Origin of the sequence: Virgibacillus tibetensis (assembly GCF_036026595.1) — a bacterium.
GTDB lineage: Bacteria > Bacillota > Bacilli > Bacillales > Amphibacillaceae > Virgibacillus_P > Virgibacillus_P tibetensis.
Genome location: NZ_JARZFX010000001.1, coordinates 455,228 through 510,986, shown reverse-complemented (window position 1 = coordinate 510,986; position 55,759 = coordinate 455,228). Strand labels below are relative to the sequence as shown.

Genomic DNA, 55,759 nt, shown 5'->3' with positions numbered 1-55,759 from the left:
ACATTCGTTTCCATAGTTTCTTCATTATAACTGGGTTTCCCATTACTCTCGTCGATTGTAACACCTATATCTGTTAAGAAATTATAGTCCGGCTTGTACCCAGTCATCGCGAAAACAAAGTCATTCTTTATTCGTATATCCTTTCCTTCTACAGAATAACAGACATCTCCCTGTGTTATTTCTAAGACTTCTGAGTTAAAAATCATTTGAACGATATCTTTTTTGACCAATGCATCAAACTCAGGAAGGATCCATGGTTTTATACTAGTTGAATAGTCACTACCACGATAAAGGACTGTGACCCTAGCACCGGCTTTGTGAAGTTCTAGTGTTGCATCTACTGCTGAGTTTTTACCGCCAATTACAACCACGTCCGTATTGTGGTAAGGATGAGCTTCTTTAAAATAATGCATTACCTTATCTAAGTTCTCCCCTGGTACATTAATATAATTCGGTTGGTCATAATATCCCGTGGCAACAATTATATGTTCTGCTATGTATGATTTCTCATCAGTTGTACTTTTCTTGGTTTTAATAAGAAAGGTTCCTTCCTCTTTCTGTATATTTATTACCCTTTCAAAAGTGTTAATCCGTAGACCTTTACGCTCCGCTACAGCTCGGTAATAGGCTAATGCCTGATTTCTTACTGGTTTCTGTTTCTCCGTAATAAAAGGCATATCACCAATCTCAAGCTTTTCACTCGAGCTGAAGAACATTTGGTGAGTCGGATAATTATAAATCGAGTTTACTATATTCTCTTTTTCAATAATTAGTGGGTCAATCCCATGTTTCTGTAATTCAATAGCGCAGGACATTCCGCAGGGTCCCGCCCCAATTATTATGACTTTTTCATTTAGCATCTATCTACACTTCCTTTAATTAATGATAACTTTTACACAGCTATTAGACACGAAAAAACTCTTATCTAACTATACATGATAAGAGTTTTTTCGTCATATATTCTGTTTTACTTAGTTCAGTTTAAACCCAACCACGGAATCTTGAAGCTTCAGCCATTTTTCTAACTCCAACCATGTATGCTGCCAGACGCATATCAACCCGTCTTGTTTCAGCAGTGTTAAAGATTGTGTTAAATGCCTTAATCATTATTTCATGAAGTTTTACATCAACTTCTTCTTCAGACCAGTAATAACCTTGATTGTTTTGTACCCATTCAAAGTAGGAAACAGTGACTCCACCTGCAGAAGCTAATACGTCTGGTACTAAGAGGATTCCCCTTTCAGACAAGATCTTTGTACCTTCCATAGTAGTTGGACCATTGGCAGCTTCTACAACAATTCCTGCTTTTATATTATGTGCATTTTCTGCAGTTATTTGATTTTCTACAGCTGCAGGTACTAAAATATCACAATCTAATTCCAACAACTCTTTATTCGTTATGGTATTATTAAAAAGCTTAGTAACCGTACCAAAGCTATCTCTTCTATCTAATAAATAATCAATATCCAGTCCTTCAGGATCATGTAAGCCGCCATACGCATCAGATATACCTACAATCTTAGCGCCAGCATCATGTAAGAATTTCGATAAGAAACTACCAGCGTTCCCAAATCCCTGAACAACTACTCTTGCTCCTTTTACATCGATCCCTTTTTTCTTAGCAGCTTCATTAATACATATTGTAACACCTTTTGCAGTTGCAGACTCTCTCCCGTGTGAACCACCAAGTACGAGTGGTTTACCCGTAATAAAGCCAGGACTATTAAATTCATCAATTCTACTGTATTCATCCATCATCCATGCCATTATTTGTGAGTTTGTAAATACGTCAGGAGCCGGGATGTCTTTAGTCGGACCAACTATTTGGCTAATTGCCCGAACATATCCACGACTGATCCCTTCCAGTTCACGAAATGACATTTCACGAGGATCGCATACAATTCCGCCTTTTCCCCCGCCATAGGGTAAATCTACGATACCAGCCTTTAAGCTCATCCAAATAGATAATGCCTTAACTTCTGTTTCTGTTACATCAGGATGGAATCGAACTCCACCTTTTGTCGGACCCACTGCGTCATTATGTTGTGCACGGTACCCTGTAAATACTTTAATATTACCATCATCCATACGAACAGGAATTCTAACTGTCATCATACGGATCGGGTCTTTTAGAAGTTCAAACACCTCATCCGGATAGCCAAGTCTATCTAATGCTGTTTTTACGACAGTACGAGTTGAATTTAATACGTCCATTTGTTGTTTACTTTCCTTGGTAGAGTCTGCTGCTTTTTCGGCCACCATGAATTTACCTCCTAGAATATCTATAAATATTTAAATATAGCTGTACTCAGTGATTAGTATACACTTTCATAATAATTATGCAATAAAATGAAGCCATTTTTCATATAATTTATTTATATAATGAAAACGGTTTCTTTTTGTGCCTATTTCGTTAACTGTATAAACGTCTCTATCATTTCATCATAACTCAACCCAGTTACTTTTGCTGCGTCTGGAAAAAGACTGGTTGGAGTCATGCCTGGCAACGTGTTGACCTCGAGAATAACGGGTGTATTGTCCTCAGCCAAAATGAAATCCACCCTGGAATATGTTGTACATCCTAATACCTGGTGAGCCAGAACGGCATATGCCTTAATTTTCTTTGTAATCTCAGCGTCCAGTTGTGCAGGAACTATATGCTCGCTTCCACCTGGTGTGTATTTAGATTCATAATCATAATGTGTATTTTTGGGGATAATTTCAATTATTGGCAGAGCTATTTCATTTCCTGTTGAACCTAAAACCGCAACCGTTAATTCTTTTCCTTTAATAAAATCTTCTACCATTATGGTATCATCACTTAAAACTGCTTTTTCAACTGCTTCTTTAGTTTCTATTTTTTGATTCACAATAGTTAACCCCAGTGTTGAACCTTCTCTATTTGGCTTTATAACAAATGGGGGTGTATAAGACGAGTTAATCATGTCTTCTATTTTTGTTGTGCTGAAATCCGCTGTAACTGAATACACGCTACTCTTTGCTGTAGGTATGTTATTCATTTGAAATGTATGCTTAGCCTTAGCTTTATCCATTGCCAATGCTGATGCTAATACACCTGAACCTACGTATGGCAGCTCCATTAAATCCAAAAGTCCCTGGATTCGTCCATCTTCTCCATGTTTCCCATGAAGGCCAATAAATACCATATCAACATCCAGGTTTATTATCTCCTTTAATCTCTTGGGATGGAAATCTATACCGATAACTTCATGACCATTATTTTTTAACGCTGCCATGATACCTTTGCCAGAAGACAACGAAACTTCGCGCTCACCTGAGATACCTCCATATAGTACTGCAATTTTCATATCGTTCACCCCTCTGTTCAGATACTCCTAATAATAATTTTGGTACTCAGATCCATCCCATTATTGATTCCTGTGATGTTTTAATAAAAGTTACTTATAATTTGTTGAACAGCCTTTGTTTTGAATATTACTTTTCCATATTCATAAAGCCGGTACGAGGTAATTATACTTGGATTAGAGTACTCCGACATAACAGCAATAATATCTTCTTTGTTTTTATCTTTGAGGTCTTCATCACTGAATAACATGTAGTAGCGGCCATCCATATAGTATACCTGCCCACCTTCAATTAATAGGGCTGACAAGTACGAGGATACCTGGATAACGTCCTCAAAATCTGCAAAGGAGAATAATAGCTCTCTACTTTCATCCAACGTAACTTTCATCTCAATAAAATCCTCATCCCAATTCATATTATTTTCACATTTCTGTGTTACCACAACATGCATCCCTTGTGCCTGCATTAAGTGAACCTGTACCAGCAACATGCCTTCTAATTCAAAATTCAGCTCCGAACTAGCTTCATACATCATATCACTAAACAAGCTTTGCACACTTGATGCATCATGCCACAAATCTTCCTTGGTAAAACCGCGTTCGATTAAGTCATCAAATGTTAAAAATATCGTAAATTGATTATCGGACACTCTCTCTATACGCATATAGCATCCTCCTTTTAAGCCCTTTGTTTGAATCGAACATAAATCAAGCATTTCTGTATGATAGAAACAGGGAATTTATTTCTTTATACACTATATGCTTTATTCGTGATTGTTGAACTTTACATAAGTATTTTCGTTTAATTAGTATGGCGAATTTCAGTCTGTATATTATCCTTGTTCGCTATGGTCGTACACGTCGTGCATAAAAGTAATGACGTGACACTCAGATTTTGTTCCCAACCGAAAAGGCAACCAGGTGTAACCATATCCTTCACTAATTAACTTAATGGTATATCCGTCTTTTTGAAAGCTGCCCTTTTCATATGGGCCATATCCCATCAAGCGAATCTGTCCGCCATGTGTATGTCCGGATAAAACAGTATGTATACCGTATTGATCTTCCTTATCCATTTCGTCGAAAGAATTAGGATCATGTGTTACTAATATAAAGTAATCGCCTTTTGCGTTTTCTTTAGCAAGATCGATTCTTGCTTCTCGATGTCTGGAGCAGTCTAGTCCCAACAAGCTGATAACTTGTCCGTTAGCAGAAATATCCCGGCTCTCATTTGTTAATACCGTTACATTTTCTTTTATTAGTAAAGAGTATAACTTATCCGGTGAAGACTCATAATCATTATTTCCCCAAATAAAATAAATGGGAACGTTCCATTTGGCCAGCTTTTGGATATTTTCTCTAGTTCGCTCTAAAGGAACGCCTTTTTCAGTTAAATCACCACCAATAATTACTATATCAATCGAATTTTTAATCGATTTTAAAGTGGCTTCCTCAATAGTACGAGTATGGATATCCAATATAAAAAATATCCGAAAGCCTGTAAAGTTATCGGGCAGCCTTTTATCATATATCGTTTTATAATTAATCGTATCACGATGTGCTAGATAAAACATATAAAAAGACAGCAAAAGCAATGATACTGACATTCTAATTATAAATCTCACCATATATCTTCTCCTTCTGGTTGTCTGTCTGCACACATCACTTTCTTGATGATACGACAGATAGAAACAGATTCCATCTATCCGCTTTCTATAAAATCTTATACTACTTCAGGGAAATTATGTGCTCCATTATTCGCTGCCCAGATATTCAATTACTTAATATGGTGATTATTTCATCTGCCCATAAGTAATAAACACCTGTTAATACAAGCAAAAGAAGTATAATTACTATCAAAAACCGGAGTAGAGGGCGACTTAACTTAATCTGGGTTCGTTTCTTCTTTGTACCATGTACTTCCTTCCTGGGAGGTAGTTCTAATATATCAATCTCTCGTTCATATACTACTTCGTCATCTAAGTTCGCTTGTTGACTAGGTCTTCCCTTTTCTCCCTGCTGAACTTCACTTAACAGTTTCCTTAGTTCTTCTGCCTGATCATCACGTTCTGTGGCTTTTTGGCTCAACTTAAAACACCTCATTTTTTAAAGCGTATAATTAACCCTAGTAAAAAGTCTACTATAAAGTGGGCAGTTATTGTTACTAGTATGTTTTCTGTTATTTCAAATAGATAACCAATATAAAAACTTACAAATAATATAGAAACAAGTAGAAAAGGCTTTTTTAGATATCTGAAATGAACGAGGGCAAATAGGATACTTGCAACTATATACCCAAAATTTGTTTGTATAACGCCTCTGAACAAAATCTCTTCTGAAACAGCAACGAGCAATGAGATAACAAAGATATATCCAATAGATTGATTTCTGAAAATTCTCTCATTAATTCCCCCATCGTCATAATACTTCTCAGGGACTAGGAGGATTAATATCATATCAATCAATACAATAAGAAAACCAGGTAAGACACCGTAAAGTATAATTTCTGCAGGTTTCCAATCCAAGTAATATAACCATTCTTCCATACTTTCAAAAAAGAAAATACTTAAAAATATTCCTAGAAGTAAGAAAATAAGTTGAGACAGCATTAGTTGTCTTTTTAATTCCTCATCTGACATTAATTTTATTAGCTCATTTTGCTTCATTAGTTACTCCGATTAACAATAAATTTTTAAGTTTACTCTCCCAACTATCAGCTGTGTACTTTAATATCTCTGTTTCCTTGGGTTTCCACTCCCTCCATGAAAATCCACAATTACTGCAGCACTGATATTTAGGATTGCTGTACGAAGGCTGAAATCCTTTATACAGATGTTTTCGAAGACACCCTTCCTCATGAATCCATTCTAGCATTTCTTTTAATTTATTTTCTTTTGCTCGTAAACGTTTAAGAGCAAGTTTAGTTATTTCATTGTAAGCCAGTTCCCAACTTTTTCTATTATAATTAATTGTATTACCTATAATCATACCATTTTTTTCAAATTGGTAGCACAAAAATCGCCACTGAATTTCATTAACACCCATTAAATTTTCAATTTTTGATTCATTATCAGGCAATTTCCCCTGGACTACATATAGATGATACAATTCCTTAAATGCCACATTAATTTCCTTTGCAGATGGCAATTCCTTATTTATGATATTTTTGGGAAGGTATATGTCGTTTTCCGAAAATAGCAGTATACTAACGCTTGATTGCCCATCTCTTCCCGCTCTGCCTACTTCCTGTATATATGCTTCCAGTTGTGGGGGAAGGTGATAATGTATGACCATTCGAATATTACTCTTATTAATACCCATACCAAAAGCGCTTGTACAACAGATAATATCTAGTTGATCATTCATAAACTGTTGCTGAATACTTATGCGATCTATTTGTTCCATTCCTCCATGATAAAACGAAATTCTTTTTGAAGGTAATTTTTTAGAGAGAATGGCGGAAACCTTTTCCGAGGCTTTCCTGCTAGAGAAATAAATTAATGTAGGAGTACGGTAAATTAATAGTTTCTCAGCCATCACAGAAATCTTATCTTGGTCATTCGCAACTTTTTGTATATTGAAAGTTATGTTGTCTCTGTCCATCGGATATATGTGTTTTATCATATTCGGTTTATCTAATGCATTCACAATATCAAGTTGAACTGTTGGTGTAGCAGTAGCACTGAGGGCCATTACAGTTGGATTATTCAGGAATTTTATAATTGCATTTAATTTTAAGTAATCAGGTCTAAATTCATGCCCCCATTGAGAAATGCAATGCGCCTCATCAACTACAAATAAACGAATGTTAAGCTGCTCCAATTTTTGTTGTAATTCTTTTTTTTGTAGTAATTCTGGAGAAACATAGATTAATTTGTATGTGTGCAGATTTTTATAAACTTCTTTTCTTTCAAACGGGGTCATGAAGCTATTCAGGGCTACAACTTCTTTAAAATTTATTGCTTTTAATTGTTTAACTTGGTCGATCATTAGAGATATTAATGGAGATACTACAATCGTAACACCATCTAATAATTTCGCAGGCAATTGATAGCAGATTGACTTGCCTGATCCTGTAGGCAATATACCTAATACATCGTTGCCATTCATCACATCCTGGATTATCTCTAACTGTCCTGTACGAAATGAATTGTATGTAAAGTGTTGCGTTAAACTGGTCTCTAGGATTGATTGCATTTTAATCACCTGATTCAAGTAGATTTTTGGCTGAAGCCAATACTAAGCGAATTTGAAAATAACTGATATCTCCAGCCACCAACTGTTTAATAGTTTTTAATTTAAACGAACTTGTAGCATTAAATGCTTTCATAATTTCCTTTTGGTAGTGTTTAGGAACATAATTAGTTAAAGGAAAGTCCGGATCATATAAAGCAATTTCCACGATATGATCATAAATCGTGTTGTATTTTAATCCTCTAATCTGTGCAATTTCTTCAATAGTACAGGCTTTTTTTAAATAAAAATAAGTAGTATTAGCAGAGTGTGTGATTAGAGCAGTATGAAATATGTCATTAATTATAAATGACATAAATTTATAATTATCTCTTTCTTGCTGGATAAAGTGCAACATGCGGTGAAACATTCCTGTTAATACAAGTTTTACATCCACATTCGTCATTTGATACTTATCAGCCAACTGATTAATACTTTTTCCATAATTTCTATATCCGGTTAATCGCTCGACAAATAACTCAGCTTCTTGATTAGAGAAATGACGCAACAGACTTCTCAATTCGTTATAAATAGATGATAATAACCGGGCTTCATGTACCTTCATTTCTTTATAATGGAATTTTACCCATTTTTCAACTGATGAGTTTTCAATTACTGGTATAAAAGCGAAATTACTTTTTTTACTGTTGGTCAGTGTTTGTATGAGTAATGTTAACCGCTCATTATATACTTCTGCTGTATTGCTGTAATGAAGTCCATTATAATAATCCAGTGGTAAATTTGAGCTGTTTCGTTCTAACCATTCTTTTCCTGATTTAGTAATATCATAAGCCGATTTTTCCTTTTCCTGGAGTAAGCCAAGTTTGTCCAGCTCATTGATTTTTTTGTCAAATACAGGTTTTGGCAGGTTCTTAAATATACCGTAAAAGTCTTCTAGTTCGAACATTCGAATATCCTGTATGGTTTGTATAGATTTCTTCCCACTGACTATGTGAAATATTGCGGCAGCTGTACGTTCCGTTTTTATCCTTGTACTGCATGTAAGAATAATTCCTTCAAATAGCACCTGCAAGGTACCTCCTCTACGTAGGATTTGTACTAATTGTGAACTTTTTATATCCGATACAAGCTGAAGTACAAAAAAAAGGCTGTTGTCAGTTATCCTATATTGTAAAACTGGTTAATCAGTTTTACAATGAACTCAGGGGTAAATCCTCTAAGGAGGTATATTGTATGCCAAAGTACACAATTGTGGATAAAGAAACATGTATTGCCTGCGGTGCTTGTGGTGCTTCTGCGCCTGACATATATGATTATGACGATGAAGGAATAGCTTATGTCGTTATAGATAGAAATAAAGGAACTTCTAGCATTCCGGATAACCTGGAAGAAGATGCGATTGATGCATACCAAGGTTGTCCAACCGATTCAATTAAGCTTTCGAATATGCCTTTTGATGGTGATCCTTTGAAATATGAGGAGTAAACCGCAGTCCTTACTGATACACCATATACATGTTCTACTCTATACTAGAATGTGAAGATATAAAAGTCAAAAGTGTTTTAGAAAATAAACTATTTTCTAAAACACTTTTACTTAGCGCTTTTGTTCATTACCTTAATAAATAGGGTTTACTGCAGCTGGTATACGAATAGATTCGTCTATATTGTAAATACCCAATTGATCGTTTGTTATATTTTCAAATCGTACAAAGTCATACCCATAACTTCCTGCAGTCATTAATATTGCCTCAATCATTGTAGCGTTTTCTTGATCATTTGTTAAAGTTGTTTCTTCAGATAATGTTATAACAAGTTCGCCATCCATACTTTCGGTTGAAAATTCAATATAATCAGGGACTGTTTGATAAACGTCGAATGATTCTTCTGTATTTTTCAACTCATTTAGTGCTTCATGAATTGTGAATTGCTCATAATTTGGAATGGGGACCAACAAGTTCTTTGCCTTGGATTTATATAATTTATAAAAAGCTTCCCCTATTGGTTCAATAGCCATTTCCTTAAAAGAACCAAGTGACCCAAGATCTGCTTCCTCATTATCTTCAGTTTCAAAAGTAACCTTTTCTATACCATAAGGACTAAACATGGTTGTCAGCATCCGATTGAATATATATTCCCTGGTCGATCCATGGCCTATAGAAAAATCTTCTGGTAAATCCATAACTACCTGTTCGTTAGCCTGGTCTATGATAAATTCAATTCCTTCGAATAAGTAATCCTGTTCATTCACCCCAGATTGTTTTATGTGACTCTCTAGTTGATTATAATACGTATTAAGATCCTCAGTCTCAGGTAAAATAATAGATAAAGGAATGACATACTGTTGCTGATCATCTGTAATTGCGGCGTGAACTATTAGAGATTGATCATCCGCTTTTTGCAAGACATAACTTTCTGGACCTGGTTCCGTCTTAGTTATTTCTCCTTCATCTTCATCAGAATCAGCAGATTCCTCCATATACAGATTGTTTTCATTTAATTCTTCTATTATACTTTCACTACCTGATTCCTGGCGTAACATATCGGCAGAATCTTCGCTTGTTTGAAAGTTATTACTTGTATTAAAAAGGGTAGGAATCATGATAATTAAAATAGTAACAGCAACTAAAGTAGCGAATAAGGGCACGACTTTTTTGGTTCTCTGTTTCTTTCTGCCCCGAGTTTCTAATTGGGAAGAGATGCTTCTATATAAATCATTTTTATCTGTATCATCTTTTACTGTTGGCATTTGTTTTAATAGATCTATTACATGCTGGTCTTCTCTGTCTCTATTCTTCATTACTGATCTCCTCCCCTCTCCTGATCGTCTAAAAAAAGATTCTTCACAGCTTTCAAGCCTCGATGCTGGGTGGTTTTTACTTTGCTGACACTAAAATTTAGTATATCTGCTGTTTCCTGAATGGAGAAAGATTGGATATATCTTAGTATCAGCACGCTCTTTTGATCAACTGTACATTTATCTAAATAAGTATAAATTCTCGAAAGTTCTTCATTTTGAATAGCAACATCTTCGGGTAAAGGTTTACTGTCCTGAATATGCTCTCCTTTTTCACTCCAATCAAAGAATTCAAGTATTCTTTTTCTTTTTCTGCTTTGGGAACGGAAATAATCAATGGTAACATGCCGTGCAATTGAAAACAGCCAGGTTTTTTCACTGCTCTCCCCTTTAAAGTTCTCATACGATTTTAAAACCTTTATATAAACTTCTTGAATAAGATCTTCAGTTAGTGGTTTGTCTTTTACCATATAAAAAATAAATTGGAATAAATCCTGGTGGTATTTGTCATATAAATCCTCGAACATGACCTTCATAAAGATCCTCCGTTCACCTAAATAGTCGTTTGCTGGCACAAGAATGTTACACTTTACTTTCTATTTAACTATAAATTAGAAAAAGAAAAAATACCAACTTATTTAGCTGGTATTTTGAATCGTGAATCGTTTGTCTGCATACTTTTTAAAAAAATGAGCTATTAATGGATAAAGAATAATTATAAAAACAGCATTACCTATAGCATGATTGGTATCAAATGGCAGGCCAGCAAGGTAGTAAGGAAGGAATTTCCCAGTTATTTGATAACTCGTCAGAGAGATTAAAAAGCCGTATAGATATCCGCTAAAGACAGCAAATATAATAATGACCAACAGGGGTTTCCTTCCTGGGATTTTACCTATCAAACCACTCAGTAATCCAATCAGTGACCATGATACTACTTGCCAAATTGCCCATATACCCATACCCAGCATCATGTTGGATAGGAATGTTGTTAGAAATGCTAACACAACAGCAGCAAATGGGCCGAGAATCAATCCACAAATAATTATTAAGGCTGTTACAGGTTGAACACTTGGTAAAAAGGAAAATGTCACCCTTCCAACAACAGCAAGTGCTGCAAGTAATGCAATTAATGTTAATTTATAGATATTCACCTAAATCAATCCCAGGCTTGTAAATCAAAGGTTACCTTGTCTCCAGGAGTTAATTCATATTCCTGAGCACCCACTAGCGCCGCTTCATCATTCACAAAGTACATCCATGCTCTTTGCTCGTCCTCTTCAGGTTTAACACCTTCAATGGAATTGATAAAGCCACCTTCCTCTTCAATCTCGAAGTTTTCTTTCATAACTTCCATTAAAATTGCATTTTCTTCAATTGTAATTTCCTTTTCTGTAATTACTTCTTCGCCTTCATTTTCTGAAATAGTGATAACAACTTCTTCACTTTGCTCTTCTGCCTGGTTATTTTCCGATTGTTCTGGTGCATCTTCCTGGCTCTCATTGTCTGTACCACAAGCCGTTAATAGACCAACAACTACTAATAATGATGCTAAGCGTAAAATCCATTTATTCATTTTCCAACCTCCAGTTATTGTTTGTTCTAGTGTTAGGAATGTAGCATGTTGGAACCGTAAAATACAAATCCACATAATAAAAAAGACTAGCTCCCTTGAAGAGCCAGCCTTTAAGACAAACGAAACATAGTTAAACTTTTATGCATATATGTATCCGGTTGTCCCAAACGCTCATATCCTCGAAGCATTGAAACAGTGGGTAATGGCAGGTCTACTGACTTATGATAATTACCTACTTTAAGCCCTTCCCATATGACAAACATACAGTGGTTACATGCTTATTTCGTATATCAATTACAGTTGCGAGGACAGCTCCAGCTTTTCACTGGATTCCCTTTTAAGTTAATACACCATTTCCCAAATAATTACATTCAATTTTAAGTACATTTTACATCATATCATATTCTGATTGAACGAAACAGATTTAACTATGCGTGTGTGGTATTTTAAAACTAAAAGTAGTCCCCTGATAAAGTTTACTTTTTACAGTAATTATTCCGTTATGAGAATCGATAATATTCTTTGCTATTGCTAAACCTAAGCCAGTGCCTTTTTGCTTATTTCGTTTCCTTGACTTATCAGCCTTGTAGAAACGTTCAAATACAAATGGAAGATCTTCTTCAGGTATACCACTTCCACTGTCTTGAATATCTACTTGAATTCCATTTTCATTACAAACCACATCAACCTTCACATACCCATTTTCATCTGTATGGCGAATAGCATTATCAATTAGATTTGTGAATACCTGTTCTATTCTATCTGGGTCGAATTGTGCTGTTGAATTGGTTACATTGGTTGATAATGTTAATTGTATTTTGTTTTCCTTAGAAATCCCAGTAAATTTTTTCAGTATTCTCTCCACATAAAGGACAACATCTATTGTTTCTAAATTAAGCTGTATATGTCCTGCCTCCATGCGTGCCAAGTCCAGTAATTCATTAACAAGTCGTCCCATACGCAATGATTCTTCATGAATAATTTGTGCCAGTTGATTTTTTTCTTCTTTGCTTTCAGCTATATTATCAACAATTGCTTCACTGTACCCCTGCAGCATTGATATTGGAGTTCGCAATTCATGAGACACGTTAGCAATAAAATCTTTACGCAACTTATCAAGGCGTCTCTCTTCGGTCATATCTCGAATGACCGCTACTGCTCCCCTAACATAAGATTGATCGTATAATGGAGTCATCAACATTACATAACTTCTTCCTTGTAAACTTAATTCATGAAGTGCTTCAGATTCTCCACTTATTACTTCTTGAAGAATCTTATTTAAATCACTGGGCAACTTTCTTTTTTCTCCTGACACTTTAACATTGTTTTCAAAGTACCAATCCTCAATAAAACGCTCTGCCGGTGGATTAGTTACTATCATATCACCATTCCTATTCAAGGTAACCACGCCATCTGCCATAGAACTGACAATCCCAGAGAGTTGTTCTTTTTCTTGGTGCAGAGCGTTAATATGAAACTTCAGCTGCCTTCCCATCCGATTAAAAGCCATGGCCAATTCCCCAATTTCATCATGCGTCAAGATGGGCACTTTCGTGTTGAATTCGCCTCTGGTCAGATCAAAGGCGGCCTCGCGCATTTTGATTAGAGGGGAAGTAATTCGAGTCGATAGAAAAAAGGCAAATATTGTTGTTAATATAATCGCGATTCCAGCTGCAAGAAATATAATTTTAGTAGTTTCAGCTTTCGTTTGATCGACTACGTCTAAAGATTGGTATACAAAGATAGCTCCTCTACCATTTCCAATTGGTGTACCTACAATCATTGCCTCTAAATCGCTTCCAGGAATAACTATCTGTTCCCTCACTTCTTCGTTGGATGTTAACACACCCGCTAAACCTTCGTCTTCTTCCAACCAATATTCTTCTAATTTTGACAAGCTTTGATTGCTGCTTTCAGATACCCATAACTCTCCATCATCAAAAATAATGGCAACTCTGCTGGCAGAATCCTTTACTCGTTCAGTTGTCTCCAAAACCAAGGATTTATCCTCATGCTGCTCTACTAGTACGGAAACTTTAGTAGCTGTTTGCATCATGTCTTTTTCTGCTTCTTGAATATGGAAATTTTCGAAGAATTCCAGTAACAATATAGTTAAAATAAATAATACGAAAGAAACAAGCAATAATATAGTAATTGCGAGCTTACCAACAACGCTACGCCAGAACATTACTCATCATCTACCTCAAATTTATATCCTACGCCCCATACAGTGACAATCATTTTTGCAGCTGCTTTGGATACATTATTTAGCTTCTCACGCAACCTTTTGACATGTGTGTCAACCGTTCGTAAATCTCCGAAAAATTCATATTGCCATACCTCTTTAAGTAAATGCTCACGATTAAATACTTTATCAGGAGATTTCGCCAGGAAACACAGCAATTCGTATTCTTTCGGGGTAAGGCTTACTTCCACTCCGTCCGCAGTTACGCGGTGTGCATCATGATCAATCGCTATATGAGGGAATACAAGTATGTCCCTTGTAGCAGAATTTGCTTCGTTAAACGAAGATGTAGATACTCTTCTTAGTAGTGCTTTAACACGAAGAATAACTTCTCGGGGACTGAAAGGTTTGACGATATAATCATCCGCACCAACCTCAAATCCTTGAACTCGATTAGCCTCTTCTCCTTTAGCTGTCAACATAATAATTGGAGTTGCTTTTTCTTTTCTTAACTCTTGGCAAACTTCAATACCATCCATCTCCGGCATCATGATATCCAACAGGATAACATCATAATCATTATTAAGTGCACTCTCCAATGCCTCGGAGCCATTTTCAGCTTCTTCAACAATAAAGTCTTCCCGCTCCAAATACATACGTATTAACCTGCGGATTCTATCTTCATCGTCTACTACCAGTATTCTTGCGTTTGTTTCCATCTAAGCTCCCCCTCTTAATTGAAGTTATATAAAGTATAAACTACCTGCACGTGAAAGTATAAGAAAACAAGATACCATTCATCAAAATGGTACCTTGTAAAAGAACTATTTAATGTCTATGCATATGAATGCAGTCCTGCTAATACAAGATTTACAACAATTAGATTAAACATAATGATAGCAAATCCGCCAACTGCCAGCCAAGCAGATTTCTCTCCATGCCATCCTCGTGACAGTCTTAAATGTAAAAAGGCTGCATAGAAAAACCATGTTATTAACGCCCAGACCTCTTTCGGGTCCCATCCCCAGAATCTATCCCAGGCAATTTGTGCCCATATCGCCGCAAATATTAATCCCCCTAATGTAAATAAAGGAAAACCAATAGCTACTGCACGATATGTAATCTCATCCAAAAGGTCAGGTTTAGAGGATTTAAGTAAAGGCTGAATAGCAGCGCCAACACGTTTTCTTAGTATAAGACGCGTAAGACCGTAGATGACAGAACCAGTAAGGATTGACCATATCAACGTATTAAATTTCCTCCCTGAATCTGCACCATGCATCCATGCAGGTGTTTCGAACCACGGTTGCATCGCACCTTCTGTGACGAGCGCTCCGTCCGTCGGACCAGCAATTGCTGGTAAATGATACTCCGTGGTAATAGTACGGTTATCCAATGGATATTCGAATGATGCGTTATAATTCATCAGATTAAATACCGTACTAATGACGATAAACCCTATGAAAAGGAACAATGTATATAACACTAATTCCAACCATGCAGTTCTTTTACTTTTAACAGATTGATCAATTTGTCTAATCAAATAAATTAGTCCCGTAACAAAACTAATTCCAAGTATACCCTGAGATAAGGAAACAGTCGTTACATGTATATATAACCAGTGACTTTGTAACGAAGGAACTAATGGCGACACCTCTGTAGGGAACATACTTGCGTAAGCTATAATAATAAGCGCAACAGGTAATGCGAATAGCCCCAGAACAGTTAATCTATAAATAAAGTAAAGAATTATAAACGCTATAACGAGTGACATTCCCAAAAAGGTCATAAACTCAAACATATTACTTACTGGGGCATGTCCACTAGCCATCCACCTTGTTATAAAATAAATCAGTTGTGCTATAAAACCAATAATTGTAAGGGTTATTCCAATTTTTCCGGCTATATCTTTCTTTGAAATGGAGCGCTTATCTTTAATTGTAAAACCAAAGAAGAAAGTGGCTACCAAGTAAAGTATAAATGCCGAATATAAAGCCGTACTGCTCATGCTAATTAAACTCATGCAAATCCTCCTGACATGTTAAAACCTTCTTAATAACTATTCGTCCAATTCCTGTTGATCTTCTACCATTTTAATAGTGGTACCGGCTATTGCCTTTTCTATTTCACTCTTAACCCCAAACCAGTTCTTATTAGTATGAGCAGCTAATAGTACACCTTTCTGTTTTGGATGGATCCAAATCCTTCTATGCTGCCAATACATTCCCTGACTAACACCAATCATAAATATAGCAGCACCTATAATGAAAAGCGGCAGCGTATAATCTACTCTTACAGTTAACCCACTGACATTATGCATTTCAAAATCTTCTATACCCGCTTTGTATTGATTTTCACCAGTAGCATCAATGTTTCTTCCAATACCTATGAAACTAACCTCAGGTGTCACTTCACCTGGGGGATAAATCAAAAGGACAAAAGCTGGATTTCTTGGGTAGTTAGTTTCAGAAGCAGGCTCTCCATTATCATCCAAGTAATAATCAGGATAATACTGATCTACCACAACCCGAAATCCATTGTCCAGTTCATAATCGGATTCAGGAGAAGTTAGATTAATCGTAAATGAATCCAAAGCTTCTTCCTCACTATCATTTGTTTCGTGTATCTTAAAAGACATATTAGTGAATTCATTCAATTGATAACCTGCTTGATATAAAGTGTAACCATCAAATTTCAACGGTTTATTCATTCGAATATCACTTTCAATAATTTTTTCAAGCTCTGGTTCGGCACCCGCTACCTCTGATTCATGTGCTTTATAGATAATAACATCAGTCTGATAATTACTAGGTACCATTTCTCCTTGTTTTGCTAATGAATCTTTAAAACGTTCATCATTTTCATCATGTGTTTCTAATAAGAAACGTTTGTTTTCTATATAATACTCCCCATCAGTTCCAGGAATAACCAGTTGTTGCCCTTCTCTTACCCACACATACTCGTCCATATATAGTAGGGGCGTGAAACGTAACATCGCGGCTAATAATATAACAATTAATCCAATATGGTTTACATAAGGTCCCCATCTGGAAAATCTGCCCTTTTCTGCTAGGATATGCCCATCTTCATCTCTGATCTTATAACGCTGTTTCTTTAATTTTTCTTTAACTTGCTGTATTTCTTCTTTACTTACAGACTCTGACTCACTATATAATCTTTGGCGATTAATAAATGTTTCGTGTCTTTTTGCTTTTTGTAACTTTAATGCTTTGTATAAAGGAACTACTCGGTCAATACTGCAAATTACCAACGAGATACCAATTAAAGCAATCAGTATCATATACCACCAAGAGCTATATAAATTATGAAATCCTAATTGATAAAAAATAAGTCCGAAAATACCATATCGATCTTCATAAAAGATTGCAGGATCACGTGATGCTGCGTCTGCTGGTATGTACATTTCCTGGGGGAAGATAGATCCTACTGCCGAGGCAATCAGTGTGACAACTATTAGCCAAACCCCTACTTTAACAGAAGAGAAAAAGCTCCATATTTTATCAATAATTGATTTATTGTATGTTTGTGATCTTCGGGCACTACCATCATAACGCATATTCAGCAGTTTCTTCTTATCATTACCATCAATATGCTGATTCCCTTCTATAGGCTTACCACACGCTTCGCATAGAACTGTTCCCTCGGGATTTACGTGTCCACATTCACATTTTATTTTATTCATTCAAATCCCTCACAATACAAGTAGACTGCTTACATTAATTCGGTTGAATATCCTGTAAATGTCCTTCTAATCGTTCAAGTGTTAACGCGCCTTCAACAATGTCTTCAATTTCCCCTTCTGGATTAATGAAGAATGTACTTGGCATCGGTCCAACTTTATACAGATCCATTACTTGCCCTCTAGTGTCATGAGGAATGGGAAAAGTCAACTCATATTTATCAATAAACCGGTTAACAACTAACTGAGTTGCATCCAAACTAACTGCAATAATCTCTATCCCTTTTTCGTTATACTCGGGATAAAGCTTTTCCATGTAGGGCATTTCTGCTTCACATGGCTTACAGTAAGTAGCCCAAAAATTCAACATAATTCCCTTACCTTCATAGTCACTGAGCCGTACTGTTTCCAATTCGTTGTTGTTATTAATTTGCTGTAATTGAAAATCCGGTGCTTTATCTCCAACACTATAAATCGTTTTATCCTTTTGAAAGTTGGAGACAAGCGCAAAGACGACAGCGATTAATAGAACAGCCAGGGTTGCTGTTCTAAAAATTAGACGGTTTCTTTTTTTATTTCTCTTCCTTTTCTTTATCTGCTCTAAGCTCATCTATTATTCACTCCCCAAACCATTATACCACTTAACCACGTTGGTAAATTTGACTATTCTTTAACAATTGTGGCAGCCATATTTCGCATTTGCTTTATTTCGTGTGGAGTTAATGGACGATAGTTCCCGGGCTGAAGACCTTGTAATGTAAGAGTACCATATTTTTCACGCATCAATTTCATTACTGGATAGCCCAGTTGCTCCATCATTCGTCTTACATGTCTATTTTTGCCTTCACGTAATGTTATTTCAAGAATCATCGTATTCTTCTGTTTGTCTACTGACAAAACAGTATAACCTACAGCCTTTAAGTTGTCTTTGTCAGATTTCACACCTTTTTTGAGTTGTGCCAGTTCTATTTTATTTGGTATCCCTTTGATCTTAGCCACATACACTTTGTCCACACCGTACTTCGGATGCATTAAGAGATTAGCAAATTCCCCATCGTTTGTTAATAATAGAATACCTGATGTGTCATAATCCAACCTTCCAACGGGAAAAATACGTTCAGGAACTTCTCCCAGTAGATCTGTTACTACTTTTCTTCCTTTTTCATCACTAAGGCTTGAAATAACACCCCGGGGCTTATAAAGCATATAGTAGACAAGTAATTCTTTTTCTAATTGAACTCCATTTACTTCAATTTTATCATCTCTGTTAACTTTAGTACCCATTTCAGTCACAACTCTGTCATTCACCTTAACTTTCCCTTCCAATATGAGTTGTTCTGCTTTCCTTCTTGAAGTTATGCCACTTTGTGCAATAACCTTCTGTAGTCTTTCTGAGTTTGCCATAGTATCACCAAATTTTTATTTATTTTTTTCTTACATAATAATAGCGTTAACTTCATGTTAACTTAACTACTGATATAACAAGGGTTTTAATGTCCATTTGTCTATTACGTGTGTATTATGGATAACGTTTTAGAACAATTGGAATGCGTTTGATACAGTTATTAGTATAACACCTAGCGGCTTATATACAAAAAATTAAGAGCAGATATAAATCTGCTCTTTTTATTATTCGACTGGAGTTAAAGTTGTTTTTGCAGAAGTTTCTATATAGTATTCATCTACAGCAAAGAAAACATAATCTCCGCGTCCTGAACGACCGTCACCTAAAATTGTATTGACTACTAAACTACCTCCGCTATCTCGAACCACAAAGTTTGAAGATCCGCTAGCACGGTATCTACCAGGATCAATATCAGTTCCAACAAACCACTGTCCAGCATTAATTTCGATCGGCGAGCCTACAGATTCAAGGATATCACCTTGCAATTTAGCAAGTTCTTTTTCTGCGGAGCCGATATCATCATTCAATTTTGCCAGTGTTGATTCAGCAGACTTTACATCACTTTCAATTGATTCTTTATCATCAATTAGAGCAACTATCTCCTCGAAACCATCCACCTCAGAGTTGTATTTATTTTCTAAGTTTTTAAGGTCTGCTTCCTTTGAAGTTATTTTATTTTCTACATCTTTTAACTCATTCCCTGCATCTTTTATGTTTCCTTGCAGTTCCTCTAAATTCATTGCTTCCCCTTCGACTTCTGCAGTTGCTTCACTGCAACCAACTAAAAACATTAAACCTACAACCACTAATATTTTCTTCAAACTAATAACCCCCTGTACATTTTTCTATATTTTACCACTATTCAGCCGCTGGTTCAAAGTCCGATATACAACTCCTGTGAATATCAGATACATGCTGCACTGCGTTTATTAACTCCACTCTACGTGCTTCGTTTGCTTCATCGTCCAGAGCCTTCATTAAAATTTCAATTGCTTTCCATAATCTGTTTGCGTTATTCATTCTATCCCCTCCTTATTGACAGCCTTTTCGGCAATCGTCTTTTACTGATTTAGGAGCATCCATTACACCATATATAAATATTAAATATAATCCTGCATAACCTAGACCAATGATGTTGCTTGTTAATGCTGCTAAGATAACTCCTGCCATGGCTGGGGCATATGCTAGTGCTTTGTATGGGAATTTAGAAACGGGTTTATTAATCGCTGCTTGCAGTTCTTCTTCTTCATCCTCTATCACTTCTGCGTATTTGTAATCAACTAACTCAAACGGTTTGGTCTTACCTCTTAATGTGTCGGTAACCAGTACTTTGATTGTTGGCATTTCTCTATCCACCACGTATCCTTTAAACTCCTTAAAGTGATTAACGTGTACGTAGTCACCAACATGTACGCCATCAATTAACACTTTCATGGTATTACCTCCTTAATATTGTCCAGGGAAATCTTACATTCATACGACATCATTGGAACTAAAATCCAAAATTCATGATCGTACTTAGTGCGTACCTTCAAGCACCATTTATCCCAATCTAAAACTTCTAGAAAATCGAGTCTGTGAATTTTATACTGGTTACCCTGGTGGTCATAATGAATATAATCGTCATCAGATAGATTATTGATTTGTATAAAACGTCGCATAATACCCTCCTTATAATTTGATTTCATCATGCAGATACACTTCGCAAAAGATATCCATTTCCTTAGCCAACGCTTTAATTTTTGGTTTACGTGATTCTAATTTCACTACCCATATAATAGGAGGGAAGTATTTATATTGTTTTTGGAATGCTTTGGTTTCTTTTAATGATTTGTAGTTTTCCATTTTTTTAACATTGATGTTCCATTTTTGTGTATTATCGACTTCTAAAAATTTATAAGATGAGCCAGAATAAAAGTAGGCATCAGGTACAACTGTAACTGTCCTCACTTTGATCTCTTGTTCGACTTTCCATTCTGTCGGCTTAAAATAGATGTAGGCATCATTACGCATGAGTTTATGAGTAGTCTGATCTGTATACTTAAATTGACTTTTAGCGCCCACCAGGTCGATGCCTTTTTTATTTAAGTAGTAAGTGTTTTCATCCAGACGTACTGAATTAATATATGGTTTTAGGGATTTCATAATAAAATTTGTATTACGGGCGCTCTTCGTATTATGGAGGGTTTGGATTTGTGATCTAGTCAATATCTCTAATTTGGATAAGTTCGTTAGTATCTTCATCTGCCTGTTGTTCATTAGTAATATCCTTTCTCTTTGTGACGTAATGATCTTGCAGGAGTTTTTCCATTTGCTTATCATAGATACGCGGAACTTGTAACTTATGCATGGTAGCGCCGTCTTTAAACATAGCCCTGCCTGGTATCTTTTCTAAATCGGCTGCCTGTGTGTTCCCTTCTCCTAAAACAACTTCGCTAGAATAACCATTTTGCAATTTAAAGCTAATCTTTGCATCACAATTTTGTTTTATTTGCCTTGGCAGTACGTCGGCAGTAGTATATTGACTAAAGAATAACTCTCTAAATCCAAATGCTCCACCAATTCGGGCAACGTGAGACAGCATCCATTGGCATTCTTTGTGCATATCCTTTTCGTCTTTATCCATAAATGATTCAGGTACTAAGTCGCCAGCTTCATCAATGATTACAAACGTTCTTTTCTTGATTGGTGATTCGGTTACATTTGACCATCCATTATTACGATATAACAATTTCTCTACTTCTAATTTCATCATCACTTCTGTTAACAGATCGTACGTTTCCACAACATTTGTAGCGACCATCTGTACTTGTTTTAAATTTCTGTATCGGTAAAACTCCACTCCTGCTTTTAGATCAATGAGATACAACTCAACATCTTCTGGATGATTGATAATTAGTGATGTGATGATCCCCTTTACAAGATTAGTCTTACCGTATCGGGTAGTACCACCACCTACTAAGTGAGGTGTACTGTCAAAGTCATGCATGATTAATTCTTTGTATGTCTTTCCGATGGGCACTTTCCACCCTTCCAATTTTTCGTCAATATAATCCCAGGACTTCGGCAGATCGGCTTCGTAAACATTCACATGCATCATCCCCTCATCGAATTCTATTTCTACATTTTTGTGTAAGCCATCTTTGAATACACCTACATTTTCGTTGAGATATTCTAATTTTTTAAATGGCATACCCAAGGGCAACCGATACACATATTCGATTCCTATCACCTTTTCATTGACTGTTATGTTATCCTCTCTAATGAATTGTGGCTTCTTGATCTTATTTCCCTCTGTAGTTACCCATGTTTTCGTGTATTCAAATATCTTTTCTATTTTCTTTTTGTCTGGCATGTTTTTTGTTCGGATGGATGTGAGCATTGCAGACGATACCAGCAAACCTAAGCCAGTTTCAATTAACATTAAAACTCTCCTTTCGACAGCTGCTTTTTATAATCTTTTCCCCATTTCATTCTCCATGCAGGGTCTGGATCAGTGATACCAACGTCATAATCTACATTAGCCCTGCCGTTTGTCATTGATCCGATACCAAAACACATGCTGCAATTATCCGTAAATCGTTTAATGTTCCCATTTCTAACCTGAAGCACTTCCTGTACTCCGTTACCTCCGCATGTCGGACAATCATAAGATACCATTACCTATCCCCTTTCCTACTCTGTTACCTGACAGGCTACCTGACGTATTACCCGTATCAATACCCGACCAGTAATGCAGTCGGTAATTCGTTTATTGCTTACGTGGTGCGTGTGTACGTGTTGTTTTCTTATTACCTTTTGTTCGGGATGTCTTTAGGTTTTTAAGAGGAATGTTTCTAATATTACATCTATCCCCCACCACCCAACCAAAACAGCGATTAATCCTAATATGATGTACAAGACTGTTGTATTAATGGATAGTTTACCTTTGGTTTCCAGATAAGCTAACGTAACTAAAGTTGTTCCGACTATCCCAAAACCTAATACAATCACTTGTAATCATCCCATATTTGATTTGCTATCTCTTTCCATTCTCCGAAGTCCTGCATTTCGTGATCGCTTATGTGTTTGAGGATAGATGCTTTTTGTTCGTGGTTTGCATTGCTATACATATTTTTAAGCATGTGCGGTGGATGTAGATAAGGTGAGTACTCTAAATTGTCATACGCCCAATTTGATTTTCGTTTACCGCTTGTGACATCGTAAGCTGATTTAAACCAATTCATGTTATCCCTCCTTGATGTGGTTAATTAGAGTGTATGTCGGAAGGGCTTGTTTGTTTCCGATTATTTTCAGAATTATTTTTGTGAAGGATATTTATAGGTGACTGTAGAATTAGTAAGATAGGTGATGTCATGCGATTAGTAGTAGATGATCTAATAAAAAACAGTGGGTTAAAAAAATCTTACGTAGCAGAAAAAATCGGAGTAAACAGAGACACCATTACAAATTGGTGTAAGAATGAAACCATGCCTAAATTAGATAAGGCTGTGGAACTGGCAGAATTATTAGGTGTGGATGTGAATGATTTATTTGAGCATAAAAAATAACCCTCCACCAAATCAGGTAGAGGGTTTAGCTTTTTTTATAACTAGATGTTTCCGCACCACGTTAAGTGAGCTGCTATCTCACCACAAAAGTATAAGTTGTTACCAGTCTTTAATATCCTTTAGACTTTAACACAGCTTGCATTTTCTTGCGGGTATTAGGTCCATAATCCCCATCTACTTCAAACGGCAAATAAACCATTTGAAACCGCGTAATAGCATCATCAACCTTATCACCATACCAGCCATCTACTTTTCCGCACTTAAAGTATAAAGCATTTAGCGCTCGTTGGATCTGCTTAACCTCTTCATACTCGCCTCGTTTACCGTCAGGCTTCTCATAATGCTTCCATACACCACTTGGTAGAGGATATTTATAAGATGCCTGTGGTTTTTTAGGCGTATTAGGCTTAGGTGTATAACTGTTTTTCGCCTTACCCAGATTGATTGACTGCCCAACCTTTAATTTTTTAGGATCAACATTAGGATTAGCAGCTATTAAATCCTCAACCGTAATACCTTCGTCGTTATTAGCAATGCCCCAAAAAGTATCACCCTCTTGTATCTTATATTTACCGGGTACTGCAGTAGGTTTTTTAGAATCAAGAAACTTAAATGCTTCTTTGTAATTATAAACACAACAGGATTTCCAGCTATACCCTGCCATTTCATTATGACTTTTATCCTGGTTGCCAATCTTATCAGCAACCAACGCAGCTTGTAACTCGTCAATCGTTGCCTTACTGGCATCGTCTAAGTCCTCATAACGATAGTCGCCAGCAACGCAGATACCTAATGCGTACTGATTACTATTACCTACGTGATACGTACGATTATTAATATCGTTAGCATAAACAATCCTTGCTCGCTTGCCTTTTGATGTATTAACTGTATTCTGTGGTTCAATAACAAAATGATAACCGACACTAGGCCAACCCAAACCGATATGATAATTAGCAAACGCTGCAGCAATGGATCCACCTAACGCTTTTTTAGTTAGTGAGTGGTGCCATACTCGAGTAGTTATTTTTTTAGTCCTTTTTGAGTAGCTGCCTTTTTGAGGTATTGACTTCCTATGATCGACCAGCTGTGGTAAACTTTGAAATTTGTAGGACATCACTTCAACCCCTTCTTTTGCAATTCTTCTGCTTGAATCTTGGCTTTTGCAGTAATAACAAACGTGTTTTTATATACGGCATAAAGCGACCCGACTAAAATAACGCCCGATACAATAACTGCACCGAACGCATTTACACTTGCTTCTGTAAGCCATTCAAACTTAACATTCAATGTTGCCAAAAATCCCATTACAGACGTAAAAAAACCAACGATTAGTATTGATATTTCTTTTGCTTTATCTTTCAAAATTATCTCCTCCTAAAATATATTTGCTAATGCCACACCCACAACGCCTGCTATCAAAGCAGTAATGATAGCTGACACAATCGTTTTGGTTATCATACGTCTAATCCACTTTGTATCGTCTTGGATAGCTGTGAGGGTAGCTTGCAGTGTATTGATCTCTCTATCTTGCAGTTTGTCATTTAACTTAAGATCATCCACATCACTTTTAATCTTTTCATAGCTTTGCTTAAGACCATTTATATCTTGCTGTGTTTGCTCTTTCCACACGTCCATGTCTCCCAGCTCCTTCATTTTAGACCCCCTGTAAATGTGACATTCTTCGTACTATATAAACAACCGCCAAACTATAGACCCCTTGGCGGCTAGGTAGGGCCCTAATCCCTACCGCTTTCCCCTATAATAAAAAGCACCCTGTTAAGAGTGTTTTGTTACTCAACTATCGACATCCGTTAGTTGAGTAAGTCATTTTCTAATTCATACTGTTCAGCTTCTTCAAAAGTAACTATTTTTCGATAAACAAAAACTTCTTCGTTTTCAGTTATTCGTTTACCCCAAGAGTCCCATCCACTTTCAGTTATTTCTGATTCTGATTCTTTATAGATAACTGTTTTTCCTTCTTCTTTTAATTTTTCAAAGTTCATTTAGCACCCTCCTTAACCGTTGAATATCCAATAAACAATTAATTCACTATCCACTCCTTCTCCGGCGCCAAAAGTACCCGAGATGAGCAAGTCGTACCGTAAGTTTTTAAAAAGTATCGGTGTTTTGAAATACAAGTTAGTAGGTTTATCTACAAATAATTGTTCTGCATCACGATGAAAAACAATTGTGTAACTGGTAGAGGATGATATGCTTCGTGAATTTGGCATTGAATCATACTCACTGGGACTTGTGTGATTACCAAAAAGAGGTCTACCTACACTTCCTTCGTATGGGTATATTCTGATTCTATGACCTTCGCTCACCCCGAAACTACCCGTAATACCATAAACGATATGAATAAACAAACAACCTGTAGCTCCATCTGGAATTTCTAACGTATTCGCATTATTGTTGGAGTTACGTACAGTCCTTTCAATTAATGTTTCTTTTACAACTTTACTCCCAGTTAGTTGAGTATCGATCGGCTGATTTAATCTATCCAATATCTGTGCTTGTGTCTGTTTCGTATCTGCAATATCTTGCTGCATAGATTCCAACTTTGCCAAAGCTTCCTGATCAGACACATTTTGCAGTTCTGGAAAGTTCAACAAAATCATTTCTTGCAATTCATCTCGTGTGATTGGTTTCATCGTTCCATCAGGACCACCGGATTTGTCGTCGACATCAAGATATTGTGGTCCTATCTTACCGTTAAAATGCAATAAATCTACTGGTATATTTGACACTTACATCACTCCCTCACATAGATTTTTATTTTTGTTGATTCCGCACCGGGAAAGGTTTCTATCCTGCCATCCTTAAAAGTTATTTTGAACGAAGCATAAAAGGTCTGTGCTTTAGAAGTGTGTACCTCATCAAATACTACTAACAACCTACCTGTTTCGCTTTCTTTCTCCGGATAAATAGCATGTTCGCCAAATAAAAAACGGACCTCAGCATCTTTTAAATCAACTGGTCCGTTCTCATTTGATAATGTGGCTCTCCTACCAATTCCTGTATCGCCTTTAGTTAGATAAATCTCCATTACGTCACCCTCTCTTTCGGGTTGTCTACAACTTGGTAAGGGCTGACAAAAGAATGTTCTGATTCAACGTGCACAATTTCTAATTGCACTTTACTAAAGTGTTGGTCAAGCTGCACGTCACGTTTATAGTAATCAAACTCTACTTTGTTCATCGCTTCAGCAACCCTTCCATCTCATCAAATTTATTCTTTAATCTACTTATTAGTGTTGGTCTATTCTGTCCAAAGACAGCTTCCAGTTTAAATCCACTAGCTTCATGTATTTCTGTAATTTCTGTTATTCTACGGTCTACGATAAAGCCCCAGTCACGGTTCATAGTCGTTGTGATATCGCCTAAGTTGTAGTCTCTTTCATAGACAAAAGGACCCACCATTTCAATCTTTTTAGTTCTTTCGTACACAGGTTGATAGGGATTCACAAAGGTCTCAAATTCATCTTTATAAGTAGTCTTACTGACTGGTGACATAATTTCAGCTTCAAAGTATAACTCGTTCGCCATTTCATCTAGTTTTTGTTGACCACGTTCGGACAGCTCACTTGTTACCCCAATGTCACGTACATCTATAAATGATTCGTAACGATCATACCCTGTCGTTTCACCTAGTACAATTACCTCTCGTTCTACGCCTTCCCCTTGTCCGCCTACATAGCCAACGTTTCGCATGTTTAAGTCTGAATCAGCAAAAGACTGCGTCTTGACATTTCCAAACTCTGGACTAAAGTAAACGGGACTGTTTGTGTTTTGATTAACACTTAAGTCCAAACCCTCATGTACATCAAATACAAATTGCTTATTAACGGTATCAAGCGTTATGTCCCAACCTAAACCACTTGCTAGGCTTATTTCGGTTAGTTCATCGGACACTTCTTTAAATCGTGATTGCCAGCTAATAGCCTTTCCCCTGTTTTGGTTGGGCGCTATAACTAAATTAGGAATAGCCCGATTGCCATTAGCAGGGGTAACTAAATGATTATCAATAAAATGCTTCATAACTGTTTCTGCATCGCCACTTTTACTATCATAAGCATTAGTAGAGGGAGGTACAGTCAATCGTTGTTGCGCCAATCCTTTTAATGCCCATCCTTTAAATAGCCAGTTTTCTGTAGCTTTCCCGTTTTGATCAAGTTGAATTTCACGATGTTTAACAATGCCCACTTTATTTTTAGCAAGAGCGACCAGACAATTTTTAGTTATCTGATCTGCTCCGTTTGCTTCACGGTGTATGACTAATTCGAACGATCCTACACCATGCCAGGACTTTGTAAATATCATGCTTACATAGTCTGTTGTATCTCCTAATGGTTCAAATTCTTTGGATAGTATTTTAATCGTTTGCATTATCTGTACCACTTAATCAAGGTTACATGAAGCACTCCGTCAATTCGCTTTGGGTAACCTGCAATCGGAAAGCTTGGCGGGGGGTCTTCTGCCATCTCTTCGCTTTCAGGTGGTACGTAATTACTTAAATCATGTTCAATGGTTTCTAATTCATCTCCATCCATTGTGGTTATTTGCACCCTTATAATCTCATTTTCGAGATCATTATCATAAACAGTGTTTTGATAAGAAAATTGTGGTGTAAAGTCAATTACCATTCTACCGCCACCTACCTTTAGCCAATAAATACGCTTTAACATTTACATCATCCGTGCCACCGGCAGACATAATGGATTGGATACCGCTTATAGAACTCGTTGTTATGGAACGATTAAGAACGCTGTTCGCTCTACTTTGCGGATTAACATGGTCAATTTCTCCTGTCCCGAAAAATGTTGGTGGTTCTGAAAAGTTAACTGGAAAAGACCACGTATAGGCATCTGTACGGTATGGGCTGGAATATGATCCCGTTCCGTTGCTTATTCTTGAACCTAAATTAACAGCTAATCTGCATTCTTGTTCTCCATTAGAATAACGAACATAATCGCCATTACTGTTTTTACCTTTCTCCACCACTAACACAACTTCTTGCCATCTGCCCCACATTTCCAATCCACCAACTAGTGAGTTTACCGCCCTTGTGAATTTACCGTATATACGATATTCATAACCTGATAAATAGTTATAATCAAATATCGTTATTTCCTGAATACCCGTGTTACCTCTATTGCTGATAGTCACGACATAGGCACGTAAATTACTAATACTGCGCCCAAAGTCACTCGGGTTAATCCCTAAAGAATCAAACCATGCTTGTGTAATGTCTTGATTGTCGTTTCCGCTTAAATAGAAACGTGAAATGCCATCCGGGTATTGAGTAGGCATTATATCAGGTGTTTTTACGTCAGTTTGTATTTGTTCAGCCCTATTCGATGGATTGCCAACTCTACCACATACATCCACATTGCCTCGTTCATCTGTAAGCTGATAGGGTTCTATAAAGCTTTTGCCTGCTTCAACTAACACCTGCGCCAAACTGATCTCATAAACAGCTTGATCTCGTATTAATACCGGCGGTGTTGGTATTTCTTCTGCCACACCAGTACGAACTAATGCGGTCATTTGTTGCTCTGCATCTGGTGTACGGTCTAGCCTTACTACGATACGATCTATGCGGTCATAGGTTGAATTGGCTGTATTGTGCTGTAATTGTAAATCTGTTGTATTGCGGTACTCGTAACCTTCAATAAATGCCGATCCTTCTTTTATAGTAACGCCCATCGAGTTGTTGGATTCTACTTCTAAACCCATAAAAAAGCCAGTGGATAAAAAGTTTGTAAAAAACTCTGCGAAATCATGTGCCCCATATTCGGGTTCGTTAAAAAACCTGCTTACTTGTGCCATTTAACCACTCCTTTCATAATAAAAAGCACCTCATTTTGAGATGCCCTTCTATTCCATATCTTCATTTTCTGAATAAACGTTGAGATCTAAATTTATATCCCCTGCTTTATAGTGATAAGAAAACCCATTTTTGTCTCTCACATCAACTATTACCGCTCTTGTAAAATAATTATCAGAGCAAACTTCTACTCCATATTTTATCTCTAGATCCCTTAACTCTTGGGCAAATTTAGTTAATTCGTCTTTCCTCAATAACATACACCCCTTTAGTGAAACTTTTGATTCTCCACATTCAAAAAGGTCAAAACCTGACTAAAAGTTTGTATTACTTCCTTACCTTCTAAATGTTTAATGTAATTTTGTTTTTGATTTGGGTATGTTCCATTTAACACTTCACCTGCAACAACCCATCTAACAGTTATCTTGAAATTCACAGGAAACCGAACCGGAAATTTCAATCCTCCTTCTTTCTGGTGGATTTGAAAAAAACCCATGTTATGTTTCATCATATTGTAAGCATGACGCATTCCGTTTAGAAGCATTCCATTTTTGTTTTTATTTCTTCTGTCAATGTAGTCTTCCATCCCGTGTTCTAGATGCCACTCATCTGTTGTCATTATCCATAAAAGTAATTCTCCTGTAGCTGCGTAAATTTCATGATCGTTATTAGTATTTATTCCTTCTTTTAACCTTTTGTACGCAGTTCGAGAAGAATACTGATTAAACTTTAACCTCATTTTATGTTCATATTTTAAATCCGACATTCTAAACTTCCTTTCGACTTTGATAATATACTATCAATTCGACAATAATTTAGAATGTCCTCTATTCACTAGATTCCCACATACTGTTTTCTGTAGCTGATATTAACGACTGCTTGACCGCCACTTGCTAATGCATTGTAGTCGATGGTATTCACTCCTACATCCAAGAAGAATAAGGTTGAATCCCATATGTCGATGTAATGCCAAGCGTTCTTTATAACTCCATTGCCACGATCTATAACAACCATACGATCACGACCATAAGCTGTGTTAATGATAAGTTTATCTCCTTCAAATAACTCACGATCCACACGGATAAACTCTCCTGTTGTCCGGTTGGTGATAATCGGTTGTGTGGCAGGACCATTAAATTCTATTTCAATCGGGCAAGGTACGTCACCATCGTTGTAAAGCGTAACTTCTGATCCTCGTTCCCCAAATTTAACAGGAAAACTAAACGGGAATGTAAACTTAGGTACAAACGCTGCTAATGGCTCGGTTATCTGGTCGATGGATTGCCAGTATGGGTTAGGGCACTTCCAGGTGATCAAAAATGGTTGAAAAGGATTCCGACGACGTTCGAAGAATGTAACCCCGCTATCCAACGTGGCTCCAATTTGTTTTATGTCACCATCGAGTTCCAGTGTAATAATGCCCATGCCTAATTTAGGGTTACATACGCGAGATATAGTTCTTCTGTATTCGCGTATTCGTTCAAAATCCGTTACTGTTATCGATCCCTCTAAATCTATAAATCTAGGTTGTAATCTAGTATCGATATACGTATCACCATCTTGGTTTGGAGACCTCTGACTTTGTAAGTCTGCCCCCACTTCTCCAATACCACTTAGGGACTCGATAACTAAAGGTGATAGATAGAATACGATACTCTCACCTCTTGCGTTTTCAAATGTTAATCTTCGCAATAACTATCACCTCCATTCCATTGCTAGTTGACGAGATGCTTGCTTCATTCTACGCGCTGTTTCCGATGGTGATAATGGTTCTGGACTGTGGATGGTAATATGCTGAGTAACGTTCGTGCCTCTGTCAACATTAGTCGGTTGCTGATTTGCAGTAGTGCTTTGGCTACCTGCTGAACCTCCCACGCTTTTAGCGACAAGAGCCAACAACTTCATAAATTCACTGTCACGTAAGTTGTCGATTAAACCTTCCCATCCACTTGTGCCAGTTGCATATCTCGGTACAGTGTTTAAAAGTCTTTCTGTTTCTCTGTGTGGCAAGACATGAGTTCCTTTTGGTAAGTTTAAAAGCGTATCTGTGGATGGAGAAAGAAAATTCCTCCCGTTTGGTAAAGATATTAACTCACGTCCACCACCATCGCCCGTGATTGCTAGACCGCCTGGATGCCCTCCTGCTTTAGTTCCTCTGGCATAAGCAGCGATTGGTACGTGTACTCGTGGTGCATGGACATCCATGTCAACCCGTTTTCTAACAGGAGCTGCAACACGTCTATTTATATCGTCGATGCTGGGATGAACATCTAAGTTCATTCTTTTGTCAATATCCTTTTTGAGTTCTTCGTTATACTCGCCAGCTTCACCAATCAAATCTTGAATATTTCCTTTAGCAGTCTGTAAACCATGTATTTGTTTATCAATTGCACCAACTGAATCTATAAAAGAATCGTTCAATTGTAGAGCAGGGTCGGTTTGTGCATAAAGTTCATCTTTTTGATCTCTTAGTGATTTTAGTTGGTCACCTAATAAACCTGACACTTCGGCATCCTTAACCGCTTGCGCTGCTGTTTCTTCATTGATTCCTGCCGCTATTAATTCATACTCGACCATCTTAGCTACGATTTCGCCTGTTTTGTTTAAATCCGCTTCTTTGCCTGCAACCAGTTCACCTTGTTCATCTACCAAGGTAATGGTTTCACTTAACGTTTCTCTAACTTTGTCAATATCCATATCAGCCAAGGCAAGAAGTGTTTCCATCATTGCTTTTTTATTAGAAAGTTCAGTGGAAACTTCACCGCGTGCGACCGCTTCTCGATACGCTTCTTCAACGCTTTCTTGTTCAAGTAATAAGCTTTCTTTCAAAGTGTCTATATTACCATCTTGATGTGCTTTTAAAATATCCCTTAATGCAAATTCAGTTTCAGTAAGGCGGTTAAGTTCAATTTGTTCTTCTTTAATTTGTTCACGTAATTCGATTTCGTTAACTAATGACTTCTGTAATTCTGATTCCAATTCACGTTTAGCCATATTTGCTATTTCTTGGTTGTAATCTTTTAATTTACCGGTGGTGTCCGCTACTCGATTTCCTTGCTCCGTTATTTGCGTTGTTGCTTCAGGGATCTTTTCGGTTAGAGTGTTATTGTACCCAACCATCTTGTCCAACTCTTTATTAGATAAGCCTGACTTACCTTGTAATTGTTCCATTTCATCTTTTATGGTTGCTATTGCATCTGGATCAGATTCATTTCCTAGCCTTGTTTGTAAATCCAAATATCTTGCAAATTCATCATTGGTTAAAAATGACTTTTGGCGCAACTCATCAAAACTATCGATCAACGGAATATTAGCCTGATATTGGTCCATCATTGCATCAGCGGTTTCTGTTGATACATCTTGCAATTCATGCATGTTTTTATTTAAATCGTATGCTTTTAAAGCCAATGCTCCGATACCAAGGATACCAAGGCCAACTGGTGTTGCAGCACCTGGACCCATTAATGCAAATCTGCCTAATAATCCTGAGCCACCAGATCTACCAATAATACCTGTTACCTTTGATAATCCTCCGGCAAGAGAGCCAACGACTTTAAATGTGCTGCCAAGCAGTAAACTGGCAGGACCTAATGCTGCTGCTATTCCCATAGTTGAAAGAATAGTCTTTTTCGTAGAGTCGTCCAATTCATCAAACCATTTCGCTAAATCAGTAACTCCTTCAACGACTGGTGGCAGATAATCCTTTGCTAGATTTAAGAGTATGTCACCCACAGGGCGTAACGCTGCCATCGTGTTATTTTTTAATTCGGCGAACTCTTCACCAATCGTTTTCGTTTCCTCTGCTGTCTCTGAAATTAAACCTTTTGCACTTTCTGCGCCAGATCCTAAATCTTCAAACGCAGGTATAGCTTTACTTCGTATAGCGGTCATTAATCGTTGGGCACCTTGTGCTCCAAATACTTCTGTTGCAAGTGAAAGTGCCTTTTGCTTATCTTCTGTTTCAGCGATGGTATCAACGACTTTTTCTAATTCTTCACGGCTGTTCTTTCCCTCATCTGCCCATTTTCTAAATGCGCTATTTAAACCAGGCATGATACGACTAACAGCTATACCATTTGATTCCAGGCTTGCCATAAAGTGTGCTGATTCTTCCATCTCAAACCCTGCATTATTTAAAACAGAACCATGGGAAGTTAATAAGCCGTTTAATTCGCCCAAACCAACTCCATAATCTTGCGTTAGCTTGAATAGGTAATCTAATACACCTGCACCTTCTTCAGCAGGCTTCTGCCATTGCTTTAAGGACTCACCAAACGCTTTAGAGTTTGTTGTGGCATCTTCCTTCAGTAAACGAGAAACATCTAATACGCTTGTTGTTAAACCTTCTAATGATTCGCCTGTAGCGCCCGTAAAAGTATTTAAAGTGGCTAATGAGTTTGAAACTTGATCTGCCCCGTCGGGAACACTTGTAAATACGTTGTCGAATGATTTTTCTAAGCCATCTAACACGTCTCCTGTTGCGCCTGTGCCTACTCTAATGTCTCGATAGGCTTTATCAAATTGATCAGATGCTGCTATTGCTGCTGCACCTGCTGCTAATATTGGAGCAGTCACCCGGGTGCTCAATGTTCTACCCACGGTGGTTAGTGTTTCGCCATGCCGTTTCATGGTGCCTGAGAACTTGTCTAGCCCAGTTGTAAGCTTGCCCATGCCAGACTCCAAGAAAGCCTGTTCTTTTCGCATGGCTTCGAGTTCTTCGGTTGCGCCCTCTACATACCGCTCTAGGTTATTTAAAGCTGTGGCTTGAGTGTTATATGCGGTTGCTGCCTTTTCAGCTTCTTTGGATCCTTCGCCGTGTTCAGCTACCATTTTTTCATAGTGGATTCTAGCTTGATCGGTAACTTTTGCCTGTACTTCAAGTTTCTTGTTGAGACCTTGTAGTCGTGTCTCGTATTTTCCAATAGACCGATCACTGCGATCAAATGCACTCATATTGGTTTTCATCTCACTGTTAACGAGTCGCATTTTAGATTTTAGGTCCGTCAATCCACTTTCGACCTTCATAGTCTCTAAATCTAAGCCTATACTCAATCCTTCTATACGTTGCATTGTCTACCTCCTTTCTTGGAGATATAAAAAACCCTAACCTCCAAATGCGGAAATTAAGGATTTTTCTTTTTTCGGTTTGTTTTTATCTGCCAAGATTTCTAAAACAAAGTTAAAAGGCATGTTCAATATATCGTTTATGTCTTTTCCGTTATTCATCATATCTAAGATGATTTTATCCAGATATTCTTTTTGCTTTTCAGCAGTAAAATCTTCGTCAACTAACTCTTCTTCTCCAGGTACTTTTTTGTTGATACATTCTGCTGCCCCCTTGCGATAAACAGGATTTGTTCTTGCAATATCTGCATGGATTCAGGAGCATGTAAGCCATTGAATAATTCATCTTTCGTAAACTGTCCTCCATAAGCTTTCTCGGCAACAAACGCTAATAATTTATCAACTAACTCCTTTTCGTTTTCAGCAGTTGTTTTGTCGATTTCGTTTATCATGTCGATAGCCTCATATACAACGCTCATGGGGATAAATACAGGGGTTAGATACTTTTCTGATACAATCTCGCCTGCTTTTACTTCCTTCACAATTTCGATCATGTGCCGTTTTAAATTTGCCAATTAAATTCCTCCTAATAAAAAAGAGCAGGGAATTAATCCTGCTCTTTAATTAATGGTTTTCCTATTTTGTTCTCACCAGACATTAACTCCTGGACTCTACCCTCACTCAATACTGCATCTGCTCGTCTTGGGTAGATATCATCCTTGATATAAATTGTGTCATTATCCTTTAAGTCTTTAAAATCATGAATGACTACATATTGTTTGGGTTCTTCTTGTTCCGAATAGGTTTCGGAAAGTTCCTCTCCATCTTCTTCCGAGGTATTATCTTCCAACAACTCAAGAAGATCATCCTTATTGAGCTTATCATCAAATTCAACGCCTAATTCCGTAAGTTCCTTTTTAATTTCCTTTACTGTAGGTGATTTACTCATACTATGCTCCCTCCGGTTCTGTTGGTGTTCCTGCATCAGGATGTGCGATTCCAAATACTTTCAAAAATAAAGCATCACGGTTTGTTGTTTCGGTTGGTCCATCCGCGGCAAAGATAACCGATTTGTCTTTCGTAAAACCATCAACTTTTCGATCCATAAACTGCGCTGCTATTTCTTCAGTGGAAAACTCTGTAGTTTGTCCCTTTGTTGCTCCACCCACATTTGGACGTGTAAAGAGTCCTTTTGGCAACCCAACGTATTCACGAGATCCATCTTCATACGTTTTAGCAAAAACGACCGCTTGATATTCTGGATTATCTTCACTTCCTGCAGCCGTCAAGCCTTCAACCGTTTCCCATCCTAACAATTTCTGTTTGTCTTCAATCGGAATTTTGTGGAATTGAGATGTAACAGAAACATTACCACTTGATACAGCCATTTCAGCAGTAGTGTTATCTCCATGAGCACGAACTATTTCCTGTGGCATTTCAACATTAATGTTTTGCAAGAACTTCACACGCTCAATTTCAGTAGCTACAATCCCGTCACCAATTTTTCCATAGTAAAATTCATCCACGCCCGTGGATGCACGATAGTTTTTTTCTTCTGCCATCCATAATCACTCCTATAATTTATTAAAATCATCTCGATACAACGTTCCGCGGTACCTGTCTGCTTTTCTAAAAATACCTTCGTCATATTCATTTGGTCCGTTAATTTGTTTAAATCCTAAATCATTCCACATCACATCTCTAACCGTATTTGCAAGGTTTAAAGTTGTTAATCGGTTGAGTGTCCACACATCGATCTGTATTAAAAAATCAAGCTTAGTCCATGTGTTGTCTGCAAAATCAACAGGGCTACCATCATCGAGTGGATCTATTACGATAAAAGGATTATCAACATCTCCAGTGGCTGGATATTCATAGTATTTAATCCTACCTAGTGCTTGTTCTTTGATGTAGTCATCTGCAATAAGACGGTTGTAAATAATTGATAATATATCCATTACAAGCCACCTTTTAATGCCTTTCTTACAGCATCACGATAAGCCTTTTCACTTCTTTTCATTGCTCTGGCAACCGCCCCTTTACCTCTTGGGTTAGGATTCTTAACTGTACCCCATTCGTTCAAATGGATAATACGATAACGACCTTTTGGGCCTTTCCAATGTACTTTAATGCTTCGCACACCATTTACCCATTCAGGACCCGTAGTAGTTATCTCATCAATACTAGCCCCAGTATCTCTAAAACTCTGAAACTCGGATCTTAGTGCTTTGACAAATTCATCGGCAGCATCAATTAAAGCTTGATCACTAATGCGTTGCATTCCTTCTTTTCCCAACTTGCTTTCTAAATCCGATAAAAGTTTATCTAATCCAGTTATTTTTACGCTCATGTAACCAACCTCCCGATCACAGTGATAAACTTATTGTTCTGCGGGTCCGGTCGTACATGTTTTACGTTATATCGATTATCACGATAAGAAGGATGGTCAATGGAAATATAATGTTTGTCTGTTGGGATATAGTCCTGCAACGGATCTCTAATAGTAATGGTTATATCAGACAGGGTTCCGTTGGACTTGGCAAGTTCTACATCTTTCATCCACACCTCGTCAATTTTGCCCATACAGTCGTACAATTCATCGATCGGATTCTCGCCTGGTTCAGGACCTTCATTTGGTGCGTATTCATAAAAAGTGATTGGTGTACGCATTTCTCCACTGTGCACTCTTGGTGGCTTATATTTAAATTCACGCATCTGATTCTTCCTCCAATGCAAAAACCATATCCAAGCTAAGACCGAGTATGTCACTTTGAAAGTTATCATCGAAATACTCAACAGCATCGTTGTAAGCATATCTGGTGCGTTCAAAAACTAATTCTGTAGCTCTAATATCAAGATTAGTTTTTCCGGAAAGATCAAACTCTCCACATTTAGCCTCTATATATGCAACAGAAAAGGACAACAATCTTTTTAAATTGTCGTCCTCTCCGCTGTGGGATATATGCATTCTTCCCTTAAATTCTTTTAGTAGCTCATCAGTGACCAACTAGATCACCTCCACTATGCTCCTGCCGGTTCTGTTGCAGAAGTGTTGAATTGAATATCAAGATCATAAAGCAATGCTGTCTTATTGTCTTCTGGTTTACCATTTGCGAATTGCTTAATTGTATAGAGCATTGCGTCCTCGATAGCCAGTGTTTGATCAAATTTATTAGTCTTATAACCACCGGCCACAGCTGCAAGATATTTTCCTTTCACAAAGAATAGTGCTTTTTTAGAAGGTATTTCTTCTGATTCAACCACTTTTATGCTGTAGGGTAATGACGTTACCCATTGTCCATTAGCAGTTTGAATGGTATTTCTAGCTTGCACACTAATGGCATCAATCGGGTTAACAACCATTACGATTTTATTTAACACTTTACGTGCTTTATCTTTTGCGTCAGTAGACAATTCTTTAATCACATCATGTAATTCTCCAGCTACAACCTCACCTTTATCAGATGGAGCAAAAGTTAACGTCCCAGAAGAAGTTTTAGTTGTTACAGCACCTTCAGCACTCACATCTTTCATTAAACCTATTGGTTCGTTTTGTGTCGGACCACGTCCATTAACTAATCCGTATTCTAGCCCTACAGAGTAAGACTCAACTAAAACCGTACGCACATAACGTTCAGCCCAAACTGGTCCAAGTTCTAACATGTCTTTTGGTATAACAGCAAAAGCTGTAAGCTTCAACTGTCCGATCTCTTCTTCTGTAAATGCAGCACCAATTTGCCCTTTTATTTCTCCAAACAATTTACCCCAAGCATAAGCTTTATTTGGATCTGATCTAATAAATCGAGTAACTGCCCCTAAATCTTGCAGTCCTATTTCCGCAAGTAATGGATGAGCTTCCACAAGATCTTCAAACACTCTCTCCTGAGTTGTAACTGGTAAAATCGAATCCTCGTCAAAACCACCAAATTCTACTACCTCATTGAAAAACTTTCTTTCTTCAGAAGTAAGTACATTTTGACCTCTAGCAGTTAGGATTTGAGCGTCCATTTGTTCAGTTCGAACTTCTGTAGTGATTTTTTCTGTTAAATCTTCGGCTAGAGCAGTTTGCATTTCATCCCAAGCATTAGCAAGCTTTTCTTGATCCTGCTCTTCCGCTTTTACTAGATCCATGTACGCTTCTTTTTTGGCTTTAAAGTTATCCATTTTACCTTTTAACTTGATTGTCATTCTAACATTCCTCCATTATTTTTAAATTAAAAAATGAACCCTTTTCGTTTCGTCTGCGTTGGTGCAGATGATTTAGGTTCATTTGATTCATTGTTATTTTTTTGTTGTAATTCACTTTTCAATTCATCTTTGAAATCGTTAAGCATTGATTTTAAAAAATCCTCTGTAATGAATTTTGGTGGCTCATTTGATGTAACCCCAGCCTTGGGTGCTTTGTTTCGAATAGTATTAATTACTTGTTGCGGAATCATATTTGATCCATTATATGAAGCTGCTAGTTTCATACCATTTTCTACAAACATAATCTCATCAACTAACTTCTTATCCAAAGCTTCTTGTGGACCCAACCATGTTTCCTCGGCCATCATGTTTAGCAACTCTTCATCTAGCATTCCACTTTTAATCATGTACGCATTCACTATTGTTCGGTCAGTAGTTTTTAACATATCTGCAGTCTTAGTCATGTCCCGATGATCTCCAATACCAATTGTAGAAGCATTATGAATCATCATTTGGGCTGTAGGGGCTATACGAACTTTATCTGCTCCCATTGCAATAAAAGAAGCTGCGCTTGCAGCCAATCCAACTATTTGTGCTTCCACATAGCCTGGGTAGTTTTTTAAGGCAGTATAAATTTCAGAACCATCATCTACATATCCTCCTGGACTGTTGATCGATACAATGACATCTTCCCCATTAGCATTTTCAAGTGCTTGATCTACTTTGCGAGGGTTAGTTGCATCCATGTCAAACAGATCATAAATCCAAGCTTCATTATTTGAAATTATAGGTCCCTTAATATCAATCTTGACTGTCATTTCTTATCACCTCCTTCAAGTTCATCTAAAGTTTGATAGTTTTTCGTGATAACATACTCATCCATGCGTGGATCATCAACACGCTCATCTCCAAACTTTTCTCTAACGTCATTCCTGCTCCAAGAACCACTGGCAACCATTTTGTCTGCAGCATCTGCATTTTCAATAACACTCTTTTCAGTAACGCCTTTCACTTCAATTTTTTCACCTTTTAAGTGATCCTCTTTTTCAATCAGCTTTGCATTTAATTCATCTGAAATCTTTTTTATTAATGGACCAATACAAAACTTAATATAAGCTTTCATACTGGTTTCATAGTCAGAAAGTTCCCCGTGCACCAAAGCTGTAGGTATTCCTAAAATGTTGGCCACATCGTCTGTAAGGCTTCGCTTGAGTTTTGTTATCTCATCAACCGACTGCCCTTTACCGTCCCCTTTAGAAACCTCGTTATATTCAAAACCTTTTAACTGTGGCACGAGAGCAACCGTGTTTTTCTTAAAGGAAGTGAATAACTTATCGATAAACGCTTGCAATTTGGTTTGGTTTTCCTTGTCTAACTTTTGGGACGTGTCTAATCCTACCGTTCCTCGTATTTGGTGGTTCCTCATACTTATCTCAATCATTCTACTAAACAGATCACCAAAGTCTTTAAACATGCCGTCCATGAATTTAGTTAACTTCTCGTTGTTATATGTGAGATGAATAACATTGTCCATCGGGAAGGTCCGTTGAAAAGTGTAATCCTTAACTGTTACATTTTTAAATTTGTCAGGATAAACCGCGTATTCGACACGTTCAAAGTCATCTGCAATTATGAGATCATTATTATCCGTTAAAATCACTAACACTTCATTTTCATAAATTAATTGGTAAACAAATTTCTGCCAAAAGTCTGTAGCTGTTTGGTCTGTATTCGGACGCACATTTAATAAATAATGCCAGTCGTCACTTTGACGCTTACCATCTTTCATAATCCTAAAGTCAGACTGGCTGATTGTTCTTCCTATGAAATTGATGTTTGTTTCCAAAGCTATTTGTTTTAAATAAGCCCGGTGATGAGTTTCGTCAAATAAGTCCAAATCAAATAATGATTCAAGTTCGCTGTTACGTCTTAAAACTTTATCTAGCCATCCCACCTTTTCTATTCACCTCCTTTAGAAGTTCAGGGCCTCAAGCGCATTTAATGAACTATCTATGTCTACTGCATCATCTAACTCACCAGCTCGATATAACGCATGGACAAAAGCCTGGAATCCGTCTGTTTTACGTTTCACTTCTTCTTTCTTTAAAAATTGCTTTCCTGCCTGCGTCTCTTTTACATAAACATTGTTGGTAAACCAACGCATTAACGGATTGTCTCCAAAAATAAACTTGTGGTTTGCGAATCCATCTTCAACCCGTGGAGCTAGTAAAGGATGGATACTTGAAGGGCGCCGAATAGCTTCCACTTCAAAACCTTCTGCTTCAAGTAGTGGTCTCAATATATCCAACTTGTAATTGTCGGCAATAATCTTTTCAACGCCATATTCCTCTCGCATTTCAACAAACCAGTTAACTACGTGCATTGGATTTAAAGAAGGTTCATCAACTACTTTCATCAGACCCTCTTTTTCCCATTTTTTAATTGGTGCCTTTTTCTCTGTGCCAAAGTCGTTATTGGTGTTCGAGTATCCATAATGCACGTCACAAAAATGTTTGATGGCAAAAGTGAAGGTTTTAAAAGCATATTCATCTTCTTTTTTAAATAAAAGTCCGCATGAGGCAAAATCTCTCACACTTCCAAAGTCTAATGAGCCAATTGGCTTTGTATTTAGTTCGAAGAACGGTCGATCGGTAGCTTTTAACTCTTCCCGTGTAGCAACTGAATTCTCCATATTATCTTCAATGAAGTTCATTCGCTTGGTAACAAATGCTGAACGACCAGATGGTTCATAAGCAAGTTTATTGTATTTCTTCTTAACCTCATTAAATAATCTTTTACCACGTTTATTTAAAGGGGGTTGAAGAGCTGGATTAGCTTTTGGCCACATATCGAAAATGTCCATTTCAGAAATGTCGTCCAGTTCTGCTATATACGGGAAAACACCTTTAAATTCAATTAACCCATTTAGAATGTCTTCGCTTTCTCGGTATTTAGTGTCGAAATAACCTTCTCTAACAAACCCTTTCGTTCCGATGAAAAATTGACGGCCATGATCGACCTTTCCAAGACCGCCACTAAATACATCAACAATAGATGTATCTTCCATTTCGTGGTATTCATCATACATAACGGCTCCTTCTCGACCGCCGTCCTGGGAACTTGCATTGCTGGTTTTATATTCAAAAAGACTCTGTGTCTCGTAAGATGTAATACTACTTTTGTATGCTTCAAATTCTTCGGTTAAATCTTCATTGCCTTTTTTATTGATAACTCTAAAACATTCCATGAAACTTCTTTTAGCCTGCTTTTCTGAGTTAGCAACAATCGACACATCGTAGTATTCGATTCCGTGAAGTGGGCTTATGAAGTAATTAGCTAACGTAGATAAGAAACCGTTCTTACCGCCTCCACGACCAATGTTAATAACAAATTCATCAAATACAACTTCGTCATCTTCTACATAAAATAAAAAGATGAATGCGGAGATAAATTTCTCCCACTCATCTAATTCGAAATACCATTTTTCACTGAACTCTATATAGTTCTCGATCTGCTCTTCATTGAAATAGTAAAGGTCAGGTCTAGGCAATATGTTTTTTTCGATTAAAGATAATAGCTTTTCCCTTTTGTCATTTAGTACAATTTCCCCGTCATGCCATTTCCTAATATACTCTGCGACATATTTATTATGCAGCATAGGCTATCGACCTAATAACTTCGATTTTCTATCAACTTTCGGTTGTGGCAATAGGTCGGTTAATTGTTTAATGATTGTCTGATAGGTTTTGTCTCGGTTGTCATAATTTTCAACGATAGGCCTTTTACGATCATAAGGGACCTGGTTCTCGCTTTGCGAAAACTTCTCATACTCCCCATTTTCCAGAATGTCTTTCCAGTTGTCGTCCAGTAATATTCTTAGCCGTGCAGCTTGGGTGATTAATCCTTCTGCAACATCCAGTTGGTTTTTAGGGATGTTTTTGAAAAGCCCCTTTAACCTTTTGACTTCTGACTCAACTCGACTTTCCATGTCATCAATTCTGTCGTTTAATAAATAAAGCACCGACACATCAAGTGCTTTAGCAATCCTAGCCAAGAGATCCAAGCTAGGAGAATTTTTCCCTTGTTCAAGGCTGGCATAATAGTTCGTTGATATCCCAGCTTTCTTTGCAAAATCAGCCTGTGTCATTTTTTTCTCTTTTCGTTTTTCACGCATTCGAAAACCAACTTTTTGTCTATCCAAACTAATCACCTTCTTTCTGCACGGGCCTACCGGGAGGGAGGGGGTAATATATTTCGATGTAACCGCAGAGTTGACCCCCCTTCCCGTTCCCTGGATAAAAATATTTTGGCAAAACTTTTTAGGCGGGGGGTAATGATAATTCTAATTCTTCTTTTTCTTTTTCCAGTTCTGCTAATACTTCTTTTTCTTTTTGTATTCTTTGTTCTGTTTCACTTATGAATCCTTTGGACATATCTATGTGCATATGAATATTGTCTAATCTTTGTTTTATTAAGTCGCGAACATACTTCATTCTCTCACCACCATTCATCAGCCCATTTATTCTTTTTCTTTTGAAACATAAATCGATTATGCTTTCTGTTGTGACACTTAACACATAAGACTTCCAGGTTATCTAATTCTAAAGCAAGCTCTGGATAATCTTCCAGATCTTTTATATGGTCCACATCTAAACGTTTATGCTTATCTGGATCATGTTTATCCGTATAGACCTTACCTTGTCGTTTACACTCCTGACATTCGTAGTTGTCACGTTCTAATACTATTAACCGTGTAGCTTCCCAATCTTTACTCTTATAGAACTTCTTCTGTTGTTCTTTGGTTTTGTATGGCATTGTTTCACCTCGTATAGAAAAAGGCACCCGGTTAGATAACGGATGCCTTTTTAAATCTAGCTATATTTTTTAACACTATCATTATATCACTTAGATAATGCCCTTGTGTTGCCCAATTTATGCCCTCCGCTTTGTAAATCGTGTATACTATCAATTCCAAATAGAAATACGGACAACTCTTCTATTGCTTTGTCGACATCTTTGTATACTGTTCTTGCATTGATATTAAAGTATTCAGCTATATCATCTGCACTCATTTCATTATCAGATACATATAACCTATCTAGTACCTGGTAACGTCTCTGTGTAGCTTCTCCTGCCCGATAACAATAACCATAATATGCTTTAAACATATCATCGAAATACAGCAGCATCTTTGCAGTCTTCGCTTTATACTTCATCAATGCATGTAGTTCTAATTCCTCCGGTTCATAAACTATCTCTTCATATGCTTCTAAGTCTGTTTCTACACTTTTACAGTGTTCTTCAAGCATTCGATAGTTTTTAAGTAAGAGCCTTGTGTTCCTTAGTCGCCAATCCTTCTTTTCTTTCTTAGCTTTATTATTTTCTTTCTCTATAATTTTGATAACTGATTTTGTTATTTCATCAATAAATTCGCTTGGTAATTTTGCCATTCATTAGACCCTCCCTCATTTTTCATCTTGTCCATCCTGTACCATCTTGAACGTATCCTGAACAGCTATAAGTCTTACGGACACAAGGCTTAAGTTAAGTTTTTGTTCAAGATACAAGATAAAATAACGAAAACCTACCTCTTTATATTTATACTCTCTCTTTTTCTATTACTTTATAAATACTATTACTACTATTATTATTTATCTTGAACAAAAAGAGAGTATAAGTATTGGTATATATAGTATTATAGGTGTTCAGGATAGCGTTTTTTATCTTGAACAATCCTGAACATCCTGAACAGATCTAACTAACCTTCACATAAACACTTCTTAATTTTCCTTTTAGCCGTTTCCTCTGCGATTCATAGCCTGCGGTATTAATTCTCCTACTCATTGCTATTTTACCAACAGGTTTAAGGCCCATTTCTTCGCAATATATCTGATACTGCAAATAAACTGTATCAACCGTTAAGCCTTCGATTGATTTTTCGTTTGATTCTCTATCATTTACATAGGACAGCACACTATCATTCTCGGTTAAGTATTTGTTTGTTGCGTCCTCGATCGTCTTGCTGTAACTAATACCACCATTGCTTACAATGCGCTTTAAACCCTCAATAGCCAACTTTAGTAAGTAAGACTTAGCATTTTCTGTTGACAGCTTCTGGTCGATCTCTGTATCTACTGTTTTTACTTTATTATCAAAAGGAATGATAACCAGTCTTCTGGCAATCCCTCCTGATTTATCCTTAAATGTCGGCATTTCATTACAGGTAAATATTAGTGTGGCTTTATTCTTTAATTTAAAAGGCTCCCCGTAGAGTTTACGAACTGATATAGTGTTACCACTCACTAATGTTTTAAAGTTCTTAGATCGTTCTAAATAGGCAGCATCTATGTCATCACCAATGTTCGCTAGCTTCCCATCAAGTGTAGCTATTTGAAATGACTCATTAAAATCTTCTAAACTCAACGTATGGCCCAGATCCCCTATGAAACTATTAAGCATTTCTAATAGTGTACTCTTACCATTGGAACCGGACTCACCAGCCAAGAAGAAGGCTTTGTGTGGGAATGAATGAGTCATGAGTATATGGCCGAACATTTCCTCTAATACTGTTCTAAGATCCGGTCTGTTCTTAGTTACAAAGTTAAGGAAGTTGTCTACACTCTCGTTATAAACTGTCTCATCATAAGAAACATCTAAATTAAAAGGCGTAAAGTCGCTCTCTACAGGAATAACTTCATTACTGGTATCTAATATATAATCATTGTTAAACCGGATTGGAAATACATCATCTTCAATTAATTCTGCATCTGTTTCAAAACGTTTCAGCAGCTCGCTTTGTTGTCTTGGCTTCAGTTTGATTCGCTTGTCTATCGCTCGAAGTAACTTGTTATCATCACTGATCCAGCCATCGTTAACTGTCTTATAATAAAGCGATTGATTATAATACTTAATTAAATGTTCTTTTGTTAAAACATCACTCATGGTAATAACATCTTTAGGGTCCAGGAACTTATTCTTGGTGTCATTGATAGACTTTTCCAGTACGCCGGATAGCAACGTTTTAAGTTCGTTTTTATCTAACTTTTGAGCAAACACCTGCTTATCAATAAATTCAGCAAGATCAGTTAATTGTTCAGTCGTAACATCAGGGTACATCTCCCGTATGGCTAATAAATGGGTATAAAGTAAACTGTTGCGCCCCTGACCCTCTTTTAAGCCCATCAGGGACTCTTTTAGCTTACTGGGATATAACTCAATGGGTAACATCGGCAATTGCTCCCACTGACCTAATAACAGGTTATTTTCCATTGGTCTAAGCTTGTTATTTTGTTTGATCGTAGCCATAGATTTAGAACCTGTCTTATAGTCAACTTGTACACCGGAGTTTGTTAATTTGCCTGTCCAGTTCTTAATAAATACAAACTTGGGTTTTTGGTAGTACAGGTGTATACCACGCTTTGTTTTTGTTTTTATTGTTGGGTATTTATTGTAGATAAGCTCACCGATTTTGGCAGAATACTCATCAGTGGTTTCATCATCAAAATCAACCACAACCACTTTGTTATTTAAGATGACACCAGCATCTTTATAATTTTTATGATCCGTACTGAAAGTATTGAAATCATGCTTAGGCGCTTTGCCGTCTAACTCAATATATTTGATCAAAGATGAAGACCCCCTTTCTCTGCTTGTTAGCTTTTAATTAGTCGCTTATAACCTTCCAACCTCTTCTTTTTCGTGCATTCAATTCATATTTTTTCAAAGGTTCATAGAGGTAAACTTTTTGTTCTCCTTCTCTCCTAAAGAGTAGGAACCATTTTCTTCTACTCATCAGGTACCTCATCTGGTACTAATCTCTCAGCCATTTTGACCGCCACTGCTGCCACTTGAATTAATTCTCTGTATAAATTATCGGAATCGGTTTCTTTCACACTATCCATTTCGTATTGACTTTGTATGGCCTGAGCAACTTCTCCAATTTCTTCTGAAAGAATGGCGAACATCAGCGGGAAGTTAATGTCTTTTTGTTCCCCGTATAAATAAAATTGACGATCTCGTTCTCGGTTGATGTCGTTTAATACTTTGGTGCGATAGTTTAATTTATTGATAGATTTATAGATTGGTTGTTGGTTCATGAGTTTTCACTACCTCCAGCAATTCATTATTTGATTTTTCAACCGCTCCCAGATAAGTACCCAGATCACTCACTATCTTTTTATCAATCAACAGCTCGTCCTTTTGAATCTTAAGCAAAGCAGATAATACACTTCGAGAATAGCCTTTAAATACCCACTTCTTGATAGTTTGTTGGTCTTTAGGTACAAATACACTCTCATACCTTTCAACCACCACATTCATGCCGTCGTACTCTTTAATGCGCACATTGGAAATATCGACTAATGTTCTTTTTTCTTCTTTCATTGGTTTACCTCCACATCTTCAATTGGTGGCATTTCACCAAGTTTCTCGAACGCCATCTCTCGCATGAGTATAAGCATTCCGTCAAAGTCATCTTGTTTATCAATGATTCGTTTTATTGATTCGCCGACTTGGTGAAAAAATTTGATAGAATCCTCTTTTGTGGAAGTTAGCAAATAAATCGACGAGTCCACAGGTATGTTCATTATCTTTGCGCCAGTAGTCGCTTCGGAGACATTAATGACATCTCCTTTTGGAATAGCGCAAAACTGATATTTACCGACTTTAATCCCGTGTCCTGCCTGTGGAACCCATCCTTTATCTGTTGCTAACTGAAACATTTGGGCTTGTTCATTAACTGTGATATTCATTGGTTTACCTCCCTTAAATTTTTCACTTCTTCAATATCTCCTGTATTTTCTCAAGCTTTTCAGCTGCACGTGCATTGCGTTTCGTAGTACTTAATTCGACACGCAGTTTACCGTTTTCCAATTTAAGTTGATCAAGCTCACTTTGGTTGACCATTGTACTGTCGAACCGCTCTAGTCGTCTTTCTGCATTGTAATACTTATCGCGCCATTCTTTATTCGTACCACGCAGTTTCTTTATCTGCGCTTCTAATTTCGTAATTTTGTTTTGTACCTCTTTTAACGGATCCTTACTTGACATTGGGATCACCTTTCAGGGCTTGACGTGCTTTCTTGCCTTCATCATCACCAATAACTCCGGAATGGTCATAATATATGTCGTAATTTTTCTTATCCGCATAAAACTCCAAAGCCTGTTTGTAGCGTTTATTCTCAATGTCTTTCTTCTTTCCTTTTTCATATAATTCATAAATAAAACCTTTATCTGTGTTGTGATTTTTTTCTTCTTTTCTCCACCCTTTCTTTAGTCTTTCGTTTTCCTTTTCCAATTCCTCCACACGTTCAGCTAAACCTTCTTTTTGCTGTAAAACTTCTATGATTTCAGGAATACTGTTTCTAATATCGAAAGCAATTTCTTCCATCCGTTCACTCATCACTTACCCCTCCTGGTTCGTTTTTTATTCGGAATGTTAACTAAGAAATAACCAAGTCATCGTCATTAATTAGTTCATCTTCGTCAACTTGCGAAACTTGCCTAAATGCACCCTCAATACGTACCCACACTTTTTGTTTTGGATTGTACATCTTTAATTCCTCTATTAATTCTTCAACTGTCATAATTTTCACTCCTTCGCATTTTCTGTCAACCATCACTTAAACATGCTTTCCGGCTGATAAATATACCTTTTCCCACTAATAACAATTATCGTAGGTACATCAGCTTTAACTCTTATTACAGTAACTACCGGACGATACGTGTCACCTTTTACTAGTCTTTTTGGAGCCATCTCCACTACTCCCTCCCTGATTTTTCTACAGCTAATTTATGAACCAATTCCTTATAACTCAATCCGTTTGTTTTATAAAAACCCAGCTTATGCAATTGCTCGATGATGTGGTTTTCCTTAGATATTTCTAACGTATCTACAGCTTTAAACATCCCATCACCTCCAGTAACTTAAAACATGTAGGACTCGATCTGTTTAATGTACCAATTCAGATCCAATTTCCTTTTGTCTAATTTCTTTATATCTTCATTCCAAACCAGACTGTTTTCTGACGTATAAGGAACCTTACTGTATTTGGTTTCTTTATCATCCCTTGTCTTATAAACAGACCCCATATACCTATCCTTTGTAGCAAAGATTCTGTTTACATCAGGTAACCTTTCAAACTCACTTGCATAGTTACCTTCCAGGAGCGTATCTTGTTTAACTTCCTGTGCCATGCCGTCATACTTTCCGGACTTGGCTACATATTGGAAGTACTCTAATTTTCCTTTTTTCCATAGATCGATGACTGTTTTATTAACTTTTGTTCCTGACATGTAATAATCAACCAGCGCCTTGTCAATAATAGTGAGACTGTTTCTTTCAAAGTCTCCACCTTCATAATTAGAAAATCTGCCTTTTGCTTTATATCTGCCGTCCTGGTACTGAAGCACATAATTATTTACATCTCTTTGTGCTATTTTGGTTATCAGGTCCACATCAAATTTCAGATCATAAGCCTTTTCGAATAGTTCTAGTAGTTTGATAATGTTTCTTTCAAACCCATTTTTATAGTTGATGATAATACCGTCCGTATTTGTCTGGATGATCTCACAATGATTTTCTAACAAGCAGATTAAATGTGTAATGATCAATTGACCATTAATAACAATATTATTTGCCATTCTAGGATTGTATAGTTTGTTCCATTTGCTCTTCATGGCACCATATACACTGCTATTTAGAGTCTTGTAGATTTCCTCTTTCGGATTCTTTTCCAGTTTGAATTGTTGCCTTTGGTGGTATATTTTCTTGAAGTTGTCCATATGATCTATAAAGTGGTTATTTATAATAAGAGAAGGGTAGTAACTTGCTATATCGATCTGCATGTACTCTCCTTCTCCCTTGTAATTTTCTTTAGCTGCATGTAATCCACCAAAACCATAGATGTGATCAATGCCTGCTAGTTTGTAAGTTAATTTTCTTTCTTCTAAATTTTTGAAGGGGATACCGGACTTGTATTCCTTTTCTATCCCTTTATAAAAATCCACAACCGTACCAGGTAACTCGTGTTTTGGTAACCGCTCATCGTAAGTAATATGTAGTCGCTTGTTGTCATCCGATGGCTTGGCTTCCAGTACTTCACTTGCTAAGTTTGCCCTTGTCTTTTTAACACTTGCAGCTGGTAACTTGAACTCTTTCACGATCTCGAATTTTGAAGCAAAATAGCTTTCCCTTTTCTCAAATAACTCTTTAATGAAATCCACATCTGCCAGTTGGCTATTTATATTTAACTTGGCTTCCTGTAGTTCTACCTGCTTTAATTCCTGCGATACATCAAGCGTAATAGGGTTGTTTATAGTGAGTCGTACGTTTTTACCTTCTTTTATTTTTTCCACTGTCTTATAGGGGTTTATTCCTTTTAAAATGGATGCCAGTATCTTGTCGTCATAATTAAAGTTGCCATAACCAACCAGATAACTTACACCTGACAAGAGAGCAGTTAAGCCCTCTTTGTCATTGTGTAGTTTGGTTGTTTTCCCATCCTGATTAAAGTAAATGTTCCAACTATCTTCTGTCGTTTCCGCTTTGTAAAAAGTGAACATTTATATCACCCCTTATTCGAATGGAGCTTCTTCTAACGCTTCCCAGTTCTGGAAAGTCTTCTTCTTATTGGTTTTCAATTCAATCATGCACTGGTTACCGATGGCTGCTTGTAATGCTTCGATAAGCTGATCCGTATCCTCAAAATCTTCAATGGTTAGATCAACATCCAAAACGGCCGCTGTTTTCATTGCACGTTTCAGATTCAACTGCATCATTTTTTCATTAGAGAAAAAGACGTTTCCGAAATACTTTCTATTTTCATATCCTTCATTGAGTATTTCGAACTCGAATGATAACCACTCCGTACCGTTATCATTTGGACCTTGCCACTTTACATCTGTAAGAATTCCATCATATAAACCATCCGGCAAGTCTTCGAAATCTCCACCAACTGCATCCTTACGTGGGTCAAAACCTTCGTTTAATATTTCTGCTGCCATCTCTTTTAAATTCAATCCCATTTTAATCATCCTTTTCTATTTTTAATTTTTTTGTTATAGTCACGTTTCGTGAAATACTCACCCAATGAATAACCTACATATACGCTTACAATGCAACTGATCACCAACACCACTTCATATGACATAATTAACTCCTAGCTTGTCTTGGTGGTCTTCTTCTCGCTGTTGGTTGTTTTTTGGATTGTTCAGGTTCTTTGGTTACTTCTTTAGGTGCTTGCTCTGGTTGTTTATCTTGCTTAGGGTCCGGATTATCTTTAGTGCTCTCGCCTGCTGCTTCTTCCTCACGTTCTTTTCGCTTTGCTTTTTGTTCCAATTCCTCTTGTTTCTCCTGCTGTTCTACAATCTTTTTAGCATCTTTAACATCTGTCTTTTTACTCTTTTCATAAGCACCAATAACCGTATCTAGCAGACTGGCAATTTGTTCATCATCTATTTTGTCTCTGGTGTAGTTCTTGCGTTTGCTTTCAACTTTTCGAATGTACTGTTTTCCAATCTTGCGACAAAGAATGGTGTAATCAGAGTTACCATTTACGATGTTCATCCATTTCTTTTTAAGAGATGGAACTTGTTTTGAAACGTCGTTTTCTTCAATATCAATTGAGCGCGAAATATAAAGGATGTTCACTTTCTTTTTCATGCTTAATTCTTTTAGTCGCATGATCAACACCCGGACCATCATCTCTAACATTGCATGGCCTTTACCCCAGCCAATGTCTCCTATCGACTTAACGCCTTCCCCTTCGCAAATTTCCTGTTCAAATAGCGTGATAATGTCATCGATAGTGTCAAGAACGATTGTTTCAAAACCATGCTTTGTTCCCTGTAATTCGTCGATAACATCGGATAGTACATCACTTACACTTTTAGTGATCGTTCCTTTGCTATCTCTTTGATGACTGATGTTGATACTAGGAGTTTCGATCATTTCCGCATTCCCATCCGTATTAAGATTGATCGGGTTTGGGAACTCTTCTGTAAAATATGTTTTACCATTCATTGTTTCTCCAAAGATGACAAAGTTTCTAGGTGTTTCCTTGGCTACTTTCTTTTTGTTTGGTGGTAATAGTGACATTTATTTTTCCTCCTCAATTTCAAATTCTATTTGTTCATGCTTCATAAACGATTCAAGAGCTTCCAACTGCGACTCAGTACCAGTTACTTTATATACTTCAAAGTAGGTTGGTTCGTCCTCTTCTGGAGCTTGTACAGGTGTAACTATTTCTGCGACGACTTCTTTAACTTCCACTTCTTTCTTTTGTTTCTCCAATTGCTTTTCTACTTCTGTGTGGGAATCATCTAGGATCTGCCTTTTAATATCGCCAACCTCTTTAAATTCAAGCAACCTCACGTATGCAGATTCAGTTAAGTTAATCTTGTATTCTGCATTTGCTAGTTTTACAGTGTTAACAATGTTCTCTTCATCTGCCAGATACTTAGCTTGTTTAAAACCAAGAGATTGTGCTTTTAGGCTTAATTCTTCATTGATCGCTTTCATGGCTTTTCCTTTATTCAAGTAGCTATCCTCAATCACCAATTCAGCAGCATACTTTTCATTAAGTTCTTCATCTTCTACCAGTTGGTCAATAACCGCTTGGATCTCTACCCTTTTCTCATCCTTTCTTTTTTCTTCAAACTGATCACTTTGTTCAACTAACGGAGTTAATACTTCATCAAACTTTTTATTAAGCTGCTTACACTGGTTTTCAAAATCAGTTACAGACTTCGTTAGTTTTTTCTTAGTATCCAAGCGATAGCTATCAACCGCTTTCTTTCCTTTTCTTAATTCAGCAATTGTTTTCTTACACTCAGCCACATCATCTTCTGTAAATGTAAGCCCGTTATATTTTTTAAGATTTTCTTCAAGAATTGCTTCCAACTCTTTGTAGTTAAACTCCACTTTAGCCGGTTCAAATTTAAGTGTTTTTACTTGTAATTCCGCTGTACTTGTAGCCACAATCTCATCTCCCTTTATAAAATTATTAAAATCATGTTCACTTGCACCAGGGTTATTTCTTAGATAGTCGCAAGCCTCCCAGAACTCTTTAACTGCTGCTAATATTTTGTTGATGTAATCATCATCGCGTTTTACGGTTTGGATTTTCAGGTGTTGATTATCAAATTCAGCATCGAAATCCTTCGGTCTTTCATAAAGAGCCAACCAACCTACGTCTACATCGAATTGATACATGTACAGTTGCATTTGCACTTTGTATGCTTCCATCGTCGGTGTCTTACCATGTGTTTTGATTTCAAGAATTACACTTGCGCCTGCATCAAAACCATCCGTGTTTGATCTAATACCTAATTGATCATCCTTTTTGGTTTGTTCTTTAAAAGACATCATCTCTACTGCATTGATATAATCCCTGATTTGTGGCTCCATAATGTTTCCGTATTCGGTATACTCATTGCCTTTGAATTCTGATTTTGTAATACCTAGCTTCTCCTGGGCCAGCTCGTATTTCGTTTTGTATTTATTGATACCTAAGATGGTAGGTATGTCCGATCCACCGACGTACTTATTTCTGTTTTTAGTGACGTTATCGCCTGCTTGGGTGGTAAGGCTCACAGCTTCAGCTCCTTCCTAAACAATTCTTCTGTAAAGTCCCTCTTGTTTTTAAGGGCACCATATATAGCTGTCTCAATGGTTTTGTTTGTCTGATACCTATAAATGGTCACTTTATTTTTGTTACCGTGCCTTACAGCTCTGCCCATCGCTTGCGTATAGTCGATATAACTATATGTCGGTGTGTAGAAGATCACCTGGTTACAATATTGCAATTCAATAGCTGCGCTTCCAGATTGATACTGGCAGATCGTGACACTGTTTTTTAAATCAGGGCGTTCTTCTTTTGTAGGTAAATGAAAGTTTTGTCCGTTTACCTCAAAAACTTTTTTCTTTAACTTCTTTAAAAGTTGTAATAACTTGTCCCTTTCTTTCGTATACTGATAGAAGATAAGGATATTTTCGTCGGTGCCATCTGCTAACATTTCAGTGTATGAAAGCTTATCTTTTTGGTTAGCATAATAACGTAATGCTGATTGCAATTTAGGTTGAGTATCAAAAAGTAACATCTCATCATCAATTTCTAGTACTCTGTCTTTAAGTATCGTGTTGTATTCTCTTGATGATTTGAATGTCACGTCCTTAATTTGTGTGTCCGGTAAATCAACAAAATATGTCGTTTCTTTCTTGATGCTAAATGAATTAAATTTACGCTTTAAATCATCTTGTTCTTTCCAATCGACTGGCTTTTTGATAACCCTATTACCCAGGTACATATCTCCTAGAATTGCATGTTCTTTAAAAAACTGTGTTTTGTTCTTATAGAAACCAAACATTAAGAAGTAATTTATCGTATCTTCCCAAGTAGCAGCTGCGGTTGCGGTCAATAAAACAAAGTCGCTTGATACTTTTGAAAGATGCAATGCTGCCTTTCCTCGTTTGCTTGTTGGCGTTTTGATTAAATGCGCTTCATCAAATATGACAAAATACCCTTTAAATTCCTGCCACTTTTTAGCCAACATTCCGACTGATAACTGATCGTATCGAATGGTTATCCCTTCCGCCTTTTCAACAACATCTATCTCATCTGCCCACTCCCCGGTTTTTAATTTCTGCGGAGGTTGGACAATTAATAACGGCTCACCCTGATAGTGTTTTAGGTAGTGATAAATCGAAATTAAGGTTTTTCCTGATGATGTGCCCAAGTTATACAAATAAGATGACTTAGCCCCGTCTAATACACTTTGTTGAGTTGGATAAAGAATAGTCATGTAATCCCCCTCTCTCTAAATTCTTGCTTCACATCATTAACTGAATACGCCACAAATGCATGCCCTCCAGCTTGATTGATTAATTTAATGTTTGCAGTCTGCAAAGCCGATACGCGACCGCCGATCTTCTTTACTTCTATTCCAACAAATGAAGAATTTACTACTCCGATCAAGTCAGGTATGCCTGCTTTTTGATACATACTACCGTGCACTTTCATGTGCCACGCTCCAATTGAATCAAGATAACGCTTTATTTGGTCCTCGATTGCTTTTTCCGTTTGATTCACCTCGTTGTCACCTCTCAACTCACCGTGTTATAATGATAGTAATCAAATATTTTTTAAAGCTCACTGATTGCAGTCAGTGGGTTTTTTACATGAGCAGCATAATCACTAACCCTACTGCTAATGCACCTGCTAGATTCATAGATAAATCTTTTAAACTGTACAATTATTTGTCACCTCCAACTTTCTTAGCTAACCGCTGCCAAAAACGAACTAACTCATTCAGCCCTTTTATTTCTTCGCGTAATAGCTTGTTTTCTTTTAGCAGATCATCAGCTTGTCCAGCGGTTTCCGTTAACTCTTCGACAGCAGATAACAGCTCCTCGTGGGTCACGTTTTTCACCTCCCCTCATTCGCAATTACCATTCACAAGGCAAGTATCTACGCTGAATTTTTTAATAGCTGGTAGGTTGGCGTTCACTTCTTTGTAATCTTCCATATCGACACCTAATATTTTTAAATCGTTATACGCTTTTTTACCTGTTGTTGCATTGGTAATAACAGCGTTAATTTCACTTTGTAATTTATTGAGGTCCTTCAACTTATTAAATTTTGGTCTGAGATCTTTCTTTGCTTTCTCGATCTCTTCTTCTAAACCAAACAGAGTGTATGTTTTATCGTTTCTCACACAGAATTTTATTGATGTGAGTTCTTTGTTCTTAGTGCTTCCTTTTATGCTAGTGAAGTTGTTGAAGTCTCTCAGATAACGAGAATAGAAATAATCAGATAACCCATTGTCCTCCTGGAATTTTAAGAATTCATCAGATATTTTTGAAACTTGTTTTATTGCCTTGTCCAAATTCTGAAGTTTGTCATCAAGCAAAGGTTCGATTTCACTTTCATAATATTCACCGATTTCAG

General features: G+C 37.1%; 76 protein-coding genes, 1 pseudogene and 1 riboswitch (2 of these 78 cut by a window edge). Of the genes and pseudogenes, 2 read left to right on the top strand and 75 right to left on the bottom strand.

Annotated features, from left to right (window positions below):
- From QGM71_RS02890 to QGM71_RS02850, 9 genes are all read right to left on the bottom strand, one after another.
- A protein-coding gene (locus QGM71_RS02890; RefSeq protein ID WP_327606003.1) for a YpdA family putative bacillithiol disulfide reductase crosses the window boundary here: on the bottom strand, positions 1-860 show its 5' portion. Its footprint begins 118 nt before the window's first position; only the first 860 of its 978 coding nucleotides appear in the window; the start codon lies at positions 858-860; the stop codon falls past the left edge of the window.
- A 121-nt stretch (positions 861-981) separates the two neighbouring features.
- On the bottom strand, positions 982-2,262 hold the full coding sequence (locus QGM71_RS02885) for a Glu/Leu/Phe/Val family dehydrogenase (RefSeq protein WP_327606002.1): 1,281 nt from the start codon (positions 2,260-2,262) through the stop codon (positions 982-984).
- A gap of 143 nt (positions 2,263-2,405) precedes the next feature.
- Entirely contained in the window at positions 2,406-3,329 is a 924-nt protein-coding gene (locus QGM71_RS02880; RefSeq protein WP_327606001.1) for a D-alanine--D-alanine ligase, read from the bottom strand.
- A gap of 80 nt (positions 3,330-3,409) precedes the next feature.
- On the bottom strand, positions 3,410-3,991 hold the full coding sequence (locus tag QGM71_RS02875) for a genetic competence negative regulator (protein WP_327606000.1): 582 nt from the start codon (positions 3,989-3,991) through the stop codon (positions 3,410-3,412).
- 168 nt (positions 3,992-4,159) lie between these two features.
- Positions 4,160-4,954, bottom strand: coding sequence for a metallophosphoesterase (locus tag QGM71_RS02870; protein ID WP_327605999.1), 795 nt, complete (start codon positions 4,952-4,954; stop codon positions 4,160-4,162).
- Positions 4,955-5,099: 145 nt separating this feature from the next.
- Positions 5,100-5,414, bottom strand: a complete 315-nt coding sequence (locus QGM71_RS02865; RefSeq protein WP_327605998.1) for a hypothetical protein — start codon at positions 5,412-5,414, stop codon at positions 5,100-5,102.
- A gap of 11 nt (positions 5,415-5,425) precedes the next feature.
- Positions 5,426-5,992, bottom strand: coding sequence for a CPBP family intramembrane glutamic endopeptidase (locus tag QGM71_RS02860; protein ID WP_327605997.1), 567 nt, complete (start codon positions 5,990-5,992; stop codon positions 5,426-5,428).
- Positions 5,979-7,523: a RecQ family ATP-dependent DNA helicase gene (locus tag QGM71_RS02855; protein WP_327605996.1), complete on the bottom strand. Its 1,545-nt coding sequence runs from the start codon at positions 7,521-7,523 to the stop codon at positions 5,979-5,981. The genes QGM71_RS02860 and QGM71_RS02855 overlap by 14 nt, the downstream gene beginning before the upstream one ends.
- Position 7,524: 1 nt before the next feature.
- Positions 7,525-8,586 carry a helix-turn-helix domain-containing protein gene (locus QGM71_RS02850; protein WP_327605995.1) on the bottom strand — a complete coding sequence of 354 codons (1,062 nt, stop codon included), beginning with the start codon at positions 8,584-8,586 and terminating at the stop codon, positions 7,525-7,527.
- A 167-nt stretch (positions 8,587-8,753) separates the two neighbouring features.
- Between QGM71_RS02850 and QGM71_RS02845 the strand changes: the two genes are divergently transcribed.
- Positions 8,754-9,005, top strand: coding sequence for a ferredoxin (locus QGM71_RS02845; protein ID WP_327605994.1), 252 nt, complete (start codon positions 8,754-8,756; stop codon positions 9,003-9,005).
- 132 nt (positions 9,006-9,137) lie between these two features.
- Here the strand turns inward: QGM71_RS02845 and QGM71_RS02840 are convergent, their stop codons facing one another.
- The 19 genes from QGM71_RS02840 to QGM71_RS02750 form a co-directional block, all read right to left on the bottom strand.
- Entirely contained in the window at positions 9,138-10,319 is a 1,182-nt protein-coding gene (locus tag QGM71_RS02840; protein WP_327605993.1) for a hypothetical protein, read from the bottom strand.
- Positions 10,319-10,852 carry an RNA polymerase sigma factor SigX gene (sigX, locus tag QGM71_RS02835; RefSeq protein ID WP_327605992.1) on the bottom strand — a complete coding sequence of 178 codons (534 nt, stop codon included), beginning with the start codon at positions 10,850-10,852 and terminating at the stop codon, positions 10,319-10,321. The genes QGM71_RS02840 and sigX overlap by 1 nt, the downstream gene beginning before the upstream one ends.
- Before the next feature lie 102 nt (positions 10,853-10,954).
- Positions 10,955-11,470 carry an ECF transporter S component gene (locus QGM71_RS02830; protein WP_327605991.1) on the bottom strand — a complete coding sequence of 172 codons (516 nt, stop codon included), beginning with the start codon at positions 11,468-11,470 and terminating at the stop codon, positions 10,955-10,957.
- A 5-nt stretch (positions 11,471-11,475) separates the two neighbouring features.
- Positions 11,476-11,892, bottom strand: a complete 417-nt coding sequence (locus QGM71_RS02825; protein WP_327605990.1) for a DUF4430 domain-containing protein — start codon at positions 11,890-11,892, stop codon at positions 11,476-11,478.
- A 187-nt stretch (positions 11,893-12,079) separates the two neighbouring features.
- Positions 12,080-12,262: riboswitch (cobalamin riboswitch) on the bottom strand.
- 54 nt (positions 12,263-12,316) lie between these two features.
- Positions 12,317-14,080, bottom strand: coding sequence for an ATP-binding protein (locus QGM71_RS02820; RefSeq protein ID WP_327605989.1), 1,764 nt, complete (start codon positions 14,078-14,080; stop codon positions 12,317-12,319).
- On the bottom strand, positions 14,080-14,796 hold the full coding sequence (locus QGM71_RS02815; RefSeq protein WP_327605988.1) for a response regulator transcription factor: 717 nt from the start codon (positions 14,794-14,796) through the stop codon (positions 14,080-14,082). Before QGM71_RS02815 ends, QGM71_RS02820 begins: the two co-directional genes overlap by 1 nt.
- A 116-nt stretch (positions 14,797-14,912) precedes the next feature.
- A complete protein-coding gene (ccsB, locus tag QGM71_RS02810; RefSeq protein ID WP_327605987.1) occupies positions 14,913-16,100 on the bottom strand; it encodes a c-type cytochrome biogenesis protein CcsB in 1,188 nt (395 codons plus the stop codon).
- Positions 16,101-16,136: 36 nt separating this feature from the next.
- On the bottom strand, positions 16,137-17,780 hold the full coding sequence (resB, locus tag QGM71_RS02805) for a cytochrome c biogenesis protein ResB (protein ID WP_327605986.1): 1,644 nt from the start codon (positions 17,778-17,780) through the stop codon (positions 16,137-16,139).
- A gap of 34 nt (positions 17,781-17,814) precedes the next feature.
- Positions 17,815-18,387, bottom strand: a complete 573-nt coding sequence (gene resA / locus QGM71_RS02800) for a thiol-disulfide oxidoreductase ResA (RefSeq protein WP_327605985.1) — start codon at positions 18,385-18,387, stop codon at positions 17,815-17,817.
- A gap of 53 nt (positions 18,388-18,440) precedes the next feature.
- Entirely contained in the window at positions 18,441-19,181 is a 741-nt protein-coding gene (locus QGM71_RS02795; RefSeq protein ID WP_327605984.1) for a pseudouridine synthase, read from the bottom strand.
- Positions 19,182-19,406: 225 nt separating this feature from the next.
- Positions 19,407-20,003, bottom strand: a complete 597-nt coding sequence (locus QGM71_RS02790) for a hypothetical protein (protein WP_327605983.1) — start codon at positions 20,001-20,003, stop codon at positions 19,407-19,409.
- A 37-nt stretch (positions 20,004-20,040) separates the two neighbouring features.
- Positions 20,041-20,202, bottom strand: a complete 162-nt coding sequence (locus QGM71_RS02785; RefSeq protein WP_327605982.1) for a hypothetical protein — start codon at positions 20,200-20,202, stop codon at positions 20,041-20,043.
- 12 nt (positions 20,203-20,214) lie between these two features.
- The gene (locus tag QGM71_RS02780; RefSeq protein ID WP_327605981.1) at positions 20,215-20,616 is read right to left on the bottom strand and encodes a hypothetical protein; all 402 of its coding nucleotides are present in this window, start codon (positions 20,614-20,616) and stop codon (positions 20,215-20,217) included.
- Positions 20,613-20,843, bottom strand: coding sequence for a hypothetical protein (locus tag QGM71_RS02775; protein ID WP_327605980.1), 231 nt, complete (start codon positions 20,841-20,843; stop codon positions 20,613-20,615). The genes QGM71_RS02780 and QGM71_RS02775 overlap by 4 nt, the downstream gene beginning before the upstream one ends.
- Before the next feature lie 10 nt (positions 20,844-20,853).
- Positions 20,854-21,441 carry a replication-relaxation family protein gene (locus QGM71_RS02770; protein WP_327605979.1) on the bottom strand — a complete coding sequence of 196 codons (588 nt, stop codon included), beginning with the start codon at positions 21,439-21,441 and terminating at the stop codon, positions 20,854-20,856.
- Complete coding sequence (locus QGM71_RS02765; protein WP_327605978.1) at positions 21,383-22,606, bottom strand: FtsK/SpoIIIE domain-containing protein; 1,224 nt, start codon at positions 22,604-22,606, stop codon at positions 21,383-21,385. The genes QGM71_RS02770 and QGM71_RS02765 overlap by 59 nt, the downstream gene beginning before the upstream one ends.
- Positions 22,606-22,842, bottom strand: a complete 237-nt coding sequence (locus tag QGM71_RS02760; RefSeq protein ID WP_327605977.1) for a hypothetical protein — start codon at positions 22,840-22,842, stop codon at positions 22,606-22,608. The genes QGM71_RS02765 and QGM71_RS02760 overlap by 1 nt, the downstream gene beginning before the upstream one ends.
- 153 nt (positions 22,843-22,995) lie before the next feature.
- Entirely contained in the window at positions 22,996-23,175 is a 180-nt protein-coding gene (locus QGM71_RS02755; protein WP_327605976.1) for a hypothetical protein, read from the bottom strand.
- Positions 23,172-23,408: a hypothetical protein gene (locus tag QGM71_RS02750; RefSeq protein ID WP_327605712.1), complete on the bottom strand. Its 237-nt coding sequence runs from the start codon at positions 23,406-23,408 to the stop codon at positions 23,172-23,174. Before QGM71_RS02750 ends, QGM71_RS02755 begins: the two co-directional genes overlap by 4 nt.
- A 129-nt stretch (positions 23,409-23,537) precedes the next feature.
- Here QGM71_RS02750 and QGM71_RS02745 point away from each other — a divergent pair, with 129 nt between their 5' ends.
- The gene (locus QGM71_RS02745) at positions 23,538-23,732 is read left to right on the top strand and encodes a helix-turn-helix transcriptional regulator (RefSeq protein ID WP_327605975.1); all 195 of its coding nucleotides are present in this window, start codon (positions 23,538-23,540) and stop codon (positions 23,730-23,732) included.
- A gap of 109 nt (positions 23,733-23,841) precedes the next feature.
- Here the strand turns inward: QGM71_RS02745 and QGM71_RS02740 are convergent, their stop codons facing one another.
- The 47 genes and pseudogenes from QGM71_RS02740 to QGM71_RS02515 all read right to left on the bottom strand — a co-directional run.
- A complete protein-coding gene (locus tag QGM71_RS02740) occupies positions 23,842-24,846 on the bottom strand; it encodes a peptidoglycan-binding protein (protein ID WP_327605974.1) in 1,005 nt (334 codons plus the stop codon).
- Positions 24,846-25,094, bottom strand: coding sequence for a PTS mannose transporter subunit IID (locus QGM71_RS02735; protein WP_327605973.1), 249 nt, complete (start codon positions 25,092-25,094; stop codon positions 24,846-24,848). The genes QGM71_RS02740 and QGM71_RS02735 overlap by 1 nt, the downstream gene beginning before the upstream one ends.
- 12 nt (positions 25,095-25,106) lie before the next feature.
- Positions 25,107-25,385 (bottom strand): hemolysin XhlA family protein, encoded by a 279-nt coding sequence (locus QGM71_RS02730; RefSeq protein ID WP_327605972.1) that lies wholly within the window; start codon positions 25,383-25,385, stop codon positions 25,107-25,109.
- Positions 25,386-25,543: 158 nt separating this feature from the next.
- A complete protein-coding gene (locus QGM71_RS02725) occupies positions 25,544-25,735 on the bottom strand; it encodes a hypothetical protein (protein ID WP_327605971.1) in 192 nt (63 codons plus the stop codon).
- Positions 25,736-25,747: 12 nt separating this feature from the next.
- The gene (locus QGM71_RS02720; protein ID WP_327605970.1) at positions 25,748-26,482 is read right to left on the bottom strand and encodes a hypothetical protein; all 735 of its coding nucleotides are present in this window, start codon (positions 26,480-26,482) and stop codon (positions 25,748-25,750) included.
- A 5-nt stretch (positions 26,483-26,487) separates the two neighbouring features.
- Entirely contained in the window at positions 26,488-26,781 is a 294-nt protein-coding gene (locus QGM71_RS02715) for a hypothetical protein (RefSeq protein ID WP_327605969.1), read from the bottom strand.
- Positions 26,782-26,929: 148 nt separating this feature from the next.
- On the bottom strand, positions 26,930-28,120 hold the full coding sequence (locus tag QGM71_RS02710; RefSeq protein WP_327605968.1) for a siphovirus ReqiPepy6 Gp37-like family protein: 1,191 nt from the start codon (positions 28,118-28,120) through the stop codon (positions 26,930-26,932).
- Positions 28,120-28,377: a hypothetical protein gene (locus QGM71_RS02705; RefSeq protein ID WP_327605967.1), complete on the bottom strand. Its 258-nt coding sequence runs from the start codon at positions 28,375-28,377 to the stop codon at positions 28,120-28,122. Before QGM71_RS02705 ends, QGM71_RS02710 begins: the two co-directional genes overlap by 1 nt.
- A gap of 1 nt (position 28,378) precedes the next feature.
- Positions 28,379-29,563, bottom strand: coding sequence for a hypothetical protein (locus QGM71_RS02700; RefSeq protein WP_327605966.1), 1,185 nt, complete (start codon positions 29,561-29,563; stop codon positions 28,379-28,381).
- Positions 29,564-29,611: 48 nt separating this feature from the next.
- Positions 29,612-29,815, bottom strand: coding sequence for a hypothetical protein (locus tag QGM71_RS02695; protein WP_327605965.1), 204 nt, complete (start codon positions 29,813-29,815; stop codon positions 29,612-29,614).
- 14 nt (positions 29,816-29,829) lie between these two features.
- Entirely contained in the window at positions 29,830-30,327 is a 498-nt protein-coding gene (locus QGM71_RS02690; RefSeq protein ID WP_327605964.1) for a hypothetical protein, read from the bottom strand.
- Positions 30,328-30,395: 68 nt separating this feature from the next.
- Positions 30,396-31,253 (bottom strand): phage tail family protein, encoded by an 858-nt coding sequence (locus tag QGM71_RS02685; RefSeq protein WP_327605963.1) that lies wholly within the window; start codon positions 31,251-31,253, stop codon positions 30,396-30,398.
- Positions 31,254-31,259: 6 nt separating this feature from the next.
- A complete protein-coding gene (locus QGM71_RS02680) occupies positions 31,260-34,631 on the bottom strand; it encodes a phage tail tape measure protein (protein ID WP_327605962.1) in 3,372 nt (1,123 codons plus the stop codon).
- Positions 34,632-34,664: 33 nt separating this feature from the next.
- Complete coding sequence (gpGT, locus tag QGM71_RS21765) at positions 34,665-34,787, bottom strand: phage tail assembly chaperone GT (protein ID WP_407702990.1); 123 nt, start codon at positions 34,785-34,787, stop codon at positions 34,665-34,667.
- A 62-nt stretch (positions 34,788-34,849) separates the two neighbouring features.
- Positions 34,850-35,200 (bottom strand): phage tail assembly chaperone G, encoded by a 351-nt coding sequence (gpG, locus tag QGM71_RS02675; RefSeq protein WP_327605961.1) that lies wholly within the window; start codon positions 35,198-35,200, stop codon positions 34,850-34,852.
- Between the two features lie 32 nt (positions 35,201-35,232).
- The gene (locus QGM71_RS02670; RefSeq protein WP_327605960.1) at positions 35,233-35,574 is read right to left on the bottom strand and encodes a hypothetical protein; all 342 of its coding nucleotides are present in this window, start codon (positions 35,572-35,574) and stop codon (positions 35,233-35,235) included.
- A gap of 1 nt (position 35,575) precedes the next feature.
- On the bottom strand, positions 35,576-36,187 hold the full coding sequence (locus QGM71_RS02665; protein ID WP_327605959.1) for a major tail protein: 612 nt from the start codon (positions 36,185-36,187) through the stop codon (positions 35,576-35,578).
- A gap of 12 nt (positions 36,188-36,199) precedes the next feature.
- Positions 36,200-36,583, bottom strand: a complete 384-nt coding sequence (locus QGM71_RS02660; RefSeq protein WP_327605958.1) for a DUF3168 domain-containing protein — start codon at positions 36,581-36,583, stop codon at positions 36,200-36,202.
- Positions 36,583-36,975 (bottom strand): hypothetical protein, encoded by a 393-nt coding sequence (locus QGM71_RS02655; RefSeq protein WP_327605957.1) that lies wholly within the window; start codon positions 36,973-36,975, stop codon positions 36,583-36,585. The genes QGM71_RS02660 and QGM71_RS02655 overlap by 1 nt, the downstream gene beginning before the upstream one ends.
- On the bottom strand, positions 36,972-37,340 hold the full coding sequence (locus tag QGM71_RS02650; protein ID WP_327605956.1) for a phage head-tail adapter protein: 369 nt from the start codon (positions 37,338-37,340) through the stop codon (positions 36,972-36,974). The genes QGM71_RS02655 and QGM71_RS02650 overlap by 4 nt, the downstream gene beginning before the upstream one ends.
- Entirely contained in the window at positions 37,333-37,593 is a 261-nt protein-coding gene (locus tag QGM71_RS02645; RefSeq protein ID WP_327606398.1) for a phage gp6-like head-tail connector protein, read from the bottom strand. Before QGM71_RS02645 ends, QGM71_RS02650 begins: the two co-directional genes overlap by 8 nt.
- A 53-nt stretch (positions 37,594-37,646) precedes the next feature.
- A complete protein-coding gene (locus tag QGM71_RS02640; protein ID WP_327605955.1) occupies positions 37,647-38,813 on the bottom strand; it encodes a phage major capsid protein in 1,167 nt (388 codons plus the stop codon).
- A gap of 26 nt (positions 38,814-38,839) precedes the next feature.
- Entirely contained in the window at positions 38,840-39,631 is a 792-nt protein-coding gene (locus tag QGM71_RS02635; RefSeq protein ID WP_327605954.1) for a head maturation protease, ClpP-related, read from the bottom strand.
- Positions 39,628-40,767, bottom strand: coding sequence for a phage portal protein (locus QGM71_RS02630; protein WP_327605953.1), 1,140 nt, complete (start codon positions 40,765-40,767; stop codon positions 39,628-39,630). The genes QGM71_RS02635 and QGM71_RS02630 overlap by 4 nt, the downstream gene beginning before the upstream one ends.
- Positions 40,768-40,785: 18 nt before the next feature.
- Positions 40,786-42,471: a terminase large subunit domain-containing protein gene (locus QGM71_RS02625; RefSeq protein WP_327605952.1), complete on the bottom strand. Its 1,686-nt coding sequence runs from the start codon at positions 42,469-42,471 to the stop codon at positions 40,786-40,788.
- Between the two features lie 3 nt (positions 42,472-42,474).
- Positions 42,475-42,801: a hypothetical protein gene (locus QGM71_RS02620; protein ID WP_327606397.1), complete on the bottom strand. Its 327-nt coding sequence runs from the start codon at positions 42,799-42,801 to the stop codon at positions 42,475-42,477.
- Between the two features lie 30 nt (positions 42,802-42,831).
- Positions 42,832-42,987, bottom strand: a pseudogene (locus tag QGM71_RS02615) (helix-turn-helix domain-containing protein); the annotation flags it as partial.
- Between the two features lie 145 nt (positions 42,988-43,132).
- On the bottom strand, positions 43,133-43,306 hold the full coding sequence (locus tag QGM71_RS02610; protein ID WP_327605951.1) for a hypothetical protein: 174 nt from the start codon (positions 43,304-43,306) through the stop codon (positions 43,133-43,135).
- Positions 43,307-43,310: 4 nt separating this feature from the next.
- Positions 43,311-43,628, bottom strand: a complete 318-nt coding sequence (locus tag QGM71_RS02605; protein WP_327605950.1) for an HNH endonuclease — start codon at positions 43,626-43,628, stop codon at positions 43,311-43,313.
- Between the two features lie 86 nt (positions 43,629-43,714).
- Positions 43,715-44,263, bottom strand: coding sequence for an HTH domain-containing protein (locus QGM71_RS02600; protein ID WP_327605949.1), 549 nt, complete (start codon positions 44,261-44,263; stop codon positions 43,715-43,717).
- A gap of 304 nt (positions 44,264-44,567) precedes the next feature.
- Complete coding sequence (locus QGM71_RS02595) at positions 44,568-46,439, bottom strand: phage/plasmid primase, P4 family (RefSeq protein WP_327605948.1); 1,872 nt, start codon at positions 46,437-46,439, stop codon at positions 44,568-44,570.
- A gap of 158 nt (positions 46,440-46,597) precedes the next feature.
- Positions 46,598-46,909 (bottom strand): nucleoside triphosphate pyrophosphohydrolase family protein, encoded by a 312-nt coding sequence (locus tag QGM71_RS02590; protein ID WP_327605947.1) that lies wholly within the window; start codon positions 46,907-46,909, stop codon positions 46,598-46,600.
- Positions 46,887-47,195 carry a hypothetical protein gene (locus QGM71_RS02585; protein ID WP_327605946.1) on the bottom strand — a complete coding sequence of 103 codons (309 nt, stop codon included), beginning with the start codon at positions 47,193-47,195 and terminating at the stop codon, positions 46,887-46,889. Before QGM71_RS02585 ends, QGM71_RS02590 begins: the two co-directional genes overlap by 23 nt.
- Positions 47,192-47,563 (bottom strand): hypothetical protein, encoded by a 372-nt coding sequence (locus QGM71_RS02580; protein WP_327605945.1) that lies wholly within the window; start codon positions 47,561-47,563, stop codon positions 47,192-47,194. Before QGM71_RS02580 ends, QGM71_RS02585 begins: the two co-directional genes overlap by 4 nt.
- Positions 47,564-47,585: 22 nt before the next feature.
- The gene (locus tag QGM71_RS02575) at positions 47,586-47,861 is read right to left on the bottom strand and encodes a hypothetical protein (protein WP_327605944.1); all 276 of its coding nucleotides are present in this window, start codon (positions 47,859-47,861) and stop codon (positions 47,586-47,588) included.
- Positions 47,851-48,213, bottom strand: a complete 363-nt coding sequence (locus tag QGM71_RS02570; protein ID WP_327605943.1) for a hypothetical protein — start codon at positions 48,211-48,213, stop codon at positions 47,851-47,853. Before QGM71_RS02570 ends, QGM71_RS02575 begins: the two co-directional genes overlap by 11 nt.
- A 40-nt stretch (positions 48,214-48,253) precedes the next feature.
- Complete coding sequence (locus QGM71_RS02565; protein WP_327605942.1) at positions 48,254-48,397, bottom strand: hypothetical protein; 144 nt, start codon at positions 48,395-48,397, stop codon at positions 48,254-48,256.
- A gap of 32 nt (positions 48,398-48,429) precedes the next feature.
- Positions 48,430-48,567, bottom strand: a complete 138-nt coding sequence (locus QGM71_RS02560; protein WP_327605941.1) for a hypothetical protein — start codon at positions 48,565-48,567, stop codon at positions 48,430-48,432.
- Between the two features lie 5 nt (positions 48,568-48,572).
- Complete coding sequence (locus tag QGM71_RS02555) at positions 48,573-48,719, bottom strand: hypothetical protein (protein WP_327605940.1); 147 nt, start codon at positions 48,717-48,719, stop codon at positions 48,573-48,575.
- Positions 48,720-48,737: 18 nt separating this feature from the next.
- On the bottom strand, positions 48,738-50,375 hold the full coding sequence (locus tag QGM71_RS02550; protein WP_327605939.1) for a DNA polymerase B: 1,638 nt from the start codon (positions 50,373-50,375) through the stop codon (positions 48,738-48,740).
- Positions 50,376-50,387: 12 nt separating this feature from the next.
- Complete coding sequence (locus QGM71_RS02545) at positions 50,388-50,837, bottom strand: DUF669 domain-containing protein (protein ID WP_327605938.1); 450 nt, start codon at positions 50,835-50,837, stop codon at positions 50,388-50,390.
- 127 nt (positions 50,838-50,964) lie between these two features.
- Complete coding sequence (locus QGM71_RS02540; RefSeq protein ID WP_327605937.1) at positions 50,965-51,909, bottom strand: AAA family ATPase; 945 nt, start codon at positions 51,907-51,909, stop codon at positions 50,965-50,967.
- A complete protein-coding gene (locus tag QGM71_RS02535; protein WP_327605936.1) occupies positions 51,910-53,406 on the bottom strand; it encodes a DUF1351 domain-containing protein in 1,497 nt (498 codons plus the stop codon).
- Positions 53,403-54,614 (bottom strand): helicase-related protein, encoded by a 1,212-nt coding sequence (locus tag QGM71_RS02530; protein ID WP_327605935.1) that lies wholly within the window; start codon positions 54,612-54,614, stop codon positions 53,403-53,405. Before QGM71_RS02530 ends, QGM71_RS02535 begins: the two co-directional genes overlap by 4 nt.
- Complete coding sequence (locus QGM71_RS02525) at positions 54,611-54,901, bottom strand: VRR-NUC domain-containing protein (protein WP_327605934.1); 291 nt, start codon at positions 54,899-54,901, stop codon at positions 54,611-54,613. Before QGM71_RS02525 ends, QGM71_RS02530 begins: the two co-directional genes overlap by 4 nt.
- A gap of 163 nt (positions 54,902-55,064) precedes the next feature.
- Complete coding sequence (locus QGM71_RS02520; RefSeq protein ID WP_327605933.1) at positions 55,065-55,232, bottom strand: hypothetical protein; 168 nt, start codon at positions 55,230-55,232, stop codon at positions 55,065-55,067.
- Between the two features lie 15 nt (positions 55,233-55,247).
- Positions 55,248-55,759, bottom strand: the 3' portion of a protein-coding gene (locus QGM71_RS02515) for a hypothetical protein (protein ID WP_327605932.1). Its footprint extends 73 nt past the window's final position; the window shows 512 of its 585 coding nt (coding positions 74-585); the start codon falls outside the window, past its right edge; the stop codon is at positions 55,248-55,250.

What these genes read in the sequence shown, in the direction of transcription:
- QGM71_RS02885 (WP_327606002.1), bottom strand. Translation starts at nt 2,262, where the DNA reads ATGGTGGCCGAAAAAGCAGCAGACTCTACCAAGGAAAGTAAACAACAA.
- QGM71_RS02880 (WP_327606001.1), bottom strand. Translation starts at nt 3,329, where the DNA reads ATGAAAATTGCAGTACTATATGGAGGTATCTCAGGTGAGCGCGAAGTT.
- QGM71_RS02875 (WP_327606000.1), bottom strand. Translation starts at nt 3,991, where the DNA reads ATGCGTATAGAGAGAGTGTCCGATAATCAATTTACGATATTTTTAACA.
- QGM71_RS02870 (WP_327605999.1), bottom strand. Translation starts at nt 4,954, where the DNA reads ATGGTGAGATTTATAATTAGAATGTCAGTATCATTGCTTTTGCTGTCT.
- QGM71_RS02860 (WP_327605997.1), bottom strand. Translation starts at nt 5,992, where the DNA reads ATGAAGCAAAATGAGCTAATAAAATTAATGTCAGATGAGGAATTAAAA.
- QGM71_RS02855 (WP_327605996.1), bottom strand. Translation starts at nt 7,523, where the DNA reads ATGCAATCAATCCTAGAGACCAGTTTAACGCAACACTTTACATACAAT.
- QGM71_RS02845 (WP_327605994.1), top strand. Translation starts at nt 8,754, where the DNA reads ATGCCAAAGTACACAATTGTGGATAAAGAAACATGTATTGCCTGCGGT.
- QGM71_RS02840 (WP_327605993.1), bottom strand. Translation starts at nt 10,319, where the DNA reads ATGAAGAATAGAGACAGAGAAGACCAGCATGTAATAGATCTATTAAAA.
- sigX (WP_327605992.1), bottom strand. Translation starts at nt 10,852, where the DNA reads ATGAAGGTCATGTTCGAGGATTTATATGACAAATACCACCAGGATTTA.
- QGM71_RS02825 (WP_327605990.1), bottom strand. Translation starts at nt 11,892, where the DNA reads ATGAATAAATGGATTTTACGCTTAGCATCATTATTAGTAGTTGTTGGT.
- QGM71_RS02820 (WP_327605989.1), bottom strand. Translation starts at nt 14,080, where the DNA reads ATGTTCTGGCGTAGCGTTGTTGGTAAGCTCGCAATTACTATATTATTG.
- QGM71_RS02815 (WP_327605988.1), bottom strand. Translation starts at nt 14,796, where the DNA reads ATGGAAACAAACGCAAGAATACTGGTAGTAGACGATGAAGATAGAATC.
- ccsB (WP_327605987.1), bottom strand. Translation starts at nt 16,100, where the DNA reads ATGAGTTTAATTAGCATGAGCAGTACGGCTTTATATTCGGCATTTATA.
- resB (WP_327605986.1), bottom strand. Translation starts at nt 17,780, where the DNA reads ATGAATAAAATAAAATGTGAATGTGGACACGTAAATCCCGAGGGAACA.
- resA (WP_327605985.1), bottom strand. Translation starts at nt 18,387, where the DNA reads ATGAGCTTAGAGCAGATAAAGAAAAGGAAGAGAAATAAAAAAAGAAAC.
- QGM71_RS02795 (WP_327605984.1), bottom strand. Translation starts at nt 19,181, where the DNA reads ATGGCAAACTCAGAAAGACTACAGAAGGTTATTGCACAAAGTGGCATA.
- QGM71_RS02785 (WP_327605982.1), bottom strand. Translation starts at nt 20,202, where the DNA reads ATGAATAACGCAAACAGATTATGGAAAGCAATTGAAATTTTAATGAAG.
- QGM71_RS02780 (WP_327605981.1), bottom strand. Translation starts at nt 20,616, where the DNA reads ATGAAAGTGTTAATTGATGGCGTACATGTTGGTGACTACGTACACGTT.
- QGM71_RS02775 (WP_327605980.1), bottom strand. Translation starts at nt 20,843, where the DNA reads ATGCGACGTTTTATACAAATCAATAATCTATCTGATGACGATTATATT.
- QGM71_RS02770 (WP_327605979.1), bottom strand. Translation starts at nt 21,441, where the DNA reads ATGAACAACAGGCAGATGAAGATACTAACGAACTTATCCAAATTAGAG.
- QGM71_RS02765 (WP_327605978.1), bottom strand. Translation starts at nt 22,606, where the DNA reads ATGTTAATTGAAACTGGCTTAGGTTTGCTGGTATCGTCTGCAATGCTC.
- QGM71_RS02760 (WP_327605977.1), bottom strand. Translation starts at nt 22,842, where the DNA reads ATGGTATCTTATGATTGTCCGACATGCGGAGGTAACGGAGTACAGGAA.
- QGM71_RS02750 (WP_327605712.1), bottom strand. Translation starts at nt 23,408, where the DNA reads ATGAATTGGTTTAAATCAGCTTACGATGTCACAAGCGGTAAACGAAAA.
- QGM71_RS02745 (WP_327605975.1), top strand. Translation starts at nt 23,538, where the DNA reads ATGCGATTAGTAGTAGATGATCTAATAAAAAACAGTGGGTTAAAAAAA.
- QGM71_RS02740 (WP_327605974.1), bottom strand. Translation starts at nt 24,846, where the DNA reads ATGTCCTACAAATTTCAAAGTTTACCACAGCTGGTCGATCATAGGAAG.
- QGM71_RS02730 (WP_327605972.1), bottom strand. Translation starts at nt 25,385, where the DNA reads ATGAAGGAGCTGGGAGACATGGACGTGTGGAAAGAGCAAACACAGCAA.
- QGM71_RS02725 (WP_327605971.1), bottom strand. Translation starts at nt 25,735, where the DNA reads ATGAACTTTGAAAAATTAAAAGAAGAAGGAAAAACAGTTATCTATAAA.
- QGM71_RS02715 (WP_327605969.1), bottom strand. Translation starts at nt 26,781, where the DNA reads ATGGAGATTTATCTAACTAAAGGCGATACAGGAATTGGTAGGAGAGCC.
- QGM71_RS02710 (WP_327605968.1), bottom strand. Translation starts at nt 28,120, where the DNA reads ATGCAAACGATTAAAATACTATCCAAAGAATTTGAACCATTAGGAGAT.
- QGM71_RS02705 (WP_327605967.1), bottom strand. Translation starts at nt 28,377, where the DNA reads ATGGTAATTGACTTTACACCACAATTTTCTTATCAAAACACTGTTTAT.
- QGM71_RS02700 (WP_327605966.1), bottom strand. Translation starts at nt 29,563, where the DNA reads ATGGCACAAGTAAGCAGGTTTTTTAACGAACCCGAATATGGGGCACAT.
- QGM71_RS02690 (WP_327605964.1), bottom strand. Translation starts at nt 30,327, where the DNA reads ATGTCGGATTTAAAATATGAACATAAAATGAGGTTAAAGTTTAATCAG.
- QGM71_RS02680 (WP_327605962.1), bottom strand. Translation starts at nt 34,631, where the DNA reads ATGCAACGTATAGAAGGATTGAGTATAGGCTTAGATTTAGAGACTATG.
- gpGT (WP_407702990.1), bottom strand. Translation starts at nt 34,787, where the DNA reads ATGAATAACGGAAAAGACATAAACGATATATTGAACATGCCTTTTAAC.
- QGM71_RS02670 (WP_327605960.1), bottom strand. Translation starts at nt 35,574, where the DNA reads ATGAGTAAATCACCTACAGTAAAGGAAATTAAAAAGGAACTTACGGAA.
- QGM71_RS02665 (WP_327605959.1), bottom strand. Translation starts at nt 36,187, where the DNA reads ATGGCAGAAGAAAAAAACTATCGTGCATCCACGGGCGTGGATGAATTT.
- QGM71_RS02660 (WP_327605958.1), bottom strand. Translation starts at nt 36,583, where the DNA reads ATGGATATATTATCAATTATTTACAACCGTCTTATTGCAGATGACTAC.
- QGM71_RS02655 (WP_327605957.1), bottom strand. Translation starts at nt 36,975, where the DNA reads ATGAGCGTAAAAATAACTGGATTAGATAAACTTTTATCGGATTTAGAA.
- QGM71_RS02650 (WP_327605956.1), bottom strand. Translation starts at nt 37,340, where the DNA reads ATGCGTGAATTTAAATATAAGCCACCAAGAGTGCACAGTGGAGAAATG.
- QGM71_RS02645 (WP_327606398.1), bottom strand. Translation starts at nt 37,593, where the DNA reads ATGCATATATCCCACAGCGGAGAGGACGACAATTTAAAAAGATTGTTG.
- QGM71_RS02640 (WP_327605955.1), bottom strand. Translation starts at nt 38,813, where the DNA reads ATGACAATCAAGTTAAAAGGTAAAATGGATAACTTTAAAGCCAAAAAA.
- QGM71_RS02635 (WP_327605954.1), bottom strand. Translation starts at nt 39,631, where the DNA reads ATGACAGTCAAGATTGATATTAAGGGACCTATAATTTCAAATAATGAA.
- QGM71_RS02625 (WP_327605952.1), bottom strand. Translation starts at nt 42,471, where the DNA reads ATGCTGCATAATAAATATGTCGCAGAGTATATTAGGAAATGGCATGAC.
- QGM71_RS02620 (WP_327606397.1), bottom strand. Translation starts at nt 42,801, where the DNA reads ATGGAAAGTCGAGTTGAGTCAGAAGTCAAAAGGTTAAAGGGGCTTTTC.
- QGM71_RS02610 (WP_327605951.1), bottom strand. Translation starts at nt 43,306, where the DNA reads ATGAAGTATGTTCGCGACTTAATAAAACAAAGATTAGACAATATTCAT.
- QGM71_RS02605 (WP_327605950.1), bottom strand. Translation starts at nt 43,628, where the DNA reads ATGCCATACAAAACCAAAGAACAACAGAAGAAGTTCTATAAGAGTAAA.
- QGM71_RS02600 (WP_327605949.1), bottom strand. Translation starts at nt 44,263, where the DNA reads ATGGCAAAATTACCAAGCGAATTTATTGATGAAATAACAAAATCAGTT.
- QGM71_RS02590 (WP_327605947.1), bottom strand. Translation starts at nt 46,909, where the DNA reads ATGAACCAACAACCAATCTATAAATCTATCAATAAATTAAACTATCGC.
- QGM71_RS02585 (WP_327605946.1), bottom strand. Translation starts at nt 47,195, where the DNA reads ATGAAAGAAGAAAAAAGAACATTAGTCGATATTTCCAATGTGCGCATT.
- QGM71_RS02580 (WP_327605945.1), bottom strand. Translation starts at nt 47,563, where the DNA reads ATGAATATCACAGTTAATGAACAAGCCCAAATGTTTCAGTTAGCAACA.
- QGM71_RS02575 (WP_327605944.1), bottom strand. Translation starts at nt 47,861, where the DNA reads ATGTCAAGTAAGGATCCGTTAAAAGAGGTACAAAACAAAATTACGAAA.
- QGM71_RS02570 (WP_327605943.1), bottom strand. Translation starts at nt 48,213, where the DNA reads ATGAGTGAACGGATGGAAGAAATTGCTTTCGATATTAGAAACAGTATT.
- QGM71_RS02565 (WP_327605942.1), bottom strand. Translation starts at nt 48,397, where the DNA reads ATGACAGTTGAAGAATTAATAGAGGAATTAAAGATGTACAATCCAAAA.
- QGM71_RS02560 (WP_327605941.1), bottom strand. Translation starts at nt 48,567, where the DNA reads ATGGCTCCAAAAAGACTAGTAAAAGGTGACACGTATCGTCCGGTAGTT.
- QGM71_RS02555 (WP_327605940.1), bottom strand. Translation starts at nt 48,719, where the DNA reads ATGTTTAAAGCTGTAGATACGTTAGAAATATCTAAGGAAAACCACATC.
- QGM71_RS02550 (WP_327605939.1), bottom strand. Translation starts at nt 50,375, where the DNA reads ATGTTCACTTTTTACAAAGCGGAAACGACAGAAGATAGTTGGAACATT.
- QGM71_RS02545 (WP_327605938.1), bottom strand. Translation starts at nt 50,837, where the DNA reads ATGGGATTGAATTTAAAAGAGATGGCAGCAGAAATATTAAACGAAGGT.
- QGM71_RS02540 (WP_327605937.1), bottom strand. Translation starts at nt 51,909, where the DNA reads ATGTCACTATTACCACCAAACAAAAAGAAAGTAGCCAAGGAAACACCT.
- QGM71_RS02530 (WP_327605935.1), bottom strand. Translation starts at nt 54,614, where the DNA reads ATGACTATTCTTTATCCAACTCAACAAAGTGTATTAGACGGGGCTAAG.